Raw genomic sequence first — 57671 nt, forward strand, 5'->3', positions numbered from 1 at the left:
GCCGGCAGCCGATCGGGCAGCGGCACCTGTTCGAAATCGGCCCAGGCGTTGGCGTGCGCGGCGCGCAGACGTTCGATCCGGCGATAGCGACGGGCGAGGAAGTCCTGCCATAGCTTGCGTTCGCGCGAACCGGCGCCGCGCGCGCAGTAGTCGCGCCAATCGTCGATCGCGGCCTGCACGGTCGGCGGCGAGGCAGGCAGCAAGATCTCGTCGAAGCCGGTCCAGGCGCTGGCGTGGGCGTGGTTCAAGGCGTCGATCTGGACATAGCGCGCTTGCAGGAACGATTGCCAGCGCGCGCGTTCGGCCGCGCCGACGGCGGGCACGAAGCCCAGTTCGGCGCTGGCGAAGTCGCGCCAGTCCTGCGCCGCATCGATGTCGTTTGGCGGCGCCAGCGAGAACGGCGTGATCTGCTCCAGCGGCGTGGCCGTGCGCTGTTGCCAAGCCGCGTAGCGGTCGGCGAGCCCAGCGTTGCCTTCGGCCGGCGTCCACAAACGTCCGCGCTGCACGCTGCGTGGACCGCTGTCTTGATCGAGACCGACCTGCGCGGGCGGCAGCGCCTGCGCGACCAGGGTCTCGACCAGGCGCGTCTGATACGACTCGACGATGCGGATGCGCCCGGCGCCTTCGTCCTGCGCGCGCGGGCCGTCGAACACGATCGGATCGAAGTCGCTTTCGAACGCCAGCGACAAGGCGATGCGCAAGCCGTGCACGGTGCCGCGCCAGCGGAAGAAATCCATCGCGTGCTGGACCAGCAGGCGATGCCGGCGCTCGTCCCAGGACGGATCCAGCGCCAGATCGAACCAGCCGGCCAGCCACGGCAACGCGTCCTGCGGGACGCTGCGCGCGTCGAACAGCGATTCGACATTGACGATGCGGTCCTCGATCTGGGTCAGGCTGCTTTCGCAATTGGCCAGCCAGCGTTCGAGGAAATCGCCGTTGTCCACGTCTTCGCGGTACACCGCGGGCAGGAAGCGTTGCGGGTAGGAGAAGCGCGGCGCCCACAGCCGCAGCGCGCGCAGGCGCGGCGCGGTGGTGCCGTTGCGGCTGCGCAGGGTCAGCCGCAGTTGCAGATAGCGGCCGCGCGCGTGTTGCAGCAACAGTTCCCAGGTGCCGCTGCCGGCTTCGCGACGGGTGACGCGCGCGGCTTCGCGACGCAGCCACGGCAGCTCCGGGCCGTCGCCGCGCAGGCGCGGCTGCGGTTCGCGTAGCCAGCCGCCGATCACCTGCGCATCGTCGGCCGGTTGCGATTGACCGTCGAACCAGCCACTGAGCTCATCGCCGGCGCGGCTTTCGATCTCGACTTCGCAATCGGGCGGCACGCTGCCGTCGAACAGCAGCTTGTCCCAGACTGTGCCGAGTTCGTCGCTGTCGAACACCGGCGTGACCAGCACCGCCTGTGCGGCAAAGCGCTGGCGATGCTGCTGCACCACCGGGGTCCAGCGCGGTTGCGCGCTGCCGCAGTCGTAGTGCGCCTTGCCGGCCACCGCGACCAGGGCGCGGCCGCCGTAGCGGCGCAGCGGATACAGTTCGGCCGGCGCGCGCAGGCTGAAGCGGCCGTCGCGGTCGATCACGTCGAAGGCATGCACCTGGTTGCCGATTTCGCTGGCGATGAACAAGCGCGCCTCTTCGCTCGCGCCGCCTTGCCCCAGGCCCGCGGCATACACCATGTCGTGGGCCAGCGCGGGCAGGGCGTCGAGCCATTGCGAAGCGTCCACGCCCCAACCCTCGCCGTCGCGCTGCAGGCGCACGACCTGCGAGCGCTGCTGGACGAGATCGCGATTGAGCACCATCACCCGGCCTTCGCCGTGCGACTGGATCGCGATCGGATCGAGCAGGGCGACCGCGGTCTTGGCCAGGTCCAGGCCACCGGGGAAGCGCTGCGCCGCCTGTTCGCGCGGCGGTCCGGACAGCGGCTGGAAGTCGTCGATCTGCGCCGGCGCGACGTCGATCATGGCGTGGCCGGCGTTGACCACGGCCAGCGTGCAGTCGAGTTCCCACAGCTGCCGATGCGCGCGGTCGAGCACCCAGGCGCCGCCGCCGTGACGCGCGCACATCGCGAACGGTTCGAACGGCACTGCGTCGGGCCATTGGGTCTGCAGCGGCGGGCCGCCGGAGATCAGGTCGAAGCTCATCAAGCCGCGCAGCGTGCCGCGGGCGAAGGCGACCACCAGGTAGTCGTCCTGAGTCGTGGTCAGGGCGAGATAGCGTTCGGCGATGGGCTCGCGCGGCGCGTGCGCGATTTCGAACGCGAGCCGCAGTTCGCCGCGCCCGGCGCCGCAATCGGCCGGTTGCGCCGGCCAGAACGCGCTTTCGTTGCCGCTGCCCGAGGAGGTCACGAGCAACGAGCGCGCATCGTCGGCGATGCGATAGACATTGCCGTTGCGGTCGGCGCTGGCGCCGCGGCGCGCGTCCAGGGTCAGGCGCAGTTCGCCCGAGGTGGCGGGCAGTTCGATCAATTGCGGTTGCAGGGAAATCTCCGAACGGGTTTCGTCCCAGCCCGGGAGGTCGTCCGGCGGCAGCGGCATCGGGCTGACCAGCGCATCCCACCACAGCGCCAACGGCTGCGCGTCGCTGCCGCGGCAGCGCGACCAGTCGTCGCGGCCGAACAGCATCTGGAAGCGCGCGCCGTTGACGTTCATCAGCAGGTCTCCGGCACGATCGGCACCGGCAGCAACGGCTTCGCGCCGCCGCCCGACGAGCCGCCGCCGCTGCTGTTGCCGCCGCCGCGCAGCGCGTCGATCGGCAACGGATCGCCGACCACCACCGAGATACCGAGAATGCGCGGCAGCTGCAGGCCGCTCATTTCGATCACATCGCTGGCGCTGCGTTCGCCTTCGGCCAGCAGCACGTCGGCGACCGAGGTCACCCCCGACACGCGCGCGACTTCGGCCAGCAGCACCCGGCTCGCGACCGCGGTGCGCAGCGGCCAGCCGCGCGCCGGGTCGGCGGTGCGCGGCGCGAACAACGCGGCCTCGCGCGGCATCGCCCCGGCCGGGCCGATCGGCGCGAGCGCGTCGCGCAAGCGGCGCTTCACGTCGTCGACCACTTGCGCTATCGCGTAACCGGCGGCGGCTTCGATGCCGACCGAGATCCACACGCCCTTGTAATCGGCGCCGCGCACGACCAGTTCGGTGGTGACCAGGCGGCGCGGGTCCAGATGCCGGCACAGCGCGTTGAGGAAGGGACGATCGGCGCGCGGCGCGTCGGGCTGGCCCGGGTCGTGGCGCGGAATCGCCAGCACGGTGACCACGCCCGGCGCCGAGCCGGGTTCGTTCGGAGCGAGGTCGGGATGGAACGCCGGCAGCACTTCGATCCGGCCGATCTGCACGCCGGGCGCGCGGCAGGCGATCGATTCGAAATCGTCGACGCTGACCATGCGGTCGCGATGCTGCAGATAACGGCGCACCTGTTTCTCGCCGCTGTCGGTGCTTTCGGCGTCGGCGCCGCCCCAGGTGCGCACCGGGTTGGCGACAGCGAAGCCCGACGGCAGTTGCGGCGCGTTATTGATCGCCGCTTCGGCGACGTTGCCTTGCGCGCCCAGGCAGAATTCGTAGGAGGCGAACACCCGCGCGCCCAGCGGCAGGCGGCGACCGCGCAGGCCGTCGCCGAAACGCAGCTCGCCGGCTTCCGGATCGAGTTCGAACACGTCGGTCGGGCCGGGCCTGGTGCATGCGGCATCGCGCGCGCTGCTGCGCGGATCGGCGATCGGCACTTCCGGCGCGGCCGCGGCGAGATCGTCGATCTCGTTCCAGCGTTGCGCGCTGCCGTCGCCGAGCCGGGTCAGCACATTGACCGAGCCGCGCAGCACCGGACGTCGCGACAACCGCCGCAGCTGATCGGGGCGACCGTCGCCGTCGGCGAGCGGTTCGGCGGCGATGCGCTGGATCTGCCGGATCGGGGTCGCGTTGATGCCGGCCCAGCGCAGGCGCGCCTGCGCCGCGCCGTCGGCGGAAATGCGCAGCCAGGTGATCGCGCGCGCGGCCAGCGCCGGATCGTCCAGGCTCGGCGGCATCGCGCCGACGCCGCCTTCGAGCGGATCGATGTCGCGCCACACCCGCAGCTGATCGGCCGCGGGCAGACTCAGCTGGACCACGCCGGGCACCGACAGCAGATCGACGTCGGTGCGCGGTTCGAGTTGCCGATACGCCGGCGCGGGGCGATCGTCGCCATCGCGCGGCACGCGGCCGTCGGCCGGCACGTTCGGCAATTCGAAACGCAGCAGGTTGCGGCTTTGCGCGTTGCCGGCCGGCAGCAGTTGCGCGCTGGTCGCGTCCAGCGCCGGCACCAGGCCGAGGGTCAGGGTGCGGCCGCCGAGCTGATCGCGCAGGTGCTTCCACGGGTCGTCGGGATCGCCGGGGGTGTCGTTGGCGCGCGCGAGCAGCGCGATCCACAGCGAACGGTCGACGGTGTCGGCGTTGAGGTCGACGCTGTCGACGACCTTGCGGTCCAGCGCCAGGGTCTTGTACAGCTGCACGTTGCCTTCGCCGGGGAACGGCAGTTGATACGACGCGTACAGCAGGCGGTAGTAATCGAGCAGTTCCTGCGAGGGATCCTCGATCCGGCGCTTGAAGTACACCCGCGCCTCGACCGGCAGCACGTCCAGGCCGAGCTGGGTGCGGAACGGCACCGCGCCGGCGCGCACTTCCAGATCCGCCGGCAGGGTTTCCACCCGCGCTTCGCCGCGCGCGTTGTCGATCGCGATCAGCCCCTGCGCGGCCGAGGCGCTGGCCAGCGGGATGCGCAGCATCTGCAGGAACTTCAGACGATTGCGCTCGGGCGTCAGGTTGGCGCGGTACAGCAGGTTCTCGGTCAGGAACGAGAACAACTGCACCAGGGTGACGCCGGGGTCGCTCTGGTTGAAGTTGGTCCACTCCGGCGTATGCACGCTCGCGCGCGCCAGCGTGTCCTCGACCAGTTGGGCGTAGCGGCGATCGTCGATGGGCGGGGGTGCGAGCGGCATCGGGGCGGCCTCAGTTCACGGCCAGCGGAATGGCGAGGCTGATGCGCTCGCGCGACGCGGTGGCGACCAGCCGGTAGGTGATCGTCGCCAACGCGGTCTCGGCTTCGCTGGGATGCGCGATGACCTCGACGTCTTCGACCTGGATGCGCCGTTCCCAGCGCGCCAGCGCGCGCTGCATCGCCTCGCGCATGCGCGCATGGGTGCCGGCGTTGTTGGGTTCGAACAGGAAGCGCGCGAGTCCGGCGCCGTAGTCGGGCTGGCCGACGCGCTCGCCCGGCTCGGTCCTGAGGATGATCGCGATCGATTCGCGGATATTGGCCTCGCCCGACGACCACACGAAGCCGCCGTCGGCGCCGACCCGCGGCGGAAACGAGAATCCGCGTCCGAATACGCTGTCGTTCATGACGCCTCCTTCTTGCCTTTCAGGCCCGGCACCGGGAAGCAGATGACGAAGTACGGCAGCCAGCGGAAGATCAGATCGAACAAGGTGACGATGATGATCAGCAGGATCAGCGCGCAGATGGTGATGATCGGGATCGATATCGAGCAGATCATGCCGATGTTGATGCCGCCGCTCTGGCACGGCCCGCCGTCGCCGGCCGGCAGATCCTTGTGGAACGGCCACGGCAGCACCGACAGCACCAGGTCGACCAGGCCCATGCCCTTGGCGCGTTGCACCTGGCCGCACAACATGTCCGACAGCACGAACGCGGTATTGCGTTGATGCTTGCGCAAGCCGGCCGGGCTGGTGTCGGTCGGCAGCGAGATGCGGATCGGCCGCGCGGGCGCGTCGGAATCGAAGAATCCGGCGAGGCGGAAACGCTGGGTCGGCGCCGACAGCAGCGGCGGGTGCAGCGGTCCGCAGTCGCGGCGCGCATGCACGAAGCGCAGCACGAACCAGCCGCCGTCGCCGAGGTTCGCGCCGAGGTTGTTGCCGAGCGCGTTCTTGACCTGCAGCGCGAACGGCACCGGCGGCGCGTCGGTTTCGGCCGTGGCCACCAGCGCGCGCGCGAACAGCGCGGTGAAGCGATCGACCTTGCGCGCGATGTCCTGGCCCGGCACGGTGCCGGCGAGCGGATCGGCGTCGACCTCGGGGGTCGAGCCGCTGAGCTCGTCTAGCGCGAGATACGGCCCGGTCGCGGCGAGCGCGGTGTCGACGCCGGCCAGGCAGAAGTGGAAACGCGGCCAGTCGGGCAGGCCGCGGGTGTCCTGGCCGGGCTTGGAACCGGTGGCATAAGTCGCGGTGCTCGCTTCCAGACGCGCGCCGACGCCATCGGCGCTGATCGCCTTGAGCGCGGCGCGCATCGAGGCCAGCGGCGGATACTCGCCGCCGCTGCCGAGCGCGGCGATCAACGCCGGGCTCATCGCCGGCTTGCCGAGCCAGTCGTACAGCGCCTTGCGCGCATCCGACAAGGCCGCGTAGCCGCCGCCGTTGTCGACGATGACTTGCCACAGATCGGGCAGGTAGGTCTTCAGATGCGTGGCGCAATCGAGCAGCACCAGCCACGACGCGCTCTGCTGCTGCAGATTGAAGTTGAGCGCGCGCGCGACCCGGTCGGCCGGCGGCTCGCTCTCGTCGCCGATCTGCGGCGTGGACTCCGGCGCGGTCGACAGTTTGTAGGCCGAACGGATCAGGGTCTTCCACGGTTCGCTGACGTCGATCTGGAACTGCGACATGCGCGCGAGCTTGGACACGGCCGGCGCGGGCGCGCTCGTGGCCGCATCGAGTTGCTGCCGTTGCGCGCTGGCGAAGCTCTCGACCGGGGTCGGATCGACTCGCACGCCGAGATATTCCTCGCGCCGGCCGACCGGCACCGTGCCGGCCCACAGGCTGCGCCGATGCCGGTTCTGGTCGAGGAAGTTCAACGAAAACGCCGGCAGGCGTTCTTCGCCGGGCACGAAGCCGGCCTCGTCGCAACGCTGCCAGCGCGCGCCTTGCGCGTCCTTGATGTAAGCGAATTCGTGCAGCGCATCGGCCGCGCCGCCGGGCAGCGGCAACAGCCGCCGCAGCACCATGCCGACTTCTTCCGCGCCGCCGCGCACCAGCGCGTGTTCGGGCAGGCCGTGGATGCCGCAGACCAGGCTGGCGGTGGCCAGATAATGGCGTTGATGCGCGGGCTGATACAGCTTCAGCGGCAACGCGTCGGCGGGTTCGGGCGCGATCTTCGGCTGCGCCGCTTTCGCCATCGCGCTGCGCCGCGCGCTGCGCACCAGCTGCGGCAGCGGCGCGCGTTCGACCAGATCGGGCGGGTCGACCATCGGCTTGCGCCAGGTTTCGCCGCGCGCGAGCAGGCGATCGATGCGGGCCGGATCGTGGGCGAGGGTGCCGAGCAACTGCTCCATGAATTCGTCGCTGGCGAAACGCAGGATCGCCGGCCGCGCTTGTTCGTGCTGATACTGTGGCGACGGCGTCGCGCTGTCGTCGCCGAAACGCGACCACAGCGGCTGCGGACTTTGCCAGCGCAGCGGATGATGGTTCATCGCGGCCTCCTGCCATCGGTGCGGCGGCGGAAGGAGGAGTGGATGCGGGTATCGACGGTATTCACCAGATATTCCCCGCGCCCGGCGTGTACGACGCACTGACGATGCTGTTGCAGATGACCGTGTCGGCCTTGACCACGCCGGAGAAACTCGACATCGCCGCATCCACCGTGACCATGCCGGCGCTGACCGCGACCTGGCTGGCGTTGACGGTGACCTTGACCGCGGCGGTGATGGTGATGCCGGCGGTTTCGAGCTTGATCGAGTTGCCGTTGCTGTCGGCGATCTCGACCGCGCCGGGGCCGTCCTTGAGGGTGAAGGTCTGCCCGCCGGGGGTTTCCAGCAGCAACTGTTCGCGGCCGTCCTGATCGTCGAGGGTGATCTGCACGCCGTTGCGCGAGCGCAGCACCTTCTTGTAGTTCTTGCCGGCGCCGTCCATCGAGGCCGGCGGTTGGTCGCGGCCGTTCCACAGGCCGCCGAGCACGCACGGCCGGCACGGATCGCCGTGTTCGAAACCAACCAGCACTTCGTCGTCCACATCCGGCACGAACCAGCTGCCGCGGTTATTGCCGCCCAACATCGTCGCCAGTCGCGCCCACGCCTCGAAACGCTGCCCGCCGGCATCGGGCGACCACGGCAACGCGACCTTGACCCGGCCCTGGTTGTCGGGATCCTTGATGTCGACGACCAGCGCCACGAACACGCCGTACCAGCGTCCGCCCCAGCCCATCGGCAGGCGTTCGTCGAGCAGTTGTTCGTAGGCGGGCAGGTCGACGATGCGCATCGTTCAAGCCCGTCCGATCATCGGGCGGTCGCACCAGAACTCGGTGCGCATGCCCAGTTTGGGATCGAAGCGGATCTGCACCTGGGTCACGGTGTAGTCGCCCTCGAACAACGGGCCGATGCCCTTGATCGTCAATCGGGTGCCGACCCGCAAGGTATCGCGGGTCTCGGCCACGCCATGGCCGACGACGAAACGCCGCGCCATATGCCGGAAACTCGATTCGGCCAGCACCCGCGCTTCGCCGTCGGACAGAGGACAGGCGTGGACCAGGGTGTCGGCGCGTTTGCCGAACGCGCGTTGCAGGGTCTGCGCGCCGCTGTCCTTGCCGCCGAGTTCGGCGCGGATCGCCGCGTCGTCGGCTTCGTGCTTGGCCGCGCGCTTGTCGGTGACGCTCCAGCCGGCGCCGGTCAACTGGGTGCGTTGATGGGCGAGGTCGGCGCGCACTTCGAATTCGCGCAGCGGACCGGCCCAGGACAATTCCAGCGACGGCCCGTTGCGGCGCGCGCGCTGCACCGCCTTGAGCTGGGTGCCTTCGACCCAGATCTGCGCGTCTTCGTGGCGGGCGAGGTCGCGCAGAAACGCGAGGTCGCTCTGGTTGACCTGCGCCAGCAGCTTGTGACTTTCGCCGCTGAGATCGACCTGCGCCTGCAGGCCATGATCGCCGGCGATGCTGCGCGCCACGTCGGCCAGACTGGCGTCGGCGAAGCCGCGCGTGCGCCGGGTCATGCGCAGGTCCTGCAATCGGTCTTCGGCGCACACGCCGATCTGCGGCGTGCCGCCGTCGGGATAGCTGGCCGAGATCGCCGAGATTCGGCCTTCGAACAGTTTCGCGTCGCCGAGCTTGATCGTCAGCGGCTTGCCGAATTCCAGAAGATCGCGGCCGAAATGCTGGAAGCCGGGCGTGTCCGCTCCGCCCCAGTTGCCGAACACCAGCTCGCAGCACGTCAGTCCCGCTTCAGATTCGCTGATGTCCAACGACATCAGCGAACTGGTCAGCGTGTCCTGGCGCCGGCCATCGATTTCCACCGAGGGTCGCGAGGCTTTGATCGGCGATGTTCCGCTATCGGCCATGAGTCGTGACTGTCCTTGTGACTAGTGCGCCCAGACCCGCAGCGCGCGTTGTTGCAACTGCCGCAGCGCGGCCTCGAGGTCGTGCGGGTCGAGCTTGGCCGGGGCGTCGTCCTGGCCCTTGCCGGCGCCGCCCGCATCGTTCTTGTCGCCGCCGCGCGGATCGCTCAGCACTTCGAATTCGTTGATCACCACACCCATCGCCGTGTCCTCATCGAAAGTCGTGTCGCGTCCAAAGCGGTCATCCGAACGAGATCGAGCCGCCGGCGCCGCCGCCGAGCGAAGCGTTCAGTCCAACCGAAGCATCGATCGACGCGCCGGTGCCGAAGCCCGCAGCACCGCCAACCGAACCCCCACCCGAAATCCCCACGTCCAGCCCGGCGCCGATCCCGCCACTCAAGCCACCGCCGATCGAAGCCCCGGCCGAAAGATTCAGATCGACCAACTGCCCCGCGGGCATCCGCAGCGGATCTTCGATCCCATTGGCTGACGCGATTCCCTGCCAATCGCCCTTGCCGTTCTTGCCGGCCATCGACTGCAGCGAATCGCCTTGCTTAGCGCTCTTCAACGGCGCCTGCCCGGGCTGATTGGGCACCTTGCCTTCGCCCTTGAATTCGGCGGCGAGGATCTTCTGTTGCGACAAGGTCATGGTGATGCTCGAACGCAACGGCTTGCCGTCCTGAGAGAAGAACTCCAGCGTTTCCTCCATTCCCTCGACCATGCCGTCGAACAGGAAACTGCCCCAGTGAAAACGTACGCCGGGCGGCGCGAGTTTCTTCGGGTCCTGCTCGGACGGTTGCGGGGTCATGAAGTAGACGACGTGCTGGGTCAGCCGGCGCACGTCGTCGACTGCGTCCTTTTCCATCGCGGTCACGTCGAACCACAGTTGCAGCGCGAGCTTGGTGGTGCCGGCGCCGACGAACTGGCGGCCGGCGTTGCCCGCGGCCTGGTCGCCGCCCTGCGGCTGCACGATCTGGTTGGCGAAGGTGACCTTCAGCGTTTCGGGATTGAACTGCACCTCGACCTTGCGCCCGCCGTCCTTCTCCTTGGCGAAGCTCTGATCGAGTTCGTACAGATGGGCTTTTTCCAGGGCCATGCGCGTTCTCCTCGGCTCAGCGATCGCCCGGACGCTTGAGCGCCAGGGTTTCGTAGGCCATCTGGAATTCCTCGATGGCGATCTGGCCGTCGCGCGCGTTCATCGACGGCGCCTTGAGCTTGACCGGCACGCAGCGCGACAGCACGAAGCGCGCGCGCACGGTGGCGCCGTCGGGCGCGAGCAGCACGACCTCGGCGTTGGCGCGCAGGCGCGGATCGGCGACCGAGTCGCGGAACCAGTCCCACAGGTCGAAGTTCTCGCTCATGCCGCGCTTGAGGGTGAGCTGGCCGTAGCTGACCGCGCCGTTGAGGCGGATCTGGCGGCCGTTGTCGCCGCCCTGGCGGATGGTCTTGACCTCCATGCTCATCTCCAGGCCGTCGCATTCGGCGAACGCGGCATTGGCCAGCGGCTTGGCGTCGCCGCCGCGGTTGATCTCGACCGAGAAATTGAAATTGGTGAAGGGGTAGGGCTGCGCGCTCATGTCACAGTTCCTCCTTGACCGTGAGGCGCTCGCCGCTTTGCGCCAGGCGCACTGCGATGAAACGCATCGGCAGCGACGGTGCCACCCGCAGTTCGACCACGAACCGCCCGGACTCGACCGATTGCGGCGGATTCACGCCTTCGTCGGTCACCACCCGGAACGATTGCTCGGCGGTGGCGCCGGCGAACGCGCCGCGCTCGAACAGATCGCCCAGCAGCAGGTCGAAACCGCGCTGCACCGAGCGCCACAGCACCGGGCCGTTGGGCTCGAACACGTAGCTGCTGCCGCGCCGCAGGGCCATGCGCCGCAGCAGGATCAGCAGGCGGCGCACGTTGATCGGGCGCAGTTCTTCGTCCAGCGCCAGGGTGTCGGCGGACAGCGCGAAGAAGCCGCGCGGATCGTCGCGCAGCAGATTGATCTGCGCATCCTGCAAGGCGGCGTGGTCGCCGTCGGCGATGCGCGGGGTCAGCGCGACCACGTCGCGCATCGGCTCGTTGGCCGCGGCGATCCAGGCGCCGCGCTGCGAAGCGCGCGCGGCGAACACGCCGGTGGCGACACCGTCGGGCGGCACCACGCGCAGCCGGCGCTGCGGATCGCGATCGGCGCCGGCTCGCGCGCCCGCGCCCGGCGACAGCGCGCCGAGCGAGCCGGCCGCGAGCGCGCCGCCGCGAGCGTCGGATTGCAGCCAGGGGAAATACAGCGCGCCGTAACTGAGCGCGCGCGCTTCGTCGAAGGCCAAGGCCAGCGGATCGATCGCCGCGCCGGCGCCGCGCACCGCGCGCAGGCGCTGGCTGTAGCGCAGCGCCTGCGCCGTGCGGAAATGCCGCGGCATCGACAGCACCACGAACAGATCGCCGCAGGCCGCGCCCAGACGCAGCGCGGCGCGATGCACGGCCAGCCATTCGGCTTCCATGCCGGCTTCGACGGTGGCCGCGGTCGGCAACACCCATTCGTCGGCCCGCACCCGCACCGTGACCGGATTGGAGGGCAGGCTGTACTCGCCGCCGACTTGGGCGACAACGCGGTAGTGATAGCGGCCTTCGCGTTCGCTGATGGCGACGTATTCGCTCAACTCGCCGTTGTAGATTTCGCGCTGGTCGCTGAAGTCGGCCAGTCCGGCTTCGAACAAGGCATAGCGCGCGCCGGCTTCGCTCTGGGTCCAACTGAGTCGATAGCGGCCCGGCGACACCGGCGCATCCGGGCCATCGAGCACCGGCGCGGCGATCAGGCGCGTGCTGCAATCGAGAAAGCGGCTGAAATCCGGCGCCGACAAGACGTCTTGCGAAGCCGCATCGATCAGGCAGGCGCCGCGATGGTCGCGCCAATGCGGCGGCGTTGTCGGCGTCGATGCGGGCGCCGGTTCATCCGGCGGATCGACCCGCCGCTGCCATCCCAGATGGATCGCATCGGGCAGCGCCAACAGGCTGGCTTCGTTGAACAAGCCGCCGGCGCCGATACCGAACACCGCATGCAATCCGTACAAAGGTCTGGGCGAAGGACGGATCAAGCGGATGTCGTCGGCATGCGCGATCAGGGTCTGCACGCTGTCGGCTTCGAGTGCGGGATCGAGGAACAGATCGCGATCGAACCGGGCCAGGCCGTCGCGTTCGAGCGCGGTGGCGGTTTGCGTCAGCGGCCCGACCGAGGCGCCGAAGTTCGCTTGCAGGCCCAGCGGCAGCCACGCCAACGGTCGTGGCGCGTCGTCCGGCGCAAGCGGATAGCGTTGCAGTTCGGCCGGCGGCACCGAGGCCAGATCGTCGCGCTGACGGTAATAGTCCTGGTCGCGTTGCTGTTGCCAGAAATGGCCGCTGCCCAGCGGCGTGAGCGCGAGCGAACGCAGGCGCGACTGCGCGCCGTCGGCGCCGAGCGCGCGCAATTCCAGTTGCAGCCATTGAGCGGATTCGACCGGACCGGTCCAGGCCGTGGCCGGATCGAGCTCGCGCCAGGCCGGGCCCTGCGCCTTGATCAATACCGCGATGGCGTCGTCGACGACCGGGCTGATCGACAGGTCGGCGACGCGATCGATCTCGTCCACGCGCAGCCAGACGATCTGCGCGCCGGCGGCGAAGCGCAGCCAGGCGCCGACGCTCAGTTGCTCGGAGGCGAGCGGCGCCTGCAGTTGCACGGCGGCCAGTGCCCAGCCCGCGGCGAGCGGCCTGGGCGAATGCAAGGTCGCCGGCAGTTCGTCGTCGAGCCCGACAATGCGTGCATCGCCGCTGATTTCATCCGGCGAGCCGTCGCCGATCAGCGCTTCGAACGCCGCCACTACCCGGACTTCCACGCGGTAGGGCGCGGCCGGCGTGCTGCCCGCCGCGATCTGCTCGACCCGTGCATACACCTGGATCGCCGGGTCCTGATCGAACCGCAGCAGGTCGCCGACGCGCAACGGCTGGCGGGTCAGAAAGGCGAAACGATGGGCCGCGGGCGAATCGATCACCGACCACGAGTCGAGCGCGAAACCGCGCTGCTGGGTCGCGGCGTCGACTCGCAACCCATCCGACCACGAGCCCTCGCAGCGCGCCGCGACGATCGCCGGCGCGATCGCGCCGGTGCCGTCGATCGCGAGCAGGCCGGGCAGGGCATAGCGGTTGGCGGTCGCGACAGCGCTCGGCAGCGGCGCGTCCTCGCCCAACCGCACCCGTTCCATGGCTGCGCTGCGCGCGACCCGCAACACCCAGCAGCGACGTCCGCCGTTGGCGAAGAACGCGCGCACGCTCGGGCCCAGATGAGCGAACACGCGTTCGCCGCGCTCGCTGTCCCAGGCCAGCGGCGCATCTGCGCCGAACACGGCCGCGTACTGCGCCACGCTTTCCACCGCCACCGGCAGATGCAGCGGGCCGGTCGCGGCGAAGCCGACGAACACCGCCACGTCCAGGCGCGGCAACGCGTCCGCCGCGGGCGGCGGCGCCACGTCGACCTGGATGCCCGGCAGCCGGCGCGCGTTGGCCACGGTCTTACTCCATCTCCAGCCGTTCGTAGGCCAGCACCAGTTCTTCCATCGCCACGTCGGTGCCCTTGGCGTTGAACGGGCCGCTGGTGTGCTTGATGATCCGCGCGCGCAGCAGCTTCCAGGTCTGTACGATCTGGGTGTGGTCCTCGTTCTGCAGATGGATGGTGACCGTGCGCATGGCTTTCTGATCGCCGTTGCGGATCTGGTCGAGCCATTGGTAGAGGTTGAGCGAACCGATCACGCCGCGTTTCATCGTCACGTCGGTGGATTTGTTCATGCCGGTGATTTTCATGACGCTGTTTTCTTTGGCGTTGCCGGTGCGGTATTCGGACACGGTGACTTCCATGCCGATGCCGCTGAGTTCCTGGAACCCGGCCTGCGGCCCGTCGGTGACCCCGTCGCCCAGGTCGACGAGGAAGTTGAATTGCACGTACGGGCGATCGCGAAGGGTGGCCATGTGCTTGCTCTCCGATCAGACTTTGCGGTCGGCCGTCCACTGGCCGATGCGGAAGATGACGAACTCGGCCGGACGCAGCGGCGCGACCCCGATCAGGCAGATCAGGCGGCCGTTGTCGAGGTCGTTCTGCGACATCGTCGAGCGGTCGCACTTGACGAAGAACGACTTCTCCGGCTTGTCGCCGAGCAAGGCGCCGTTCTGCCATTCGTTGAGCAGGAAGTCCTCGATGGTGCGGCGCACGTTGGCCCACAGCTGCTCGCCGTTGGGCTCGAACACCGCCCATTGAGTGCCCTTGTCGATCGAGCGCTCCAAATACGCGAAGTAGCGGCGCAGGTTGACGTACTTCCATTCCGGGTCGGAGCTGATCGTGCGCGCGCCCCACAGGCGCATGCCGCGGCCTTCGAAATAGCGGAAGCAGTTGATGCCTTCGGGGTTGAGCACTTCCTGTTGGGCCTTGTTGAGGAAGCGTTCGAAGCCCAGGGCCAGGTTGACGACTTCATTGGCCGGCGCCTTGTAGACCGCGCGATTGACGTCGTTGCGCGCATAGATGCCGGCGACGAACCCCGATGGCGGCATGTGCACCTCGCGCTGGGTCAGCGGATCGAGCACCCGCACCCACGGGTAGTACAGCGCGGCGTACTTGGAATCGAGCTGCGCGCGCATCGCCCGCACTTCGCTGATCGCCATGTTGTCGCCGCTGTCGAGCACCGCGATGCAGTACTTCATGCGTTCGGCGTGACGGATCAGCGCGCGCACGATCGACGGTGCCTGCAGGGCGTAGCTGTCGGCGTAGCCGTAGGTCGAGCCGGGCGCGGCGACGATCGAGATGTCCTCGAGGTCTTCGAACTGGCGCAGACCGGTCTTGCGATCGGCGTTGTCGACCTCGCCTTCGTAGGCGTCGGCGGTCGGGCGCGAGCCGTCGTTGCCGTCGCTGAGCAGGATCGCCAGGCTGCGCTCGGCCGCGGTGCTTTCGGCGGCCTGCAATGCGGCGCGCAGACCCAGCGGCGGCGAGGTCGAGGCGTTCGGGTCGGCATCGAAGAAGGCGTTGAGCAGTTCGGTGCCGGTGCCGATCGCGGCGACGTCGTCGGCGCGGATCACGATCGGCAGGGTGCGTGCGCGACTCTGGCTGGCCGGGTTCTCGGCGAAATAGGCGAACAGCGAATCGGGGCTGCCGGCGCGCTGATGCTTGGGGTCCAGCGACAGATCCGGGGCGACGAAGGTGTCGCCGCCGTTGAGCGGCTGCACGACCACGGTGACGGTGATCACCCGCAGTTCGTAGTCGGCCGCGCTCAGATCGGTCAGGCGCGCCTCGGCGGAGGTGATGTCCTCGCCGCTGGAGACGAACGCCCAGCTTTCGCTGGCCGCATCCCACAACGCCAAGTAATAGCCGTCCTCGATCGCCGGCGACGGCGCGCTGGCGCGCGGACGGATCCACACCACGTCGCGCGCCTGCAGCGAATTGGCCAGGGTCACGCCGCCGACATCCGACAGCAGGCTCTGGCTGACGTTGAACACGAAGCTGACCCGCGCATCGCCGGCGCGGCCGGGGAAGCGCGCGAACACCATCATCGACGAGGGACTGCCGGACAGCCCGCCGCGGGCGCAGCCCGGACGGGTGTCGGTGGCGTCGATCGGCGTGAACACGCGGCTGATGTAGATGCGCTTGCCGCCTTCTTCGAAGAACGCGCGCACGCCGTGCCACATGTAGTTGTCGATTTCGACGTTGGAATCGAACACCAGCTTGTCGCGGCCGCCGTAGGTGCGTTCGAACTCGACCAGGCTGGTGACGATTTCCGGATCGATGTTGAGCGGCCCGTAACGGGTCGGACCGACGAAGCCGGTGGTGGTGGTGCTCACGCCCTCGATCGATTTCGCGCGGAACGACACTTCCTCGACGAAGACACCGGGAGCCAGGTACTCAGACATAGCAATTCTCCTTGCCAAGAGCGGCATGCGAAGCGGCACGCGGGCGCGGCGCGGTCGGGCGTGCAGTCATCAGGTGGACAGCAACAGCCAGGACGCGTCCGCCGCGTTCTGGCCCTCGGTCTTGGCCAGGTATGGCCGGCGGTAATCCAGTCGCCGCGGCGGCGCGGGCGAGGACAGCGAATCGATCACGTCGCAGGGCGCGGCCAGCTGGCCGAGCACCTGGGCGAGATCGGGTATCGACGCAATCGGTTCGAGCGGCGGCGAGGTCGTCGACCAGTACGCGCTAAGCTCGAGGGTCCAGCGGAAATCGCTGCGCGCCTGCGGCGGCGAGGCCAGCACGGCGCGCGGCGGCTCGGGGTAGGGGAACATCACCGCGACGCGGCCTTCGCGATCGGCCATGCCCAGGCCGCAGCGCACGCCGTCGATATCGACCGCGAGCAGGCTCCAGGCCGGAACGCGGCCGCTGCCGGCTTCGCGCAACTGCGCGTAGACCACCGCCAGCGGTTGCGGCGGCGGACGCGAGGGCGATGAGAACAGCGGAATGCGTTCGATCAGCAGCAACGGCGGCGAGGCGGTATCGCCCGGCCAGAGGATCGGCTGCGGCGGCGACATCCACGGCGCGAGCCAGGAGAACACGCCGCGCGCGGGCAGGTCGGCATCGAATGCGATCGGCAGATAGCGGCCTTGCGGATCGCTGACTTCGACGCGGTAGCGGCCGCTCAATGGCGGCGAGGCCGCGGCGGCGTCGCTCCACGCTTGCATCGGGTCCGCGGACGCATCGAATTCGAACGACGCCAGACCATCCACGCGATGGGCGACATACACGCCGCTGGGATTGGGCAGCGCCGGCTTGCGCGCGGTCGGGCGGGTGAGCGGATACACCTCCACCTTCAGGCCGTCGATCAACGACGTCGCCGCGGCCACGTCCCAGAAGCGCAGACCGAGCGCGGCGTTGCGCTGTACGACTTCGCCTTCGCGCAGGACCGCGCTCATGTCGCGGTCTCCATCTGGAAGCGCCGGGTCTGCACCGCGGGGCCGTCTTCGATGGTCACGTCCGAATCGATCAGCACCATGCGCAGCGCATAGGTCGCCGACGGCGGCAGCCGGCGCAGGCGGTCCCACAAGGTCAGATAGTCGGCCAGCGACAGCGGGTCGCAGATCAGTTCGACCGCTTCGTGCGGGGCGAAGGTGTCGGTCTCGGGCATGTAGTGGTTGAGATGGCCGGCGCTGAGCACGCCGGTGTCTTCCATCAACCGCATCGCCCAGCCGAGCATGCGCAGCTGGCGCTCGGTGTCCTGCGCCCACGGCGTGATCATGTAGTACAGGTCGATCGGCAGCGACGGGCGGAAGCGTTTTCCATCGGGCGAGCGACGCAGGGTGAGGTTGCGCACCGCGCCGTTGATCGCGGTGCGGAACAGATACACCGAGAAACCGTCCTGCATCGGGTTTTCGAAGTCGCGGGTCTGGTACAGGCTCACGTCCAACCCGGCGCCGAACTCTTCGCGCGGATAACGATCGCGCAGCAGGCCGGCGAGGGCCGTGCTGGTGGCGGCGATGGCGCGATAATTGGCCACTCAGTCCTCGCGCGCCTGGTGCGAACGGTGCGCCTGCGACAGCGCGGCCAGCTGAGCGTCGTCGCCCAGGCGTCGATAACGACGGCGACCGTCGGCGGCGACGATCTCTTCGATCGCGCCGCAACGCTTCATCCACTCCAGTGCGTCCTGCAACTCGTTCATGGCGACCTCGTGTTCGGTTCCAAACCACCAGCGGCGGATGCCCTCGGCGGTATCGCATGCGAGCGGATTGGCGCGCAGATAACCGGCCAAGCTGCTGACACATGCTGATGCCGCGTTGTTGTCATCCATCGCGAACTTGCCTCTGTGCCAGTAGTTCATTGCAAGAGCGATGCCAACTTTTCGGCGGCGGGTAACTGCTTGAAGTCGTTCGCGTGGGTGTTTTGCGCGACCACCCGGGTGGGATGTTTTCGTCCTGGCTGGAATCGGCAATCGGTCACGCGTTGTGGGCGTTTCGATTGGTGTGCAAGCGTTTGGAGGCAGGATGTCTTTGTCCTGGCATCGGGATGGTTTTGTCCTGGGGACGGGCACTCGATGGTTTTTTGCGGGATGTCCCGATGAAGAAACGATGCTGGGCAGTAGCGGAACTTCGAGCGAGATGCAGCGGTGTTCCTTCTCCGGCGTGCGGGAGAGGGTGCCCGCAGGGCGGATGAGGGTGCTTACGCAACAGGTTGCGTTGTGGTTGCGGCAGGCGCGCCCTCACCCCAACCCCTCTCCCGCAAGCGGGAGAGGGGCTTTTTTAGTCGTCAAGCAGATGAGGCAACGTCATTCCCTTCTCCCGCTTGCGGGAGAAGGTGCCCGCAGGGCGGATGAGGGAAAACGAAACTCGCCCGAGCGACCAACCCTCAACCTGAGCCTCTACCCCGGCTCATGCTCGAACGAACGAAACCGGCTCGGTTCGATCCGATGCTTGCGCATCAACTCGAAGAACGCGCGACGGTCCTTCTTCGCCGCCATCGCGGCGTGGGTGACGTTGCCGCCGTGCACGGCCAGCAAACGCTCGACATAGCCGCGTTCGAAGTCGTCGACCACGCGTTGCTTCGCGCTGCGGAACGAGGCGCGTTCGGCATCGGCGATCGACGCCAATGCGGGTTGGTCGGGCTCGCCGCCATGTGCGCCGTCGATCTGAATGTCTTCGCGCGCCAGCATTGAACCGCGCGCCAGCAATACCGCGCGTTCGATCACATGGCGCAGTTCGCGCACGTTGCCCGGCCAGTCGTGGGCCAGCAGCAATTCCATCGCGCCGGGCGTGAACGCTGGCCCGCAGCGGCCGTAGGGGCGGCCGAACTCGCGCGAGAAATGCGCGGAGAAATGCCGCGCCAGCAGGGCGATGTCCTCGCGTCGCTGACGCAGCGGCGGCAAGGTCAGGTTGAGCACGTTGAGCCGGTAATACAGGTCCTGACGGAAACCGCCGTTCTGCGCGAGCACGCACAGGTTGCAGTTGCTGGCCGCGATCACCCGCAGATCGGCGCGATGCACGGTGTTGGAGCCGACCGGCCGGTATTCGCGCTCCTGCAGGAAGCGCAGCAGCTTGGCCTGCGCCGACAGCGGCAGGCAGTCGACATCGTCGAGGAACAAGGTGCCGCCCTCGGCTTCGCGGACCAGGCCGGTGCAGGCGCTGTGGGCGTTGGTGTAGGCGCCTTTGACATGGCCGAACAATTCGTTCTCGACCAGATCGACCGGGATCGCGCCGCAGTTCACCGCCACCCACGGCCGGTCGGCGCGCTTGGACAGATAGTGGATTGCCTGCGCGCAGACTTCCTTGCCGGTGCCGGTTTCGCCGACGATCAGCACGCTGGCGTCGCAGCCGGCCAGCACCGGCAGGCGCGCGGCGATGCTCGCGCAGGCCGGGCTGGCGTGGACGAAGCCGCGGATCGCGGGCGGCGGCTCGGGCGCGGACGGCTCGGCGGACTCCGCCTGCGCCGACGAAGAAACAACGGTGTCGTGCGCCGACATCGCATCGACGCTGGCGCGCTGCAGTCGCGCGCCCCATTCGGCGCAGGTCGCCGGCAGCGAGACGAAATCGCTGACGCCGGCGCGGATCACCGCGTCGAGTTCGAATTCATCGGCATCGCGCATGCTCACCACGATCGCCATGCGCGGGCGTTCGCGACGGATCGCGGCGATGCATTCGAGCACCGCGTCCAGCGCGCCGGCCCCGGACACCAGCACGATGCCGTCGGCGCCGCGCATCGCCGTCTGCAGATAGCCATCGGGCAGCAGCCGCAGATGCGCGCAATCGGCGAGCGCGGCCTGCACCGTGCGTCGTTCGGCCGAGGCGTTCGCCAGCGGTACCACCGCCCAACACGGCACTTCCATCGCCAGCCTCCCTGTCCGTGCCAGTCCGCCCCGCGCAGCCTCGCCGAGCCCTCGCCGCGCAGCCGTGACGGCTGGCCGGTGACGGGCCGGTTCGATGCGTTTCGGGGTGTTGCAGCACGATCAACGCGATGACCGCGGCCGGGCGGTCACCGCCCGGTGTTCGGATTTGCAACATCGGCCGATCGGGTCGGCGTCTTCGCTATCGAAGCGGCCGGACGGTGAGCCGGCGTGAGACGCTCACGCTCGCTCAAGCTAGCGCTGACGCTCGCCGAACGGGGCGCGGTACCAGCCGATCAGGCCGGCGAGCAGCAACAGCGCGCCGAACCAACGCAGGTTGCGCGGCCAGGCGGGCGCGGCCTGCAACAACTGCACCTCGCGCACGAACAAGGTCTCGCAGGCGCCGTTGCCTTGATCGTCGCGGCGGGTCGAGGTGCCGCGCTGAAAATCGAAGCCCGAATGATGGCTGTAACTGGCGAGCTGCCCGCGCAGGCGCACCTGATCGCCGACCTTCAACCCACGGATCTGCCGGGCGACGTCCTCGTTGTCGGTCAGGATGTGGTTGTTGGAAATCGCGCGCACATGCGCCGGCCCGACCCTGTCCACATCGGTGTAGCTGATGTAGCACACCCACTGGCCGTTGGAAAAATCCATGACCTCGTAGGCGCCGTCGGCGGCATTGGCGCCCCAGACCATGCACAGGTCGGCGACATTGAGATAGTCGCGGCTTTGCTCGTGCTCGCGATCCCACCAGGTTTCCGAATCGTGCCAGCTCACGATCAGCCCGGAAATGTCGTATTCGGCGACCGGCGTGATCTGGTAGTCGACACCGCCCGCCTGGGCCGGAAAGGCGGGCAGGGCGGTCGGGGTCTGCACGGGATCGTGCAACACCGACGGCGACAAAGCGCCGGGCGCCGGCCGTTCGCCGTCGTAATAGAAGCCGGCCGCCAACAGCGCGACGCCGCCGAGCAGCAACAGGCGGGCGATCAGGCTCAGCATGCGGTCGGTACCACGGCCGACAGTACGAGGCCACGCCGGGCGTGGTGATGGATGGCGTTGACGATGGATTCCCCGAGAATGCGGCCGTTGCTACGTACGCGCGATGGCAGCGAGCCGCCATCCAGTGCGCGCGGGTCGATCCGGCTGGCGACCCGCGCCTTTGGGCAAGTGTAGCGTTTGCGGCGGTTTCAGCGTGTACCCGGAGACCTGGTCCTCGACGTCGGCGATGGGCGTGTACTTACCCGCCGATCCGTTTGTTCTCGCAACGCGCGCTGTCATCACGCAACGCAGCCCTACACGGTCATCGACTTGACCTGATCCTGGTTAGCCTGCGACGGCGCGTTGTTCTGCCTGGGAGCGTCCTGACTCAACTGCTCGGTAGTCTTGTCGACGGGTTGTTGCGCCGCCTGGGTCTTGTCGGTGTAAACGCGCTGATGAGCCGGATCGTTCACAGCGCCTTGTACCGCGAACAGCCCCGTGCCGCTGGCGCTCGGGACGACGTGATCGATCTTGCTCATGCCGCTGACCTTGGCCTCGTAGGTCAAGGTGGCTGCGGCACGCTCGCGTTCGGCCTGATCCTTGAATCCGGCCTCGGGGCCTAGTTTTTCGACGCCCTTGAGCGCCTGTTTGTAAAGATCATGATCGGGATGAGATGGGTCGGACAGCAGCGGGCTGATAGTTGACGCGGGTGGTGACGTGCCTTCCTGGCGTGGCTTGGCCGGATCGGCGGCTTTCAACGCATCAAGGGTGCGTGAGCCGGCGACGCCATCGACTTTCAGGTCGTGATCGCGCTGGAAAGCTTCGAGGGCTTCTTCTGTTTTCTGGCCGAACTTGCCGTCCGCGCGTAGCGGGCGACCATGCGCGTCCGTGTAACCGAGTTCGTTCAGTCGTTCTTGTAGTTCGCGGACTTCTTGGCCGCGTTCGCCTTGTCGAAGTTCTCCATCCGTCATTGCGCCTGCTGGTCGGTTCGGCTTGCTGTCAGAATTGGTGTGTTTTCCCGCATCATTGTCTTTGGCTGGGGAATTTCCGATCGTCTCGTCTGCTTGAGTCGGTTGTTCTCCAAGCGCCGCTTGTATGGTTGCGGCATCGATATCGCCCGTTTCGGGTAGTCCACGTGCTTTCTGGAATGCGAGTACCGCAGGTTGCATGTTGACGCTATATACCCCATCGGGTTCCAGGGGGCGCCCGTTCGCGCCTTTGAGTCCTTCTGCGATCAATACGCGTTGGACCGCTTCGACGCGCTCACTTGATTCGCCAATACGTAAGACGCCATCATCCACGACAGGAAGAGCATCGATGCCGCCTGTTCGGCGTCCGTTGTCGATCGACAAACGACCAGTCGTGATGTCGCTGATGTAGTTCTCGTACTGTTGAAGGTAGCGAGAATCCATTTCGAGATGTACATGCTTGCCCGCGGTTGCGGGAAGCCCTGTGTTATTTTGCGTGCCTAACGCTTGTCCGAATTCTATGGTGTCGCCTTCCTCTACCAGGATTGGGTTCATGTGGCGGATTCGGGCGATCACTTCTCCGCCTTTTCTATCGTAGATGTCAACGAGCCCTTGAGCGTCGTTTGTGCGTCCTACATATCCACCGATCGGGGCGGGCACGTCAACCGCGCGCACGCCGGGCTGTCCGGCCGCGATTCGAGAGTCTTCAAGTATGAAATCTTTCTTGATGAGAACTTGATTCGGCGATAAATCGTGGTCATTACCGGATGTCGCATACTCAATTTCTTCGATTTCGCCGCCAACTACGGCGTGATTTCTGCCGTCTTCGCCATCAACCACGACGCCATTAACCAGATGCGCATTGCGATTGGAACCAGGATGATGCGTCACCAGGCTCTCGAAATCGTCTACCCCAATATTTACCGTTTTCCCCTTTTGAGTGATTCGATAGGGTGCAGGCGCTTGAGTTCCGTTCGTTTCCATTGCTATTCCTTTGTCTTGCCTGGCATTTATTTGCAGCGTTCGTAAATTTCCGGGCTGCTGTTGTCGATCACCGTCAGCGTGTCGACGCCGCTTATGGCGAATATTTGAGTCTGGTCTGACTCTTCACCGTCAGAGTGCATTTTGGACTGGATACGCCATGTCTTGGGGCTGTTCGACAGCTGTTCCACGCTTCTCGGGCTGTACCAATGTTCGTAGCCGTTTATGGACGTGGGTGATATATCAATTCTTGTGTCGCTATCTGGATTTCCAGGTGGTTTGCATGGCTGGCCTTGCACGTCCCATATGCCTCGAAGTTCTTTTGGGATATTTGCATTGACCTGCTTTTCCGCTGTGTTGGAAGCTTGTTTTTCAGATTTTGATGCATCATTTTTTGCGGTCGATGATCCGCAAGCGGTGGAAACTGCAAGAAGCAGAAATACGAGGATCGGCGTGAACTTTCTCATGTATTTTTTGCCGGTTACTTGAATTGATGGGGCGGAATTTTGTATTGGCCGAAGGCTAAATACGTGTTGGGAGACTGCAGCCGGAGTAATAGATCCAGCACTTCAGGTTCCCACTGTCTTTCTGGCAGCTTGTCATCGCAAGCTTTGTTGCTCGCTCCTCTGTTTCGGCATTGACGACGGATGACATGGATGTGCTTGCCGCTACAGCTGCGCATTGATCCCTGTAAGTGCGATCGATTTTGCAATTCGACCCGCCGCGAGTCCTACATTCTATAAGAGCTTCACTTTCGGCTTTTCGTTTGCTTTGCATGTTGCTGACGATCCCAAACTGACCGCCGCCACTGGCTATGGCGCCCCATTTGCTCTCCCATTTCTGCGCCGGTTTTGTCGTCGGCATGGGGGCGCAGCCTATAGGGCCTTGAGGTCCAGGAGGCGTGGTCTGATAGTAGCCTTGAGGGCATGCGCCCTCAGATTTCGCTGGCGCCGCCATCGTCATGAGTGTGACTAGCAGTACGCATGTGGCTATTCGCATAACGGACCTCAATCTTTATCTCGTGGAGTGTTTTTGACTTTGTCCTGTTGAGGCAAATTTTCACCATTCTTGCCGCCCATATATCCAGTTTCTGGTCGAGAAACGCCGCCTGTTTTTGTCTCGTTTTCGATTTTTTGTGTGGGTGGCGCCGCCACCTCAGCATTCCTGTCCTTCCCGGGATCCTTCCCAGCAAACGCCGAATACGACATGAAGTTCCCCAGCGTCCCCTGGAAATAGGCCGCAGCCAGCGGCGGGGCGGTCACGATCAGCACCGTCATCAGCAGGCCGATGCCGCCCTGGAACATCGCCTGCGTGGTCATTCCCTCGGCGGCGCTGCCCAGGATGCCGTTCAAGGCCTTGTTGACCCACAGCAACACCGCGATCTTCGCCATCAGTTCCATCACCCAGCCGGTCACCACGCTCAGCAGCGACATCGAGAACAGCGTGCCGATGGTGTAGAGCAGCCATCGTCGGAACAGGTCCTTGGTTTGTTCGAAGACCAAGCACAGGATGAACAGCGGCGCCAGGCCGATCGACAGGGCGATGGAGAACTTGAACAGCAGCTGCATCGCGCCGGCGGCCATCGGCGGGCTGGCGGTGCCGATGCCGGCGAACAGCAGGGCCTGCTCTTTCTTGCGCTGCAGGGCGGGGTCCTTGTCGGGCACCTGCACCGCGTCGATCGCGCTCAGCGCGACCTGCATGAAGGCGAGGTTCTTGTCGATCGCGTCGCTGCTGCTCTGCGCGCTGCCGACGAACAGCGAGTGGATTTCGCGGTCCAGGTCTACGGTGACGAAGCGGTGCAGGTTGGTGCCGCCCCAGGCCATGCTGGTGGCGACCGACAGGATGACCGCGATCCGGGTCATGCTGACCACCAGGCCCATCATCGAATCGCGCGACTGGCCGGTGGCCATGCGGTAGCCGGCGATCATCACCCACAGCGTCACCAGGGTCAGCGAGATCGCGCCGACCCACTGCATCATCCGCGCCATCAGGCGCAGGCCGAACTGGTCGATCTTGTGATCGAAGTACTCGCTGATCAGTTTGAAGAAGGCGAAGTCGCCCACGCCCTGCGCATGCGGGTTGAGCCAGTCGTGCAGGCAAAGCAGTGCATCCATGAGCCGTTCCTTCGAGCTTGGAAGTTGGCGATCGCCGGGATCAGAACGAGAAGGCGCTCTTGATCGAGTCGGTGCCGATCACCCGGCCGATGCCGCTGCCGTCCTTGCGGCCTTCCAGTGCGCGACGGGCAAGGCGGGACTGATCGTTCTGCAGCGCCAGGATGTAGTCGTCGTAGGCGCGCATGCGGGCCTGCCAGTAATCCAGGTCCATCTGGGTGCGGATCATGAAGCGCTGGGCTTCGTTGTCGTTGGCGGCCAGCGCGCCCTGGCTTTCGCCGACGCTGTCGCGTTGGGTATTGATGTCGCCGAACTCGTTGTTGCGCCGGATCAGCAGCTTGAGCATGCGCACCGAGTCGTTGTACTTGGCGTTCTCGGCAAGCACGGCGCGCTGGCACAGGGCCAGTTGCTGCTTGACGATGTCGCCGTCCATCTGCGGGCTGAACTGGCCGCGCAAGCCGTCCAACCCGCCGCCGGAACCCGGGCAACGGTCTTCCATGCCGTAGTTGCCGGGGCGCTCGGGGAAGTCGTCGACCATCTGCGAGTTGCTGATCTGCAGCTTCTGCAGCTTGACCAGTTGCTGCTTGTAGTGGTTCGCCGTCGCGGTCCAGCGTTCGGCCTGCTTGCCGAACTCGATCACGTTCTTGGCGATGTTCTGGATGTGCGCGACCAGGGCCGGTGGGTCGTTGACGACCATTTGCGCGCGCGTTGGCGTGGCGGCGAACAGGCCGGCCAGGGCGAGGGCGATGGGCGCGGTGGCGCGGGCGCGAGGCCGGGCCGGCGAGGCGGCGGCGTGCGACGAACGGGCGTGCGAAGCGGCGCGCGGCGGCTGAGCGTTCATGCGGTGGTCCCCCTGGTAATAAATCCACGCTCCGGTGGATTCGTGCTTGCTTGACGCGGCGTCCTGCGTTTCACAATAGAAACCAGATGGGGGGCGCGAAATCAATCCTGGGGCCGGTTTTTTCGTCTATTTTCAGCTTGTTGTAGACATCTGCCTGAAGCTGGATTGATTTTGTGTGGAATTGATATGCTCGCCGCGTGCAACTACCGGATCAGGGCCGGCTGACTGCGCGATGAAGTCGTCCGTGGAGCGCCGTGTATCGCAACTTCAGGTAGCGGTTCCCGGCGGCGCGGCTTCACCGTGTCTTGCCGGCCCTTGTCCGATGGTGAAAATGGATGAGGCGGTTGCAGGCTGGGCGGATGGGCGGACGCGAGGTTCCGTTCGGCCGCCGCGGCGCGGATCGGATTGATGCTCGACTTCACAGGGAAGGCTGGCCGGCATGATTCATGTGTTCATGGTCGATGATCATTCGCTCGCGCGCATGGCGCTGCGCCTGATGATCGAGGGCGATGGCGACGTCAAGGTGATCGGCGAGGCGAGCGACGTCGACATGGCGTTGCGGATGATTCCGTTCTCGGCGCCGGACGTGGTGGTCAGCGATTTCGATCTGGGCACGAGCGATGGATTGACGGTCACGCGCAAGTTGCTGGATTTCGATCCGACCTTCCGCGTCCTGGTGGTGTCGATGCGCGAGCGCGGGCCGGTGTCGCGGATGCTGCTGGCGGCCGGCGCGCTGGGCTTCGTGTCGAAGTCGTCGCCGCCGGGCCGGGTACTGGAGGCGGTGCGCGAGGTGGCGCGGGGACGGCGTTACCTGGACGAAGCGCTGCCGGGGTCTACGAGCCTGGTGGCGCGCTCGCCGTTCGATCGCCTGAGCGCGCGCGAGCTGATGGTGATCCATATGCGCCTGCAGGGCAGCGATGTCCGCGGCATCGCCAAGGTCCTGAAAATGCCCCAGTCGACGGTGCGCGCGATGCGGGCGACGGCGATGGAGAAGCTCGGCGCGCGCAGCCACATCGGGCTGACGCGGCTGGCGCGGGAGCATGGGTTCGTCTGAGGTCCGGGCCGGCGCGCTCGGTCCTTGAGATGCGATGCGTCGGTCGGCCGTTTGAAAGAAGCCTCGCCGCGGCCAGGCGCGGTGCGATCCCGACCGATGAGTGCGCAGCGAATCCGTCGCGCGCCTACTTGACCCGATGCTTGCCGAGCTTGCGCGCCAGGGTGCGCCGATGCATGCCGAGCCGGCGCGCGGTCTCGGAGATGTTGAAGTCGGTCGCGGCCAGCATCTCGTGGATGCGTTCCCATTCCAGGGTCTTGATCGAGGTCTGGCGCTCGGTCAGTTCGACCGTGGCGTCGCCGGCGGCGCGGCCGAACGCGGCTTCGATGTCGTCGGTGTTGGACGGCTTGGCCAGGTAGTGGCAAGCGCCGAGCTTGATCGCTTCGACCGCGGTGGCGATGCTGGCGTAACCGGTCAGCACCACGATCAGCATGTCCGGGTCGTGCTCGTGCAGCGCCTGCACGCAGGCCAGGCCGGAATCGCCGCCGGCCAGTTTCAGGTCGACCACCGCATAGCCGGGGCTGTGGGTTTCCAGCAATTTTTCCACGTCGGCCAGATGGCTCGCGTTGTGCACGATGTAGCCGCGGCGCTCGAACGAACGGGTCAGGGTGCGCGCGAACGCGGCATCGTCCTCGACGATCAGCAGGCGGCGCGCGTCGTCGCCGTCGAGCGCATCGTCGTCGAGGGGGACTTCGGTGTCGTCGTGCTCACTCATGCTCGGCCTCGCTCACGCTCAACGACGACAACGGCAGGCTCATGGTCACTACCGCGCCGCTGGGTTCGCGATTGCGCGCGGCGATGCTGCCGCCGAGCTGGCGGACCACGTTGAGCGACAGGAACAGGCCCAGGCCGCCGCCGGGGCGTCCCTTGCTGGATTGGTACGGTTTGCCGAAGTGCGACAGCATCGCCGGGGCGAAACCCGGGCCGGCGTCGCTGACCCGCAGCACCAGCTTGTCCTCGTCGCGCCAGGCTTCCAGCCCGACCCAGCCGGGCGAGGCTTCCAGCGCGTTGTCGAGCACGTTGCAGATCATCTGCTTGAGGCCGGAGTCGGAAATGATGACCGCATCCTCGCCGAAGCTGTTCTCGTAGTCGAATCCGCGCACCGGACGGGTGCTGCGCCATTCGCCGACCAAGTCGTCCAGAAATGCCGCCACGGTGGTCTCCTCGGGCGCCTCGCCGCGGGTTTCGCCGGCCGACAGCAGGATGCCGGTGACGATGCTCTTGCAGCGGTGCAGCTGGGTCTGCATTTCGTCGAGTTCCTGCAGCAGCTCGGGCTGCTGGGTGAACGGCGGCATGTGGCGCCAGTCGCCGAGGATCACCGACAAGGTCGCCAGCGGCGTGCCGAGTTCATGCGCGGCGCCCGACGCCAGCAGGCCCATGCGCACGATGTGTTCTTCCTCGGCGGCGCGCTGGCGCAGGTCGGCCAGGCGCGCGTCGCGCGCGCGCAGGATCCGGCCGATGCGGGTGATGAACACCACCAGCAAGGTCGCGTTGAGCACGAAGCACAACAGCATGCCCTGCACATAGGGATCGGCGAGGCCGCGGGTCGGGTCGGCCGGGATCACCACCGGGCCGGCGAACGTGGTCAGGGCGATGAAGCAGGCGCTGGTCACGAACACCACCGCCCAGCTTGCCCACGAGCGCAGCAGCACCGCCGCCAGCACCACCTGCAGCAGGTACAGGAACACGAACGGATTGGCCGCGCCGCCGCTGAGGTACAACTGCGCGGTTAGGGTCAGCACATCGACCAGCAGGGCGAGGAACAGCGCGCCGTTGGTGACTTCCTCGCGATGCCGCCAGCGCAGCATGCTGACCAGGTTGAACGCGGCCAGGCAGGCCAGCACGATCGCCATCGGCATCAGCGGCAGGCGGATGCCGAAACCGAAATGCACGAACACGATGGTCGCGACCTGGCCGATCACCGCGATCCAGCGCAGCTGGATCAACTGGTGCATGTTCTTGACCCCGGTGCCGTCCTGCGAGGCGGTCAGCGGGGCCATGCCAGGAGCGGGGCCGGTGATGGGGCTGTCCTGCATGGTGTGTGGGCCGGTAGCGGAAGCGGGGTGGCGCGGGGCGAGGTAATTCGGAGCGCTGCGGGCGACGACGATAACGGCGATCGGATCGATTGGTTACGGCATCGGTTCCAGTTCGACTCTAGGCGCCGTGGCTGCGTCGCCGGCGGCGCTCTTCCAGGTACACGCGCCAGGCGGCGAACACGACCATCAGCGCCAGCGCGAACCAGGTCAATGCGTAGGACAGGTGGCTGTTGGGAAACTTTATCACCGTCAGCCCGCCGACCGGCCAAGTCGGCTCGACCTTGGGATCGCTCGGCAGCGGCGCGGCGCGATCGGCGTCGATGAAGTAGGGCGCGACCTGTTTGAGGCCGAGCCTGGCCGCGATCGCCTGCACGTCGCGCGAGTACCAGCGGTTCTGCGCCGGCGCGTTCTTGCGCAGGAAACCGCCGCCGGGCTCGCTCAGGCGCAGCAGGCCGGTGACGTGGGTGTCGCTGGGCGCTGCGTCGGCTTCGGCGGCCTTGCGCTTGTTCGGCACGAAGCCGCGGTTGATCAGGACGATGTCGCCGCCGGTGGTCTGGAACGGCTGCAGCAGCCAGAAACCCGGGCCGAGTTCGGCGACCGCCTGCACGCGCGTGGCCGCGACCGGCAGGTACTGGCCTTCGAGCTGGACATGCTTGTACTCGTCGCGATCGGCGCTGACGGTGGGCCAGTCGGCCGGGCCGGGCGCGGCGCCGGGCGGGGCGTGTACGCGCGCGTCGACGCGCTGGATCAGGTCGAGTTTCCAGGCGCGGCGCTGGATTTGCCACACGCCCAGTGCGATCAGGCCCGCGAAGGCGGCGAGGAACAGCAACGACACGGCCGCCAGGGCGAAGCGGCTGCGCGGGCGCTTGGTGGTCGCGGTCATGCTCGGGACCTCTTCATGAATCGCCGGTGGGGCGTTCGGTGCTGCTCGACTTCAGAGTGGGGCCGATTTACTCGTCATCGCGTGAAGGCAGGTGCGCGGACTTCGCAGTCATGCCGCTTTTGCCCGTCATTCCCGCGAACGCGGGAATCCAGTGACTTTGACGGCACTCGCACGAAAGTCGCTGGATTCCCGCCTTCGCGGGAATGACGAGCAAAATTTCGAATCCCGAATCCCGAATCCCGAATCCCGAATCAGGGCATGTTCCGCATATCGTGCGGCATCGGCATCATGTTGGTGTTGAGGTGATGCATGACCCACAGCGAGCCGGCCAGCATGATCACCACCAGCACCAGGGTGAAGATCAGCGCGAGCATGTTCCAACCGCCCTCCGACTTCGTGTTCATGTGCAGGAAGTAGACCATGTGCACGACGATCTGCACGACCGCGAAGGCCAGGACCACGAACGCGGTCATGCCCGAGCTCGGCAGCACCTTGGCCATCACCAGCCAGAACGGGATCGCGGTGAGGATCAGCGACAGCACGAAACCGATCGCATAACCGCCGATGGTGCCGTGGTAATCGTCGCCGTCGTCGTGCGCGCTGTCGTGGCCGTGCGCGTGGGCATGATCGTTGTCGTGGTGTTGCGGGGCGACCGGATGGCTCACGGCAGCACTCCCATCAGGTAAACGAAGGTGAAGACGCCGATCCACACGACGTCGAGGAAATGCCAGAACATCGACAGGCACATCAGGCGGCGGCGGTTTTCCACGGTCAGACCGTGTTTGCCGAGCTGCGCCATCAAGGTGACCAGCCAGACGATGCCGAAGGTCACGTGCAGGCCGTGGGTGCCGACCAGGGCGAAGAACGAGGACAGGAACGCGCTGCGCTGCGGGCCGGCGCCTTCATGGATCAGATGCGCGAACTCGTACAGTTCCAGGCCGATGAAGGCCAGGCCGAACACGCCGGTGATCGCCAGCCAGCCCTGTACCGCGGCGAGTTTGCGCCGCTTCATCGAGATCATCGCGAAGCCGTAGGTGATCGACGACAGCAGCAGCATCGAGGTGTTGATCGCGACCAGTTGCAGATCGAACAGATCCGCGCCCGACGGGCCGGCCGCGTAGCTGCGGCCGAGCACGCCGTAGACCGCGAACAGGCAGGCGAACACCAGGCAGTCGCTCATCAGGTACAGCCAGAACCCGAGCAGGGTGCCGTTTTGCGGATGATGCTTGCCCTGGGCGTCGAAGAAGACCGGACGTCCGTCGGCGGTGTGGGTGGCGATGGCGTGTGCGTCAGACATGGGCGGCGGCCAGTTGCTGCGTGTACTTGTCCTCGGTGGCCGTCACTTCGGCCGCCGGGATGTGGTAGTCGCGCTTGTAGTTGAAGGTGTGCACGATCGCGGCGATCAGCATCGCGGCGAAGGCCACGCCGGCGAACAGCCACATCTGCCAGATCAGGCCGAACGCGCAGATCGTGCTGAGCACGGCGATGACCAGGCCGGCGGCGGTGTTCTTGGGCATGTGCACGTCGAGGAAGCCCGACCGCGGACGCTGATAGCCGCGCTGCTTCATGTCGTGCCAGGCGTCGTTGTCGTGCACCACCGGGGTGAAGGCGAAGTTGTAGTCCGGCGGCGGCGAGGAGGTCGACCATTCCAGCGTGCGGCCCTGCCACGGATCGCCGGTTTCGTCGCGCAGTTCGTGGCGGCGGCGGATGCTGACAACGAACTGGATCAGCATGCTGGCGATGCCCAGCGCGATCAGCACCGCGCCGAACGCGGCGATGATGAACCAGATCTGCAGGGACGGGTCTTCGAAGTGATTGACGCGGCGGGTCACGCCCATCAGGCCCAGCACGTACAGCGGCATGAAGGCGAAGAAGAAGCCAGTGATCCAGAACCAGAACGAGCATTTGCCCCAGAACGCATCGAGCTTGAAGCCGAATGCCTTGGGCCACCAGAAGTTGATGCCGGCGAACAGGCCGAACAGCACGCCGCCGATGATCACGTTATGGAAGTGGGCGATCAGGAACAGGCTGTTGTGCAGGACGAAGTCGGCCGGCGGCACCGCCAGCAGCACGCCGGTCATGCCGCCGATGGTGAAGGTGACCATGAAGCCGATCGTCCACAGCATCGGCACTTCGAAGCGGATGCGGCCGCGGTACATGGTGAACAGCCAGTTGAAGATCTTCGCCCCCGTGGGGATCGAGATGATCATCGTGGTGATGCCGAAGAACGAGTTGACGCTGGCGCCCGAGCCCATGGTGAAGAAGTGGTGCAGCCACACCAGGTACGACAGGATCGTGATCACCACGGTCGCGTAGACCATCGAGGCGTAGCCGAACAGGCGCTTGCCGCTGAAGGTCGAGACGATCTCGGAGAAGATGCCGAAGCACGGCAGGATCAGGATGTAGACCTCCGGGTGGCCCCAGATCCAGATCAGGTTCACGTACATCATCGGGTTGCCGCCGAGATCGTTCGTGAAGAAGTTGGTGCCGGCGTAGCGGTCCAGCGACAACAGCAGCAGCACCGCGGTCAGCACCGGGAACGCGGCGACGATCAGCACGTTGGTGCACAGCGAGGTCCAGGTGAACACCGGCATGCGCATCATGGTCATGCCGGGCGCGCGCATCTTGACGATGGTCGCGATCAGGTTGATGCCCGATAGCAAGGTGCCCACGCCGGCTATCTGCAGCGCCCATATGTAGTAGTCGACCCCGACCCCGGGACTGTAGGCGATGCCCGACAGCGGCGGATACGCCAGCCAGCCGGTCTTGGCGAACTCGCCGACGAACAGCGACAGCATCACCAGCCCGGCGCCGCAGGCGGTCATCCAGAAGCTGAAGTTGTTGAGGAAGGGGAAGGCGACGTCGCGCGCACCGATCTGCAGCGGCACCAGGTAGTTCATGAAGCCGGTGACCAGCGGCATGGCCACGAAAAAGATCATGATCACGCCGTGCGCGGTGAAGATCTGATCGTAGTGTTCCGGCGGCAGATAGCCGGCGTTATCGCCGAAGGCCATCGCCTGCTGCAGGCGCATCATCAGCGCGTCGGCGAAGCCGCGCAGCAGCATCACCAAGCCCAGCACCATGTACATGATGCCGATCTTCTTGTGATCGATGCTGGTGAACCATTCCTTCCACAGATACCCCCACAGCTTGTAGCGGGTGATCAGCGCGAGCACGGCCAGGCCGCCGAGCACGACCATGGCGAAGGTGGCGATCAGGATCGGCTCGTGCAGCGGGATCGCGTCCCAGCTGAGCCGGCCGAAGATCGACTGGGTGAGGTTGGATTGGTCAGACATCTTCAACTCCGGAAGTCCGCTCGCGGACTCGGCGCGCGGTCTGCGCGCCTTGCTTGAATTCGATTCGTTGCGATCAATTCGGCTATGCGATGCGCCGCGATCACGGCGCCAGCGAGGCGACGCCCCAGTTCGGCGTCGCGGTCGGTTCGGTCACGCACATCGCCGAGGTCACCACCGGGCCGCCGCGCAGGTCGCCCTTGCGTCGCGGCGCCAGCGCGTTGGTGTTCAGGCCCAGGCCGCCGCTGGCGTCGATCATCATCATCTCGTCCATGCACATCTTCGATGAGTCGACGCAGCGGTTGAGGATCGCCTTGTACAGGCCCGGCGCGACCGCGCCGTAGCGGCGCACCGATTCCTTTTCGCTGGGCATCTCGAGCTTGAGATAATCGGCGCGCTGCAGGGTGTTGCCGCTGGCGCGGTTCTGCGCGACCCACTGGTCGAAGCCGGCCTGATCCATGCCGTGGAAGCGGAAACGCATGCCGGAGAAACCGGCGCCGCTGTAGTTCGCCGAGAAGCCTTCGTAGTTGCCCGGCGCATTCATCACCGCGTGCAACTGGGTTTCCATGCCCGGCATGGCGTAGATCTGGCCGGCCAGGGCGGGGATGTAGAACGAGTTCATCACGGTCGAGGCGGTGATCTTGAAGTGGATCGGCCGATCGACCGGCGCGGCCAGTTCGTTGACCGTGGCGATGTTCTGTTCCGGGTACAGGAACAGCCACTTCCAATCCAGCGCGACCACTTCGACCACCAGCGGCTTGACGTCGGCCGGAACCGGGCGGCCGGCGGCGACGCGGTGCAGCGGGCGATAGGGATCGAGGGTGTGGGTGCTGACCCAGGTGATCGCGCCGAGCACGATGATGATCAGCAGCGGCGCGGCCCAGATCAGCAGCTCGAGCTGGGTCGAATGGTCCCAGTCGGGCTTGTAGGTCGCGCTCTTGTTGGATGCGCGATAGCGCCAGGCGAAGAACAGCGTCAGCCCGATCACCGGCACGATGATCAGCAGCATCAGCACGGTCGACACCACGATGAGGTCGCCTTGCTGGGCCGCCACGTCGCCGGGCGGATTCAGCACGAGGGTGTTGCAGCCGGCCAGCAGCGTCAGGGCGGCCACGGCGAGCAGCGGACGCAACGTCCTGCTTAGCAACGTCCTGAATGTTCCGTCGGCGGGCGTGCGGCTTGAGCGCAGGCCGCGCGAGGGCGCGCCGTCACCGAGCGCGCCGGCAGCGGGCGGGCGGCGTGAAAGCAGGCGGCTTAACAGAGATTTGACCATGGTCATCGGGCAGCGCATCGCACGAGCGAAGCCGCGGCGGGGCGGCGATGGGCGCACTGTAGAGCCGCGAGACTGTGACGACGATTGGACGTTTTGTCCTATGGCAGCGCCGGGCGGGTGGTGGGAAGCTAGCGGCGTTCCCGGGAATGGGTGTGATGGTGTCGGGTGATGTGGAGGTCGGGTGATGATTGGCCCGACGCCGCGCTGCCATCCAGAACGTCATTCCCGCGAACGCGGGAATCCAGTGACTTCAGGCGTTCTCGCACGAAAGGCCCTGGATGTTCGGCTCCGCCGAAGTAAAGCGGAGCCCGCTTTCGCGGGAATGACGTTGGGTAAAGATTGCTAGGTCTGACAATTGCGTTGCCTCGGGTTATTTACGCGTTTTGCAGACATGGCGCGCTACGCTCTTCCCGATTCCCGATTCCCGATTCCCGATTCCCGATTCCCGATTCCCGATTCCCGATTCCCGATTCTCGCCATAACTGAACGTATCCGCCTGCATCGGCAAATCGATCAGGCCCGATCGCTCCACGCACCACAAGCCGACTCGACGATGCATACGCCAAATCTCGCAAACCCGGATTCCTCCCAGACCGTGTCGGTCCACGACACCGGTTCGCATGCCGAAGTGGCGCCGGGCGACATCGCGGTCGGCGTGGTGATCGGCCGCGCCTCGGAGTACTTCGACTTCTTCGTCTACGGCATCGCCTCGGTGCTGGTGTTCCCGTCGCTCTTTTTCCCGTTCCTGGGCAAGCTCGAAGGCACGCTGTGGTCGTTCGCGATCTTCTCGCTGGCGTTCATCGCGCGGCCGATCGGCACGGTCACGTTCATGTGGATCCAGCGCCGGTGGGACCGCAGCACCAAGCTCACCATCGCCTTGTTCCTGCTCGGCACTTGCACCGCGGGCATCGCGTTCCTGCCGAGTTTCGGTACGGCCGGTTCGTTGTCGATCGTGCTGCTGTCCTTGTTCCGGATCGGCCAGGGCATCGCACTCGGCGGATCGTGGGACGGCCTGCCGTCGTTGCTCGCGCTCAATGCGCCGAAGGAACGCCGCGGCTGGTACGCGATGCTCGGTCAGCTCGGTGCGCCGGTCGGCTTCATCATCGCCGCCGCGCTGTTCGCCTATCTCAACACCAGCCTGCCGCGCGCCGACTTCCTCGACTGGGGCTGGCGTTATCCGTTCTTCGCCGCGTTCGCGATCAACGTGGTCGCGCTGTTCGCGCGTCTGCGTCTGGTCGTCACCCACGAATACGCCCGCGAACTGGGCGAGCACGAACTCGAGCCCACGCCGGTGCTGGAACTGTTCCAGGCCAAGGGCCGGCATGTGGTGATCGGCGCGTTCGCCGCGCTGGCGAGCTATGCGCTGTTCCACATCGTGACGATTTTCCCGCTGTCGTGGATCCTGCTGTACTCGGACCAGTCGGTGAGCCAGTTCCTGGTGGTGCAGATCGTCGGCGCCTGTCTGGCCGCGGGCGCGGTGGTGGCGTCGGGCTTGATCGCCGACCGCTTCGGCCGTCCGCGCACCTTGGCCGCATTGGCCGCGGCGATCGCGATGTTCAGCGGTTTCGCGCCGACTCTGCTGGGCTCGGGCGAACTGGGCCAGGACGTGTTCATCCTGATCGGCTTCGTGCTGCTGGGCCTGTCCTACGGCCAGGCCGCCGGTTCGGTGACCGCGAACTTCGGTTCGAAGTATCGCTACACCGGCGCGGCGTTGACCTCGGACCTGGCCTGGTTGATCGGCGCGGCGTTCGCACCGCTGGTGGCGCTGGGGTTGTGCGCGCACTTCGGGCTGGGGTTTGTCGGCGTGTATCTGTTGTCGGGCGCGGTTTGCACGATGGCGGCGCTGGGGGTCAACCGGGCTTTGAATATTCGTAGTTGATGGGGCGTGGGTGAGGGCTTGTCCCTACCGTCATCTTTGACAGGCCTCATCGATTTCGTCCTTGGACGTCATTGCATCTCCTAAGACGCCAGCGTTGGTGCCAGATCGCTTCGTGAATTGACATCGTCATTCCCGCGTTCGCGGGAATGACGAGTAGGTAGGAGCGCTGATAGCGGGTTACCGTCTGACTTGATATTGCTGAACTTCCCAAGCCGTCATCCCCGCGAAGGCGGGGATCCAGGGGCTTCACCGCGACATGACTCTGAAGTCTCTGGATCCCCGCCTTCGCGGGGATGACGAGCCAGAGCGGTCGCGAAGAAGTGGGGTTCGCGGTGGTGAGAGTCACGAGCCAGGGCGACGCAACGTACGATTCTCTTGCCGTCTCGCCAGCTACCTGCGCGGCTGATTACTCAGCCACGCCGCGACTTCAACCTCCATGCTGCTCCATCGCCTTGATCAGACTCAAAGGACGCATATCCGTCCAATTCTTCTCGACGTAGTCCAGGCACGTCTGGCGCTCGGCCGGGCCGTGGACGCTGCGCCAGCCGGCCGGGATTTCGGCGAATTCGGGCCATAGCGAATGCTGGTTCTCGTCGTTGACCAGAACCAGGAAGGTGCCGTTGGGGTCTTCGAAGGGATTGCTCATGTGCGGCTCCTGCGGGTATCGAAAGAAGAGGGGGATCGCATACCGGATCGAGGACGCATGATCCGGCATGGTCGGCGTCTCAGTACGCGACCACCGTCCGCGATTGCGAACGCAGCGCGCCGCGTTCGCGTTGGTGGACGGCGCGCTCCAGGTCGCTGAGGTAAGCGTCCATGCTCTGGTCGTGGCCCGGAGTCAGGGTCAGGTGCAAGGCGGCCGGATTGGACAGGCGGCTGACGGGCCAGCCGCGCGCCTGCATCGCGTCGCCGATCAGGTGGATGTCGTATTCGTCGGAGCCGAACGCGATCACGCTCAGATGCGGCGCGCCGAGCAGGTGCAATCCGGGAATGCGCTCGATACCTTCGATGTAGCGGTCGCGGATGTGCATCACCCGCTGGGCCAGGGCGCGATAGCCCGATTCGCCCAGGTAATGCAGCACCGCCCAGGCCGCGGCGACCGCGCCGCCCGGACGCGTGCCGCTCAGGGTGTCAGTGCGGTAGACACCCTTGGGCCAGTCGAAGTATTCAAAGTGCTGGTACTCCTGATCCTCGGCGTCGGCATACAACAGCACCGACGCGCCCTTGGCGGCGTAACCGAACTTGTGCAGGTCGGCCGACAGCGAACGCACGCCGGGAATGCTCAGGTCGAAACGCGGCAGTCCGGGCAGGAAGCACGCCACGTGCGGGGCGAGGAAGCCGCCGACGCAGGCGTCCACGTGCAGCCACACCTCGTATTCGCGCGCGAGTCGGGCGATGTCCTCGACCGGGTCGATGGCGCCGAACGGCAGCGACGGAGCCGAGGCGACGATCATCATGGTTTCCGAGGAAATGCACTGCGCCAGCACGTCGACGCTGGCGCGGTAGTCGCCGCCGATCGACACCCGCACCACGTCCACGCCCATCAGATCGGCGGCCTTGTCGTAGGCCGGATGCGCGCTGGACGGCATCAGCAGATGCGGGCGACGCACGCCGGGATGGCGCGCGCGGAACGCGCGATGCGCGCTGCGTACCGCGAGCACGATGCTTTCGCTGCCGCCGCTGGTCATGGTGCCGACCGCGTCGTCGCCGCCGCCGAGCAGCGACAGCGAAATGGCGACGATGTCGTCCTGCATCCGGCGCAGGCTGGGAAACGCCGCCGGCGCCAGCGCATCCTCACAGATGAACATGGCGTAGGCGCGGCGGGCGACGTCGAGCACGTCCTCGCCGGCGTAGTACACGTTCAAGGGCGGGCCGTAGCGCCAGTCGGGGTCGTCGCCGCGCATGTCCGACATGGCGACCTGCAGTTCGTTCCAGGGCTGGCCCCGGGCGGGCAGGGTCTTGCGACCGTGAAAATTGAGCTCAGTCATGTGCGCTGTCTCGGTTCGGGTCGAATACGGGGAGTGCAAGCGCAGCAACAGGCGTCAGGAGCGCGATCGGCGCGCGGCATGGTCCGGCTTATCGGCGCCGCGGGCGCGATATCGCTTCGCGCCATGCCAAGCCGAATCGTCGCGACGCCGTCGTTCGTCTCGCGATCGCAGGCGGTGCTCGCGCATGCTCCGGCGATCGCGGCGATAAGCGTGGATGCATGAAGCGTTCGCCCGCGACGATGCGAACACGCCCGTGGCGTGCGCAAGCGCAAACCATCCGTTGGCCGGTTGGATCCATGGCGTCGGGCGAAGCTTGGGATCTAGATGCGGATCCGCTCAGCGCCGCGCGATCGCCCGAGGGTCATCCTGGACAGCGTTCCGGCGCGGTGCGGATACCGTTTGCGTCGATGCGTGCCGGCGACCGCGCGCCGGACGGCGCGAACGAAAAGTCGGGCGGAGTCTGGCCAGGTGGAACCGGACGTAAGCGGGATCCCACGCGTCGTAGGTTGGAATTCTTCAATCGACTTGCTCCGTGTCACGAGAAGGGTGGTCGCGCACTGGATTCGGACGGTGCGGACGGGTGTGGCGAAGCGGTTCGCTATTTTTTTAGTTAGTGAGCGAGCCGCTGTGGTGCGTGTTGGTGCGTTGCTGCACGTTGCCAACACAGTGTTACGTCCTGTTGTCAGGTCGGTCAACGATTCGGGTCGTTTGTTGCTCGAAGTAGCGATGCGTATCGCATTGGCCGATGTGCTAGATCACAGAATCGACCTTGTGATCGCGGCGTGAATCGGGTCGTCGGTGTTGGCGCAATGTCCCTTGTTTTAAGGGAAATTCGCGATGTGTGATCGCAAGTGTGAAACGTGCTTGCCGTTTCCGAAAATGCGTGCAAACCGACGCTTGCATTTTCATCCGCGGACCGCTTCGACGTTACGGATGCGATGGCCACGGGTGCCGAGATGAAAATGTCCCCGGTCTCGTTTGCGTACCGCGACGCCGGCCGTGGCGTGAATGCTCGCGATCGGCCTGTTTCATCATGTACATTCGGTGGCGCATGGCGATATCCATGCGATGCGGCGGGCAGGCGTGGGCAAGCCATCGGCGGTTGCGCCTCGGCGCGGGGTTTTTGGCGGTCGAGGCATGGCTTGCGTATGCTCGGCGTTCCCCGGGCGACTCGCGCGACCGCGCCGCACCATGACTGTGTTGTTGATCGTGTTGACAGTGTTGATCGTCGTCGTGCCGCTGATCGCGGTTCCGGTCGGCGCGTTCGCGATCATGAAGCTGCAAAGGCAGGTCATCGACAAGGTCACCAATGTTGCGCTCGAGCAACGTCTGCAACGCGAGGGCGTGGCGACGACCGCGCAGGTGCTCGACGCGGCCGATACCGGCGGACGCGTCGATGCCATTTATCTGTTGGTGCGGCTGCGGTTGCAGGTCGCCGCCGCCGACGGCGTGGAAGGGTTCGTGACCGAGATCGTGGCGGCCTTGAGTCCGGTCCGGGTGGCGCAGATCGTGCCCGGCGCGACGGTGAAGGTGCGGGTCGACCCGCTCAGTCGCGAGGTCGTGCTGGATCAGCCGCGGACCTGATCGCGGGCATCGCTCGCGATACGGTCGACCCATCCTCGATCATTCACGGCCGCGCTCGGCCGGAACAGGTGGCTCGCTGCCCGAGCCACCACACCACGTTCACACGGTCTTCCGAACATTGGCCGTGCATTACGGTTCTGTAATACGGACAACGCAATCGGGCTTCGCGCGTTAGCTTTATCCGAATCTCACGAATCAAGCGGATGCAGGCAGGCCTATGGGCACGACGCCGCAAGCTCATTCCCCCGATGCGCCGCCCCGGCGTGGCGGATGGCGACTGACGATCCTCGGCGTGCTGGTGCTGATCGCGCTGGTCTGGTGGCTGGTGCATGGGCGCGCGAGCGAGGAGCGCGGCAATCGGCGGCCGACCGCGACGGTCGGCATCGCCGTCGCCCGGGCCGGCTCGATCCCGATCACGCTCGAAGCGCTAGGCACGGTCACGCCGTTGGCGATGGTGACGGTGCGGCCGCAGGTCTCGGGCAACATCGTCGATATCGCGTTCAAGGAAGGCCAGACGGTGGCGAAGGGGCAGGTGCTGCTGAGCATCGACCCGCGGCCGTTCCAACTGGCCCTGCAGCAAGCGCAGGGCAGCCTGGTCCGCGATCAGGCGCAATTGCGCGTGGCGCAGTTGACCTTGCAGCGTTATCAGACGCTGCTCAAGCAGGACTCGATCGCGCGTCAGGACGTCGACACGCAGGCCGCGACCGTGAATCAGCTGACCGGCGTGGTCGCCACCGATGAGGCCGCGGTCGGCACCGCCAAGCTCAATCTCGATTACAGTCAGGTCAAGGCGCCGATCGCCGGACGCGTGGGTCTGCGCGTGGTCGATCTGGGCAATTACGTGACCTCCGGCGACGCGGCCGGGGTCGCGGTGATCGCCGCGGTCACGCCGATCGATGTCGAATTCACCGCGCCGCAGGACGATCTGCCGCGGATCCAGGCGCGGCTGGCGCGGGGCGATGCGCCGGCGGTGACGGTGCTCGACCGCACCCGCACCCAGGTGCTCGGTCAGGGCCAGTTTCTGACTTTGGACAATGTCATCGACCCGACCACCGGCACGGTCAAGGCCAAGGCGCGTTTCGGCAATGCCGACGCGCGTTTGTTTCCGAGTCAGTTCGTCAACGTGCGCGTGCTGCTGGATACCTTGAACAACGCGATCGTGGTGCCGTCGGCGGCGCTGCGCACCGGGCCGAAGGGCGACTTCGTGTATGTGGTCGGCGCCGACCGCAAGGCTTCGCTGCGCACGGTCAAGCGCGGGCCGGCCTCGGGCGATTCGGTGTCGGTCGCGCAGGGTCTGCGCGCGGGCGAGAAGGTGGTGATCTCCGGCGGCGATCAACTCACCGACGGCGCCACGGTGCGTTTGCCCGAGGATGCCGCGGCCGGCTCGGGTAAGGGCAGCGGCGCGGGCGATGCCGCATCCGCCAAGCCGCGAGGCGAACGCAGAGCCGGCGGCCGCAGCGGCGCGCAATGAATCCCTCGCGGCCCTTCATCCTGCGACCGGTCGCGACCTCGCTGCTGATGGCGGCGATCGTGCTGGCCGGTCTGGCCGGTTTCCGGCTGCTGCCGCTGTCGGCCTTGCCGGAAGTCGATTACCCGACCATCCAGGTGCAGACCCTGTACCCGGGCGCCAGCCCCGAGGTAATGGCGCACACCGTGACCGCGCCGCTGGAGCGTCAGTTCGGGCAGATGTCCGGCCTGCGGCGGATGAGTTCGACCAGCGCGGCGGGCGCGTCGGTCATCACCTTGCAGTTCGACCTGGACGAAACCCTCGACGTGGCCGAACAGGAAGTGCAGGCCGCGATCAACGCCGGCGGCAACCTGCTCCCCGCCGATCTGCCGGCGCCGCCGGTATACGCCAAGGTCAATCCGGCCGATGCGCCGGTGCTGACATTGGCGGTGACCTCCGACACGATCGCGCTGACTCAGGTGCAGGATCTGGTCAACACGCGCCTGGCGCAGAGTATTTCCCAGGTCGGCGGCGTGGGGTTGGTGTCGCTCAGCGGCGGCAACCGGCCGGCGGTGCGCATCCAGGCCGATCCGCAGTTGCTGGCGTCGTACGGGCTGGGCATCGACAGCCTGCGCACGGTGATCGCCAACGGCAACGCCAGCGGCGCCAAGGGCAGTTTCGACGGGCCGAGCCGGTCCTACACCATCGACGCCAACGACCAGCTCACCGACGCCGAGCAATACAAACAACTGATCGTCGCCTACCGCGACGGCGCGCCGATCCGTTTGCGCGATGTCGCCAACGTGATCGAAAGCGCCGAGAACGTCCGCCTGGGCGCCTGGTCCGGGCTGACTCCGGCGATCATCGTCAACGTGCAGCGCCAGCCCGGCGCGAACGTGATCGCCACCGTCGATGCGATCAAGGCGCGCCTGCCGGAGTTGCAGGCGGGCTTGCCGGCCGGGCTCAAGGTCGAGGTGCTCAGCGACCGCACCACCGGCATCCGCGCGTCGGTGCGCGATGTCGAATTCGAACTGCTGCTGGCGATCGCGCTGGTGGTGGCGGTGATCCTGGTGTTTTTGCGCAGCGTCGCGGCGACGGTGATCGCCAGTCTGGCGGTGCCGATCTCGCTGATCGGCACGTTCGGCGCGATGTATCTGCTGGGTTTCAGTCTCGACAACCTCAGCCTGATGGCGCTGACCATCGCCACCGGGTTCGTGGTCGACGATGCGATCGTCATGATCGAGAACATCTCGCGCTACATCGAGGAAGGCGAGCCGCCGTTCGAGGCCGCGCTCAAGGGCGCGCGCCAGATCGGCTTCACCATCATCTCGCTGACGGTGTCGTTGATCGCGGTGCTGATCCCGCTGTTGTTCATGGGCGACGTGGTCGGGCGTTTGTTCCGCGAATTCGCCATCACCCTTGCGATCACCATCGTGATTTCGGCGGTGGTGTCGTTGACCTTGACGCCGATGCTGGCGGCGCGCTGGCTCAAGCCCAAGGCCCATGCCGAGGCGGGCGAACCCGAACGTCCGGACCGCTTCCAGCGCCTGATCGACCGTTACGGCGTGGCCCTGGACTGGGTGCTCGACCGTCAGGGCGCGACCTTGATCGTGGCGTTGGCGACGCTGGCGCTGACCGTGCTGCTGTACATCGTGATTCCCAAGGGCCTGTTCCCAATGCAGGACACCGGCCAGTTGCAGGTCGAGGTGCGCTACAGCCACCAAGTGTCTTACGCCGGCATGGCGCGGGTGCAGCAGGACGTGGCGCGCGCGTTGCTGCGTGATCCCGATGTCGCCTCGCTGAGCGCCTACATTGGCGTGGACGGCGCCAACACCACGCTGCTGTCGGCCGGACGCATGCTGATCAATCTCAAGCAAGATCGCAGCGGCTCGCAGCAGCAGATCATGCAGCAGCTGCGCGAGCGCGCTTCGGCGGTGGCCGGGGTGACCTTGTACGTGCAGCCGGTGCAGGACTTGACCATCGACGCGGAAACCGGGCCGACCCAGAACCGCTTCTCGATCCAGGGTTCGGATCAGGCCGCGGTCGATCGCACCGCCAACGCGCTGGTCGACAAACTGCGCGGGTTGCCGCAGCTGCGCAACGTGATCACCGATGCCGGCGCGACCGGTTCGGCCGCGTACGTGTCGATCGACCGCGACAGCGCCGCGCGCCTGAACATCAGCGCGTCGACCGTCGACGAAGCGCTGTACAGCGCGTTCGGTCAGCGCATCGTTTCGACCATCTTCAACGAGACCACCCAGTACCGGGTGATCCTGGAAGCGCAGCCCGGCCTGGCCACGCAACCGGCCGACCTGGGCCGCTTGCATCTGCCGACCGCGAACGCGCCCACGCCGCTGGCGGCGATCGCGCAGATCCAGGAACGCGCCGCGCCGCTGCAGGTCAACCACGTCGCCCAGTTCCCGGCGGCGACGGTCGGCTTCGATACCGCGCCGGGCGTATCGCTGGGCACCGCGGTGGATGCGATCCGCAAGACCGCCGCCGATGCCGGCTTGCCGGCCGGGATCAGCCTGTCCTTCCTAGGCGCGGCCAACGCCTACGAAGCCTCGTTGCAGAACGAACTGTGGCTGATCCTGGCCGCGGTGATCTGCGTCTACATCGTGCTGGGCGTGTTGTACGAGAGCTATATCCATCCGTTGACGATTCTGTCGACGCTGCCGTCGGCCGGCGTGGGCGCGTTGCTTGCGCTGATGCTGACCGGATCGGATCTGGGCGTGATCGGGATCATCGGCATCATCCTGCTGATCGGCATCGTCAAGAAGAACGCGATCATGATGATCGACTTCGCCATCGACGCCGAACGCGAGCAGGGCCGCGCGCCGCGCGAGGCGATCCATCAGGCCGCGCTGCTGCGCTTCCGGCCGATCCTGATGACCACGCTGGCGGCGTTGTTCGCCGCATTGCCGCTGATGCTGGGCTGGGGCGAGGGTTCGGAACTGCGCCGTCCGCTGGGCGTGGCGATCTTCGGCGGCCTGATCCTCAGTCAGATCCTGACCTTGTTCACCACGCCGGTGGTGTATCTGGCGTTCGACCGGTTGGCGCGGCGTCGGCGCGACCGGTCTTCGCGCGCGAACGATCCGGCCGCGTCGGCTGATCCGTCCAGCTCCGCGCAATCGCCGCCATGAACCTGTCCGCGCCGTTCGTGCGCCGTCCGATCGGCACCGTGCTGCTGACCATCGGTCTGGCGTTGAGCGGTGTCGCGGCCTTCTTCAATCTGCCGGTGTCGCCGCTGCCGCAGGTCGATTTCCCGACCGTTTCGGTCAGCGCCAATCTGCCCGGCGCCAGCCCTCAGACCATGGCCTCGAACGTGGCCACGCCGCTGGAGCGCCGGCTGGGCACGATCGCCGACGTCACCGAGATGACGTCGCAAAGCTCCACCGGTCAGGCCCGGGTGACCTTGCAGTTCGATCTCGACCGCAGCATCGACGGCGCCGCGCGCGACGTGATGGCGGCGATCAACGCCGCGCGTGGCGATCTGCCGGCCACGCTCAAGAGCAATCCGGCCTATCGCAAGGTCAACCCGGCCGATGCGCCGATCATGATCGTGGCGATGACCTCCAAGAGCCGCACGCCCGGGCAGATCTACGAGGCCGCCACCAACATCGTGCAACAAACGCTGGCGCAGGTCGAAGGCGTCGGCGATGTCGAGATCGGTGGCGGTTCGCTGCCGGCGGTGCGGGTCGAGATCGTGCCGTATGCCTTGTCGCGTTACGGCATCGGCCTGGAGGACATCCGCGCGGCGATCTCCGCGGCCAACGCCAACCGGCCCAAGGGCGTGGTCGAGAACGCCGATCATGCGTTCCAGATCTACACCAACGACAGCGGCCAGAGCGCCGCGGATTTCCGCGATCTGGTGGTGGCCTGGCGCGATGCCGCGCCGGTGCGCCTGCGCGATGTGGCGCGGGTGATCGACGGCGTCGAGGACGTCCACACCCTGGGCCTGTTCAACGGCGAGTCGGCGGTGGTGGCGGTGATCAGCCGTCAGCCCGGGGCCAACATCATCCGCACGGTCGATGGCGTGCGCGCGGCGCTGCCGGTGCTGAAGAAGCAGTTGCCGGCGGATATCGAATTGTCGATCGCGTCCGATCGCACCAACACGATCCGCGCTTCGCTGGAGGAAGTCGCCGCGACCCTGGTGATCGCCTTGATCCTGGTGATCCTGGTGGTCAGCGTATTCCTGCGCAGCTGGCGCGCGACGGTGGTGCCGGCGGTCGCGGTGACCGTGTCGATCCTCGGCGCGGTCGCGGTGATGTACCTGCTGGGTTTCAGCCTCAACAACCTGAGCTTGATGGCGTTGACCATCGCCACCGGCTTCGTCGTCGACGACGCAATCGTGGTGCTGGAAAACACCAGCCGCCATCTCGAACAGGGCATGGACCGCTTCGAAGCCGCGCTGCTGGGCGCGCGCGAGGTCGGCTTCACCGTGGTCTCGATCAGTCTGTCGCTGGTCGCGGTGTTCATCCCGCTGTTGTTCATGGGCGGGATCGTCGGGCGCCTGTTCCGCGAGTTCGCGGTGACGTTGTCGGCGGCGGTGCTGATCTCGCTACTGGTGTCGCTGACCACCACGCCGATGATGTGCGCGTATCTGCTGCGCCCGCATTCGCAGGAAAAACCGCCGGGCCGGATCGGCGCGTTCTTCGACCGCCAGTTCGACCGCGCCCATCGCGCCTACGGCGCGAGCCTGCGCTGGGCGCTGGACCACGCGGCGCTGATGCTCGCCACCTTGGTGCTGGTGGTTGGCTTGAACGCGTATCTGTTCGTGGCGATCCCCAAGGGTTTTTTCCCCGAACAGGACACCGGCCAGTTGAACGGCGGCTTGCGCGCGGACCAGAGCATTTCCTTCCAGGCCATGCAGGGCAAGCTCAAGCAAATCGTCGATGTGGTGCGCAAGGACCCGGCGGTCGCGACCGTGGTCGGTTTCACCGGCGGCTCGCGCGCCGGCGGCGGCTTCATCTTCGTCACCCTCAAGCCCAAGCCCGGGCGCAAGGACAGCAGCGAGCAGGTGATCGCGCGCCTGCGCCCGCGGCTGATGCGCATCGCGGGGGCGACCTTGTTCCTCAATCCGGTCCAGGACGTACGCCTGGGCGGGCGCCAGAGCAATGCGAGCTATCAGTACACGCTCAAGGCCGACAGCAGCGATGCGCTGCGCACCTGGGCCGACAAGCTGGCCGCGGCGATGAAGCAGCAGGCCGAATTGACCGATATCGATTCCGACACCCAGGCCCACGGCGTGGAGTCGTATGTGCAGATCGATCGCGCCACCGCTTCGCGATTGGGGATCACGCCGGCCGATATCGACAACGTGCTGTACGACGCCTTCGGCCAGCGCCAGGTGTCGACCATCTACAAGAACCTCAACCAGTACCACGTGATCCAGGAAGTCGATCCGGCCTATGCGCGCGATCCGTCCGCGCTCAACGACGTGTACGTGCCGGCCAACAACGCGACACCGGCCAGCACCGGCGTGCAGGCGCAGTCCGGCCCGACCGCCTCGCCGGTGCGCAACGCCTCGCAGGGCAGCGCGCTGACCCAGAGTGCGCGGCAGATGGTGCCGTTGTCGGCGATCGCGAAATTTTCCGATGCCGCCGCGGCGACCTCGATCAACCATCAGGACGCGCAGCTGGCGACGACTATTTCGTTCAACCTCGCGCCGGGCCGTTCGCTCAGCGACGCGCAGGACGCGATCGCCCGCGCACAGGCGCAGATCGGCATGCCGGCCAATGTCCACGGCAGTTTCCAGGGCACCGCCAAGGCCTTCCAGGACACCACCAAGAGCCAGCCGATCCTGATCCTGGCGGCGATCGTGGCGATCTATATCGTGCTCGGCATCCTTTACGAAAGCATGATCCATCCGATCACCGTGCTATCGACCCTGCCGTCGGCCGGGATCGGCGCGGTGCTGGCGTTGATGCTGCTGCGCATGGAGTTCTCGGTGATCGCCTTGATCGGGCTGGTGCTGCTGATCGGCATCGTCAAGAAGAACGCGATCCTGATCATCGACTTCGCGTTGGAGAGCGAGCGGGCGCGCGGATTGTCGGCGCGCGATGCGATCTATGAGGCGTCGATGTTGCGGTTCAGGCCCATCCTGATGACCACGCTCGCCGCCGCCTTGGGCGCGCTGCCGCTTGCGATTGGCTTCGGCGAAGGCGCCGAGCTGCGTCAGCCCCTGGGCGTGGCGATCATCGGCGGCTTGATGGCCAGCCAGGTGCTGACCTTGCTGACCACGCCGGTGGTCTATTACTACCTCGACCGGTTGCGCCGGCCCGGTCGCAACGAAGCTTCGCTGTCGCGCCTGGGCGACGACGGCCTGCACGCGCAAGGCGCTTAGGAGATCGGATGCGCGCTCATGGGGTGCTTATCGCGTTGGTGGTTACGGTGGTGAGCGGTTGCGCCGCCGGACCGGACTATGTGCGACCAAGTCTGGCCGTGCCGGCCGAGTACAAGGAAGCGCGAGGCGAACCGGCCAAGGACTGGAACCCCGCGGCGCCGGCCGACGCGAGCGATCGCGGTGCGTGGTGGTCGGTGTTCCACGATCCGGCGCTGGACGGATTGATGGCGCAGGTCGAGGTGTCGAACCAGAATCTCGCCGCGGCCGAAGCCGCGTATCGGCAGGCGAGGGCATTGGTGCGCGAGCAGCGCGCGGCCTTGTTTCCGAGCGTGAGCCTGGACGGTTCGGGGACTCGCGCGCGCAGCCCCGGCAGCAGCGGTTCCAGCGTCGGCCAGACCTATCGCTACGACATCGGGGCGAGTTGGGAGCCCGATGTATGGGGCCGCATCCGGCGCGGTGTCGAAGGTGCGCGCGCGCAGGCCGATGCCAGCGCGGCGGATCTGGCCTCGGCGCGATTGGCCGCGCAAGGCGAACTGGCGGCGAACTATTTCCAGTTGCGCGAAACCGATATCGAAACCGGGCTGTTGCAGTCGACGGTCGCGGCTTATCAGCGCGCCTTGACCATCACCGGCAATCGCTATGCCGCCGCGATCGCGGCCAAGAGCGACGTGTTGCAGGCGCAGACCCAGTTGGCCAATGCCCAGGCCAGCCTGACGAACCTGACCCAGCAACGCGCGCAGCTCGAACATGCGATCGCGGTGCTGGTCGGAAAAACGCCGGCCGATTTCGCCCTCGCGCCCGATCCGACCTGGCGCGCGCAGGTGCCCGAGTTGCCGGCGGGCGTGGCGTCCGAATTGTTGCAGCGTCGTCCCGATATCGCCGCGGCCGAACGCCGAGTGGCCGCGGCCAATGCCGAAGTCGGCGCCGCCCAGGCCGCGTTCTTCCCGAGCTTCACCCTGAGCGCTTCGCGCGGCGGCGGCGCCTCGCAGCTCGGACGTTTGTTCGATGCGCCATCGAGCCTGTGGTCGCTCGGCGTGGCCCTGGCCCAGACCTTGTTCGACGCGGGCGCGCGCCGCGCCACCCGCGACGCGGCGCGCGCCGCATACGACCAGACCGTGGCCCAGTACCGGCAGACCGCATTGACCGCGTTCCAGGACGTCGAGGACCAATTGGTCGCCACCCGCGTGCTGGTCGAACGCACCGGCTTCTACACACAGGCCTCGCAATCGGCCGACGAAGCCGAGCGCATCGCCTTGAACCGCTACAAGAGCGGCCTGGTCGCCTACACCGACGTGGTGGTCGCGCAGACCGCCGCGTTGTCGGCGCGGCAATCGCTGGCCCAGGCGACCCGCGATCGCCAGACCACCGCGGTCGCGTTGATCCAGGCGCTGGGTGGCGGTTGGCAGGCGGGGCAGGGCGAAGCCAATCCCTGAGCATAGGCGAGCCATCCCGCAGTCGGTAACCGGCCCGCTCCGGCTTGCGAGACGGGTGGACGCTGCATGCGAGCGGTCTTCATCGCCAACGCGTACCCGCAGGGCGTATCGCGATCCGCGCGCCGTGGATTAGCGTGATGCTGATCCATCTCGATGGAGTCGGTATGCGGCGTCAGGCGTTCGGAGCCACATTGCCGCGCTGAACCCGCGGTCGAGATCGATTACCTGGGCATCTCGGCTTTGTCTCGAGGCGCAACCGCCGCCTCGTCGACAGGACATATCGTCCTCAACGGCAGGCCGTCCTTGAGACTGAAATATTCCTTGCAGCGCAAATCGCCGTATTCGGTCCGGCGCATGCCGATGTCGCTTGCGGCGATCAGTTCGGAAGCCGAAGTGACGCCGTCGAGATTCCAGTCCATCTCCGACCAGGCATAGCCATGTCGAAGGCCGGTGGAGATACGAATCAGGCCGTACCCGACCAACACCATCGACACGATCAGCGCTAAAAGCCGCAATCCCTTGAGGCTCATGGATTTTGTACGTCCTGTACGGATGGGATGACGGCGTCGATCTTAACAGTCAGCCGATGGCGCCTTTGCCTGGCGGGAACCGGCTGAACACATACTCCGTGGCGGCCAAGGGCGGGCGATCGAGATGACAAATGGCATGGGACGGCGTCGCGCGCCTCACTGAAGCTGCCTCGCACGGTCTAGTCCCTCTCTCTGGTTTCACAATCAGGATCATCCGCATGCTGCGTGCGCTAACGCTGGCCGTCTGGCTGTACTTGTCGGCGACCGGCATGCCGGCGCACGCGACCGCGCCGGTCGACAGCTTCGACATGAGCGTGCCGCGGGCACCGGTGCCGGTGCGGGTCGAAGGCCGGCAGCGATTGGTCTACGAAGTGCATCTGAGCAACTTCGGCCAGACCGAATGGAGCCTGTCGGAGTTGCAGGCGATCGACGCGGACACCCAGGCGAGCGTAGCGGCCTGGAGCGGCGCCGAGCTGGCCGCGCGCACCCAGGTGATCGGCCGCGCCGCCGCGCCGGCCGCTTCGGTCAAACCCGGCGAACGCGCGGTGGTGTACCTGGAATTCGAAACCACGCAACCATTGCCGAAGCGGTTGCGGCATCGGCTCAGCTTCGCCGCCGCCGACGGCGCGGAAAGCAAGGATGCGGCGACCGCATCGGCGCCGCGGACGGTGATCGGCGCCGAACTCGAAGTCGGCACCGCCGCGTCGTTGCAACTGGCGCCGCCGCTGCGCGGCGGGCCGTGGGTTGCGATCTACGCGCCGCAATGGCCGCGCGGTCATCGCCGGGTGTTCTACACCTTGAACGGTCGCGCGCGCTTGCCGGGCCGGCATGCGATCGACTGGGTGCGGGTCGATGCGGACGGACGGATCGCCAAGGGCGATGCCGATATCGCCGCCAACAGCCTGGGCTACGGCGCCGAGGTGCTGGCCGTGGCCGATGCGCGGGTCGCGGCGGTGCGCGACGGTCAGCCCGAGAGCGTCAAGATCTCGGATAATCCGCGCCACGATTTCGATCGGGCCGCCGGCAACTACGTCGTGCTGGCCTTGGCCGACGGTCGCTATGCTACTTACGAGCATCTGCGTCCGGGCAGCATCAAGCTGCGCGAGGGCGATGCGGTGCGGGTCGGACAGGTCATCGGCGCACTGGGTTTCACCGGCGATTCGACCGGGCCGCATCTGCATTTCCATCTTGCCGACGGGCGCGTGCCGTTGGCGTCGGAGGGCGTGCCGTATGGCTTCGCCGGGTTTCGATTGCTTGGGCATTACCCGCGGGTCGATCAGCTGGGGTCGAAGCCGTGGCAGGCGTTGAGCGGGGAGGTTGCGGCCGAGCGGGTCGATGAACTGCCTGGGTCCAACAGCGTGGTGGAGTTTCCGCGCTGATCGCGAAGGGGGTGTCGCAACTCAGGCCCTCACCCCAATCCCTCTCAGCTCTGCTGAGAAGGTGGCCCGCAGGACCGGATGAGGGCACGCGCGCCCGACCCGACCCTCAATCCCGCCGCCGCCCAAACGCTGCATACGCCAGCACCGCGGTCAGCACGAACAGCCCGACCACCACGCTCCAGAACCCATGCGGGTTGTCCGACAGCGGCACGCCGCCGACGTTCATGCCGAACAGGCCGGCGATCAGGTTGATCGGCAGCGCCAGCACGGTGACCACGGTCAGCACGAACAAGGTGCGGCCGGTCTGTTCGTTGACCAATGCGGCCAGTTCTTCCTGGATCAGCTTGACCCGCTCGACCAGCGCGGCCGAATCGCCGATCGCGGTGGAGAATTCCTCGGCCGCCTGTTGCAGGTCCTGGATGTCGTCGCGATCGATCCAGTCCGGCGGCCGATTGAGCAGGCGGAACAGCGCGGTCGGTTCCGGCGCCAGCAGCCGTTGCAGGCGCACCAGCGAACGGCGCAGCGCGCCCAGTTGCTTGCGATCGTCGGCGATGCGGTTGGCCAGCAGCCGGTCCTCGATGCGATCGACCTGGACGGTGGACTTGCGCAGGATATCGCCGAGCACGCTGGCCTGATCGCGCAGCAGGTGGGCCAGCAATTCGACCGGCGAACGGAAGATCTGGCCGCTGCGGACCGCCGCGCGCAATTGATCGACCGAGCGCAACGGCCGCAGGCGCGCGCTCACCAGCAGGCGCGGGCCGATGCACAGGCTGGTGGTGCCGACTTCCGATGCGTCGAAGCTGGAATCGAACAGCACGTCGTGGATGACCGCGATCAAAGCGCCGTCGTCGAGCTCCAGCCGGGTCGAACCGACCTCGCTGCGCAGGCTGTCGAAGAACGCGTCGGGCAGGTCGAGCGCGCGGTGCAGGTAGCGTTCGGCGCCGACGTTCGACAACGAGAAGTGCAGCCACAGGAAACCCGGGTTCGCGCCGTCCCGCGGCTGGGCCAGGAACGCCGCCACCGCGTCGGTGCTGATCGGTTGCGCCGGCTCGCCGGGCACGAAGCGATAGCCCCAGATCAGGCCGTCTTCGTTGGAGCCGTAACTGGCGTCGGTGATGCGCATGCGGGGGTTGCACCGTCAAGGCGGGATTGCAGCGCATACGCTAGCTCAAAGGGCTTGCAAGTCCCATCGCGGCGTAGATCCGCGGCGCGGCGTGGCTCAGGCCGGATGCCGACGGCGGGTGATCGCCAGCGCCAGCAGCCCGGCGACCATGCCCCAGAACACCGAGCCGATCTGGAACGCGCTCACGCCCGAGGCGGTGACCAGGAAGGTGATCAGCGCCGGCTCGCGTTCCTGCGGGTCGTGCACGGCGGCGGCCAGGCCGTTGCCGATGGTGGTGAGCAGGGCGATGCCGGCGATCGCCAGCACCAGTTCCTTCGGAAACGCGGCGAACAGCGCGGCGACGGTGGCGCCGAACAGGCCGGTCAACAGGTAGAACACGCCCGCCGCGACCGCGGCCACGTAACGCCGCCGGCTGTCCTCGTGGGCGTCGCTGCCCATGCAGATCGCCGCGGTGATCGCCGCCAGGTTCAACGCGAACGCGCCGAACGGCGCCAGCACCAGGGTGACCAGCCCGGTCCAGCCGATCAGCGGCGACACCGGAGTTTCCTGGTAGCCGTGCGCGCGCAGGATCGCGATGCCGGGAATGTTCTGCGAGGCCATGGTGACCACGAACAGCGGGATCGCCACCCCGATCACCGCCGCCAACGAGAATTTCGGGGTGATCCAGATCGGTTGTGCCAGGGTCAGCCGCACATCGTCCAGATGCAGTTGGCCCTGGACCGCGGCGATGGCCACGCCGATCGCCAGGGTGATGACCACCGCGTAGCGCGGACTCCAGCGCCGCGCCAGCAGCCAGCCGAGGAACATCGCGAACACCAGCGCGAACTGCGCCTGCATCGAGGTGAACACGTTCAAGCCGAAGCGCAGCAGCACCCCGGCGAGCATGCCCGAGGCCAGGCTGGTCGGCAGCCGGCTCAGCGCGCGTTCGAGCCAGCCGCTGAAGCCCAGCGCGGTGGTCAGCACCGCGCTGACCACGAACGCGCCGACGATCTCCGCCAGCGGCAGCCCGGCCGCGCCGGTGATCAGCATCGCCGCGCCCGGCGTCGACCAGGCGGTGACCACCGGCACCCGGTAGCGCAGCGACAAGCCGATGCAGGTCGCGCCCATGCCGAGCCCCAGCGCCCACATCCACGAGGCGATTTCCGCATCGCTGGCGCCCGAGGCCTGCGCGGCGCTGAACACGATCGCCGCCGAACTGGTGAACCCTACCAGCACCGCGACGAAGCCGGCGATGACGGCGGACAGGGACAGATCGCGCAGCAGACGCATGGTCGAAAGGCGGTGAGGGCGGAGCGCCATCATGCAGCAAACCCGCGCGGACCGGCTTGTACGTGGTTGCGCTTTGGTGGCTACGACGCGGATTCGGAACCCTCGCGATCGCGCAGCCGATCGCCCGATCCCGATGCCGTCTGGCATCCCGCTGTGAGGGACGCGGTTGAATCAGATCGCCGACAGCACGAACAACGCGTATTCCTTCAAGGTTTCGCCGCTGTGCCGTGCCGCCTGCAGCGAAGGCCGCCACGCGGGACCCGTGGCGATGCGCGGCTCCGGCGGTGCCATCGGCAGCACCTGCAGGCCCTCGCGTTCGAACCGCCGCGCCGCCCTCGGCAGATGCAGCGACGAGGTGATCAACACCACCCGTCGCCAACCGCGCTGGCGCGCGATCGCCGCGCTGTCGCGGGCGTTGTCGCGGGTGCTGGTGCTGCGGTCCTCCAGCACCATCGCCCGCTCGGGGACGCCGAGCTTGTGCAGCGCCGCGGCCATGATCCGCGCCTCGGCGACGCCGCGCGTGCGCGCCGCCGGTCCGCCGCTGAGCAGGATCGAAGTCGCGCGTTGTTCGCGCCACACCCGCGCCGCCAGCGCGACCCGGTTGCCGGCCAGGGCCGGCGCGTCCGCATCGCCCTGATCGTAATGACGGACCGGGCCGATCGCGCCGCCGAGCACGACGATCGCGTCGGCCCGCGGCGACCGCGGCAACGACGGACGCTGCCGGATCAGCGATTCGCGCAGCGCCTCGGACGCCAACGGCAGCGACCACAGCAGGCCCCAACCCAATCCGGTCGCGATCAGGCCCATGCCGATGCGTCGCCGCCATCGCCAGACCACCGCGCCGAGCGCCAGCACGCAAACCGCCGTATGCAGCGGATCGATCAGCCAGCTCAGCATGGCGGCAGGCGCGGCATCTCGCGCCTACTTGCCGACCCGCAACAGGTCCTGGGTGTCGTCGCCGATCAAACGCGCCAGCGCGTCGGTCATCAACCGCGCCTGACGATCGCGCGAATACGTCGGCGCGGCGGCGACGCTGGCCGCGCGCAGTCGCTGCATGCGCGCCGGGTCTTCGGCCAGGGCGACGATCGCCGCGGCCATCGCTTCGGCATTCTCGGCCGGCACGCATACCCCGCAGCCGGTGCTCTCGACGATCCGGGTCGCTTCGCCGCGCGGCAGCGACATCAGCGCGGGCACCCCCATGCCCATGCCTTCGAACAGCTTGGACGGGATCACCCCGGCGAACACCGGGTTGTCGCGCAGCGGAATCAACGAGACATCGCACAGCCCCCATAGCTTGGGCATCATTTCCTTGGGCTGGCGCGGAATCATACGCACGTTGGCCAGCCCGCGCTGCGCCACCAGTTGCTCGACCCGCGCGCGTTCGGCGCCGCTGCCGGCGAAGAAGAACGCGATGCGCGGGTCCTGCTGCAGCCGCTGCGCGGCATCGATCACGGTTTCCAGGCCATGCGCCATGCCGTGGGTGCCCAGGTAACCGACCACGAACCTTCCGTGCAGGTCGTAGCGCTCGCCCAGCTCCGGATCGCGCGCGCACGGCGCGTAGCGTTGCAGATCCACGCCGTTGAGCACGACGTGGATCTTGTCGGCGTCGACGCCGCGTTCGATCAGTTCCTCGCGGAACGACTGGGTCACCGGCACGATCGCATCGGCGCTGCGGTACAGGAACATCTCCACGCGTTCGAGCACGCGGATCGCCAGGCTGCGTTTCATCGCCCCGACCGCGGTGATCGAGGCCGGCCACAGGTCGCGCAGTTCGAACACGAACGGCCGCCGCCGCAAGCGCGCCAGCGCCCAGCCGCCGAGCGCGCAGAAGAACTGCGGCGAGGTCGCCACGATCACGTCGTGGCGCGGTTCAAACAGGCCGGCCAGGACCGAGGCGGCCATGAAACTGATGTAGTCCAGGCTGCGCTTGACGAAGCCCTCGTTGGCGGTGATGTAGGTCTTGACCCGCACCACGCGGATGCCGTCGACGGTTTCCACGCTGCGCCAGGCGTTGCGATAGCCGTCGAACAGGCGGCCTTCGGGAAAATTCGGCGCGCAGGTGATCACCGTGACCTCGTGCCCGGCGCGCACCCAGCGCACCGCGTGCTCGTAGGTGCGGGTGGCCGGCGCGTTGCCTTCGGGCGGGAAGTTGTCGGAAAGAAACAGGATGCGCATGCGGGTTCAGCCGTCCCAGCGGAAGGTGGCGACCGATCGGCCGGTGGGTTCGAGCGCGACTTCGATCACTTCGCAGGCCTGGCTCAGTCCGAATTCGGGGTGATAGGTGCTCACATCGATGCGGGTCAGCGCCGATGGCGGCTCGACCTGCCAGCGCACCACGTCCTCGTTCTTGGCGCGCACGCGATCGCCGTCGACGCGCAGGTCCGGGGCGATGCGGAAACGCGCGACCGCGCTCTCGAAGCCGCCGTCGATCGCGTCCTCGATACGCAGACAACCGGCCTGCAGGCGCCAGCAGCGACGGTGCAGCGGCCGGCCCTTGAGCCGCCGATAACCGTCGTGGCTCGCGTCCAGCCACAGGCCGCCGTCGTCGACGCCATGCACCACCGCGAGCGGATGCGCGCGCCGCGCCACCCGGAAACTGCTCCATACCTCGGACGAATCGCGGCCGTCGATCTGCACCGTGTTATGCGCCGCGGTGCCGCGCTGCCACAACCGCTGCGCGCCGATGTCGTAGCGCGAGGTGCCGGCGTTGACCAGCACGCGCCGGCCGTCGATCGACAGCTCGAAGCTGAGCGTGTCGGCGTGGGCGTGGCCGGGCAGGTAGTCCGGGCCGATTTCGCCGACGTCGGCGATCAGCACCGCATTGCCGGCCTGCATCCGCACATAGCCCGAATCGGCCAGCACCTGCAGGGGTTGTCCGGACGTCGCGGGCACCTGGATGCCGAGCGCGTGCGCGTAGGCCCGCAGTTGCGCCAGGGTCGGCGCGATGCCGAACGCGGCGTCGTTGAAGAAGGCGATGCGGCCGTCGGGATGGCTCATCACCGCGAGCCAGGCGAACATGCCCAGGGCGCGCTCGCGCCACAGCGCGACCTCGTGCATCGGAAACGCGTTCGGGAACCGCTCGGCCAGCTGGATCAGATCGAGCAGGTCTTCGAGCAGGATCGCGTGGTACATCGGGCTGCGTTCGAAGTGGCCGCCATCATCGAGAATCTGCTCGCCGATCTCGCGTCGCAGCCCGTGCAGGCCCAGCTCGCGCCATTGCTGCGCCTGCTCGCCTTCGAAGCACGCACCGGCGAACAGCAAGGCCTTGTAGTTGGCCCACAGATGATTGCCGAGCAGATGCCGTTCCAGGCGGCCACGCAGGTAGCGGGTCTGGGTCGCCAGACTGTCGAGCATGGCGTGTTCGGCCGTGTCGTCGTCCAGGCCGTGACCGGCGCAGCGCCACTTGATCCAGTTGACGATGCGCAGCGACAGGCAATACGGCTCCCAGCCGTTGCCCGCGGCCGGCGGATTGGCCGCGATCCATTGCCCGATCAGATCGCGATGCCAGCGCAGGCGCGAGTCGGCGCCGTCGGCGTTGAGATCGTCGAAGTAGTGCAGGTTGTACAGCCATAGCTTGGGCAGCGCGGTGCTGTTCCAGCCGTCGGCGGGCAGCTCGTGCTCATCGTTCAAGAAACGGAAGCGACGCGCGGCCAGCATCGTGGGCGTGCGCGCGCAACCGATCCAGCGTCCGCGCAGGGCCGCGGTCGGCGGCGCCTGCGATGCGTCCACGCGCGGACGATGCAGCCGGTGCCAGGCGCGGCCGTAGATCTGCACCGGGCGCAGGTGGCGCACGGTATGCCACATGCGCGGCAATCGCGATAACGAGGTCATGGCGCGCTCAGACGCTGGCGTCCAGTTCGATGGTCACGCGCGCGACTTCCAGAATCTGCTCGATCGGAATCGGCGCCGGCGCCTGGCCCTGTACCGCCTGCATGAAGGCCTGCGCGCAGGCCGCCTGGCCCTTGTCCTGGCGCCACAGGTTCATGCGGGTGAAACCGGGCCAGCCGTAGCCGCGCAGGCGGCGGAAGTTGTCCAGTTGCAGCACGCGTCCGGCGGCGAATACTTCCAGGCGTTCCTTCGGAAAGGATTTGTCGCCGTTGGCGAGGTAATGCACGGTGCCGAACGAACCGTCGGCGAAACTCAGGGTGAAACTGACCCGGTCGCTGCGGATGCCGACGCCGGCCA

At 66.9% G+C, this 57671-nt stretch carries 46 protein-coding genes (2 of these 46 only partly in view); 8 read left to right on the forward strand and 38 right to left on the reverse strand.

Annotation, left to right across the window (positions count from 1 at the left end; all coding sequences use genetic code 11):
* The 22 genes from IEQ11_RS11810 to IEQ11_RS11910 all read right to left on the reverse strand — a co-directional run.
* A protein-coding gene (locus tag IEQ11_RS11810; protein WP_191822557.1) for a phage tail protein crosses the window boundary here: on the reverse strand, window positions 1–2639 show its 5' portion. It extends 379 nt beyond the left edge of the window; only the first 2639 of its 3018 coding nucleotides appear in the window; the start codon lies at window positions 2637–2639; its stop codon lies off the left edge, out of view.
* Window positions 2639–4960, reverse strand: coding sequence for a baseplate J/gp47 family protein (locus IEQ11_RS11815; RefSeq protein ID WP_191822556.1), 2322 nt, complete (start codon window positions 4958–4960; stop codon window positions 2639–2641). The genes IEQ11_RS11810 and IEQ11_RS11815 overlap by 1 nt, the downstream gene beginning before the upstream one ends.
* Before the next feature lie 10 nt (window positions 4961–4970).
* A complete protein-coding gene (locus IEQ11_RS11820) occupies window positions 4971–5363 on the reverse strand; it encodes a GPW/gp25 family protein (RefSeq protein WP_191822555.1) in 393 nt (130 codons plus the stop codon).
* Window positions 5360–7441, reverse strand: coding sequence for a hypothetical protein (locus tag IEQ11_RS11825; protein ID WP_191822554.1), 2082 nt, complete (start codon window positions 7439–7441; stop codon window positions 5360–5362). The genes IEQ11_RS11820 and IEQ11_RS11825 overlap by 4 nt, the downstream gene beginning before the upstream one ends.
* 61 nt (window positions 7442–7502) lie before the next feature.
* A complete protein-coding gene (locus IEQ11_RS11830) occupies window positions 7503–8225 on the reverse strand; it encodes a phage baseplate assembly protein V (protein ID WP_191822553.1) in 723 nt (240 codons plus the stop codon).
* A 3-nt stretch (window positions 8226–8228) separates the two neighbouring features.
* Window positions 8229–9296, reverse strand: coding sequence for a phage late control D family protein (locus IEQ11_RS11835; protein WP_191822552.1), 1068 nt, complete (start codon window positions 9294–9296; stop codon window positions 8229–8231).
* Window positions 9297–9317: 21 nt separating this feature from the next.
* Complete coding sequence (locus IEQ11_RS11840; protein WP_187313385.1) at window positions 9318–9494, reverse strand: hypothetical protein; 177 nt, start codon at window positions 9492–9494, stop codon at window positions 9318–9320.
* Window positions 9495–9534: 40 nt separating this feature from the next.
* Window positions 9535–10389: a CIS tube protein gene (locus tag IEQ11_RS11845; RefSeq protein WP_228464787.1), complete on the reverse strand. Its 855-nt coding sequence runs from the start codon at window positions 10387–10389 to the stop codon at window positions 9535–9537.
* 16 nt (window positions 10390–10405) lie between these two features.
* On the reverse strand, window positions 10406–10870 hold the full coding sequence (locus tag IEQ11_RS11850) for a phage tail protein (RefSeq protein WP_191822551.1): 465 nt from the start codon (window positions 10868–10870) through the stop codon (window positions 10406–10408).
* A gap of 1 nt (window position 10871) precedes the next feature.
* A complete protein-coding gene (locus IEQ11_RS11855) occupies window positions 10872–13820 on the reverse strand; it encodes a hypothetical protein (RefSeq protein WP_191822550.1) in 2949 nt (982 codons plus the stop codon).
* 4 nt (window positions 13821–13824) lie between these two features.
* On the reverse strand, window positions 13825–14277 hold the full coding sequence (locus IEQ11_RS11860) for a phage tail protein (protein ID WP_036107371.1): 453 nt from the start codon (window positions 14275–14277) through the stop codon (window positions 13825–13827).
* Between the two features lie 15 nt (window positions 14278–14292).
* Window positions 14293–16203 carry a phage tail sheath subtilisin-like domain-containing protein gene (locus tag IEQ11_RS11865; RefSeq protein ID WP_191822549.1) on the reverse strand — a complete coding sequence of 637 codons (1911 nt, stop codon included), beginning with the start codon at window positions 16201–16203 and terminating at the stop codon, window positions 14293–14295.
* Window positions 16204–16272: 69 nt separating this feature from the next.
* Window positions 16273–17196 carry a hypothetical protein gene (locus IEQ11_RS11870; RefSeq protein WP_191822548.1) on the reverse strand — a complete coding sequence of 308 codons (924 nt, stop codon included), beginning with the start codon at window positions 17194–17196 and terminating at the stop codon, window positions 16273–16275.
* A complete protein-coding gene (locus tag IEQ11_RS11875) occupies window positions 17193–17777 on the reverse strand; it encodes a Pvc16 family protein (protein ID WP_036107360.1) in 585 nt (194 codons plus the stop codon). Before IEQ11_RS11875 ends, IEQ11_RS11870 begins: the two co-directional genes overlap by 4 nt.
* Window positions 17778–18068 carry a hypothetical protein gene (locus IEQ11_RS11880; RefSeq protein ID WP_153018881.1) on the reverse strand — a complete coding sequence of 97 codons (291 nt, stop codon included), beginning with the start codon at window positions 18066–18068 and terminating at the stop codon, window positions 17778–17780.
* A 567-nt stretch (window positions 18069–18635) separates the two neighbouring features.
* The gene (locus tag IEQ11_RS11885; protein WP_191822547.1) at window positions 18636–20096 is read right to left on the reverse strand and encodes a sigma-54 interaction domain-containing protein; all 1461 of its coding nucleotides are present in this window, start codon (window positions 20094–20096) and stop codon (window positions 18636–18638) included.
* Window positions 20097–20348: 252 nt separating this feature from the next.
* A complete protein-coding gene (locus tag IEQ11_RS11890; protein WP_191822546.1) occupies window positions 20349–21092 on the reverse strand; it encodes a hypothetical protein in 744 nt (247 codons plus the stop codon).
* 293 nt (window positions 21093–21385) lie between these two features.
* Window positions 21386–23023 (reverse strand): peptidoglycan-binding protein, encoded by a 1638-nt coding sequence (locus tag IEQ11_RS11895; RefSeq protein WP_191822545.1) that lies wholly within the window; start codon window positions 23021–23023, stop codon window positions 21386–21388.
* Window positions 23024–23049: 26 nt separating this feature from the next.
* A complete protein-coding gene (locus IEQ11_RS11900) occupies window positions 23050–23487 on the reverse strand; it encodes a hypothetical protein (protein ID WP_191822544.1) in 438 nt (145 codons plus the stop codon).
* Window positions 23488–23542: 55 nt separating this feature from the next.
* Complete coding sequence (locus IEQ11_RS26010) at window positions 23543–24019, reverse strand: DUF4189 domain-containing protein (RefSeq protein ID WP_425494672.1); 477 nt, start codon at window positions 24017–24019, stop codon at window positions 23543–23545.
* Window positions 24020–24027: 8 nt separating this feature from the next.
* Window positions 24028–25083 (reverse strand): TrbL/VirB6 family protein, encoded by a 1056-nt coding sequence (locus IEQ11_RS11905; protein WP_191822542.1) that lies wholly within the window; start codon window positions 25081–25083, stop codon window positions 24028–24030.
* 91 nt (window positions 25084–25174) lie between these two features.
* Window positions 25175–25972, reverse strand: coding sequence for a hypothetical protein (locus IEQ11_RS11910; RefSeq protein ID WP_228464785.1), 798 nt, complete (start codon window positions 25970–25972; stop codon window positions 25175–25177).
* 439 nt (window positions 25973–26411) lie between these two features.
* On the opposite strand from IEQ11_RS11910, the gene IEQ11_RS11915 reads away from it, so the two are divergent.
* Window positions 26412–27026: a response regulator gene (locus IEQ11_RS11915; RefSeq protein WP_096414491.1), complete on the forward strand. Its 615-nt coding sequence runs from the start codon at window positions 26412–26414 to the stop codon at window positions 27024–27026.
* 124 nt (window positions 27027–27150) lie between these two features.
* Here the strand turns inward: IEQ11_RS11915 and IEQ11_RS11920 are convergent, their stop codons facing one another.
* The 7 genes from IEQ11_RS11920 to cyoA all read right to left on the reverse strand — a co-directional run bounded on the left by IEQ11_RS11920 (window position 27151) and on the right by cyoA (window position 34349).
* Window positions 27151–27738 carry a response regulator transcription factor gene (locus IEQ11_RS11920; protein WP_082124310.1) on the reverse strand — a complete coding sequence of 196 codons (588 nt, stop codon included), beginning with the start codon at window positions 27736–27738 and terminating at the stop codon, window positions 27151–27153.
* On the reverse strand, window positions 27731–29023 hold the full coding sequence (locus IEQ11_RS11925) for an ATP-binding protein (protein ID WP_232526313.1): 1293 nt from the start codon (window positions 29021–29023) through the stop codon (window positions 27731–27733). The genes IEQ11_RS11920 and IEQ11_RS11925 overlap by 8 nt, the downstream gene beginning before the upstream one ends.
* Before the next feature lie 154 nt (window positions 29024–29177).
* Window positions 29178–29942, reverse strand: coding sequence for an SURF1 family protein (locus tag IEQ11_RS11930; RefSeq protein WP_191822541.1), 765 nt, complete (start codon window positions 29940–29942; stop codon window positions 29178–29180).
* 251 nt (window positions 29943–30193) lie between these two features.
* Window positions 30194–30607 (reverse strand): cytochrome o ubiquinol oxidase subunit IV, encoded by a 414-nt coding sequence (gene cyoD, locus IEQ11_RS11935; protein WP_191822540.1) that lies wholly within the window; start codon window positions 30605–30607, stop codon window positions 30194–30196.
* Window positions 30604–31239, reverse strand: coding sequence for a cytochrome o ubiquinol oxidase subunit III (gene cyoC, locus IEQ11_RS11940; RefSeq protein WP_036107338.1), 636 nt, complete (start codon window positions 31237–31239; stop codon window positions 30604–30606). Before cyoC ends, cyoD begins: the two co-directional genes overlap by 4 nt.
* Window positions 31232–33238, reverse strand: a complete 2007-nt coding sequence (gene cyoB, locus IEQ11_RS11945; RefSeq protein ID WP_096418349.1) for a cytochrome o ubiquinol oxidase subunit I — start codon at window positions 33236–33238, stop codon at window positions 31232–31234. The genes cyoC and cyoB overlap by 8 nt, the downstream gene beginning before the upstream one ends.
* A 100-nt stretch (window positions 33239–33338) precedes the next feature.
* Window positions 33339–34349 carry a ubiquinol oxidase subunit II gene (gene cyoA, locus IEQ11_RS11950; RefSeq protein ID WP_247024813.1) on the reverse strand — a complete coding sequence of 337 codons (1011 nt, stop codon included), beginning with the start codon at window positions 34347–34349 and terminating at the stop codon, window positions 33339–33341.
* Between the two features lie 712 nt (window positions 34350–35061).
* Between cyoA and IEQ11_RS11955 the strand changes: the two genes are divergently transcribed.
* A complete protein-coding gene (locus IEQ11_RS11955) occupies window positions 35062–36387 on the forward strand; it encodes an MFS transporter (protein ID WP_191820556.1) in 1326 nt (441 codons plus the stop codon).
* A 427-nt stretch (window positions 36388–36814) separates the two neighbouring features.
* Here IEQ11_RS11955 and IEQ11_RS11960 read toward each other — a convergent pair whose 3' ends face one another.
* Together IEQ11_RS11960 and IEQ11_RS11965 are read right to left on the reverse strand one after the other, a co-directional pair.
* Window positions 36815–37033: an MbtH family protein gene (locus IEQ11_RS11960; RefSeq protein WP_096414496.1), complete on the reverse strand. Its 219-nt coding sequence runs from the start codon at window positions 37031–37033 to the stop codon at window positions 36815–36817.
* Between the two features lie 79 nt (window positions 37034–37112).
* Window positions 37113–38375 (reverse strand): pyridoxal phosphate-dependent decarboxylase family protein, encoded by a 1263-nt coding sequence (locus IEQ11_RS11965; protein ID WP_191820557.1) that lies wholly within the window; start codon window positions 38373–38375, stop codon window positions 37113–37115.
* Between the two features lie 1008 nt (window positions 38376–39383).
* Here IEQ11_RS11965 and IEQ11_RS11970 point away from each other — a divergent pair.
* The 5 genes from IEQ11_RS11970 to IEQ11_RS11990 all read left to right on the forward strand — a co-directional run bounded on the left by IEQ11_RS11970 (window position 39384) and on the right by IEQ11_RS11990 (window position 49185).
* Entirely contained in the window at window positions 39384–39959 is a 576-nt protein-coding gene (locus IEQ11_RS11970; RefSeq protein ID WP_191820721.1) for a hypothetical protein, read from the forward strand.
* Between the two features lie 292 nt (window positions 39960–40251).
* Window positions 40252–41430, forward strand: a complete 1179-nt coding sequence (locus IEQ11_RS11975) for an efflux RND transporter periplasmic adaptor subunit (RefSeq protein ID WP_247024815.1) — start codon at window positions 40252–40254, stop codon at window positions 41428–41430.
* Window positions 41427–44549: an efflux RND transporter permease subunit gene (locus IEQ11_RS11980; RefSeq protein ID WP_191820559.1), complete on the forward strand. Its 3123-nt coding sequence runs from the start codon at window positions 41427–41429 to the stop codon at window positions 44547–44549. Before IEQ11_RS11975 ends, IEQ11_RS11980 begins: the two co-directional genes overlap by 4 nt.
* Window positions 44546–47752, forward strand: a complete 3207-nt coding sequence (locus IEQ11_RS11985) for an efflux RND transporter permease subunit (protein ID WP_191820560.1) — start codon at window positions 44546–44548, stop codon at window positions 47750–47752. Before IEQ11_RS11980 ends, IEQ11_RS11985 begins: the two co-directional genes overlap by 4 nt.
* Before the next feature lie 8 nt (window positions 47753–47760).
* The gene (locus IEQ11_RS11990; RefSeq protein WP_191820561.1) at window positions 47761–49185 is read left to right on the forward strand and encodes an efflux transporter outer membrane subunit; all 1425 of its coding nucleotides are present in this window, start codon (window positions 47761–47763) and stop codon (window positions 49183–49185) included.
* A gap of 221 nt (window positions 49186–49406) precedes the next feature.
* Here IEQ11_RS11990 and IEQ11_RS11995 read toward each other — a convergent pair whose 3' ends face one another.
* Window positions 49407–49715 (reverse strand): hypothetical protein, encoded by a 309-nt coding sequence (locus tag IEQ11_RS11995; protein WP_191820562.1) that lies wholly within the window; start codon window positions 49713–49715, stop codon window positions 49407–49409.
* A 218-nt stretch (window positions 49716–49933) separates the two neighbouring features.
* Here IEQ11_RS11995 and IEQ11_RS12000 point away from each other — a divergent pair, with 218 nt between their 5' ends.
* Window positions 49934–51094, forward strand: coding sequence for a M23 family metallopeptidase (locus tag IEQ11_RS12000; protein ID WP_191820563.1), 1161 nt, complete (start codon window positions 49934–49936; stop codon window positions 51092–51094).
* Window positions 51095–51200: 106 nt separating this feature from the next.
* Here the strand turns inward: IEQ11_RS12000 and IEQ11_RS12005 are convergent, their stop codons facing one another.
* The 6 genes from IEQ11_RS12005 to IEQ11_RS12030 all read right to left on the reverse strand — a co-directional run.
* Window positions 51201–52217 carry a transporter gene (locus IEQ11_RS12005; protein ID WP_057921614.1) on the reverse strand — a complete coding sequence of 339 codons (1017 nt, stop codon included), beginning with the start codon at window positions 52215–52217 and terminating at the stop codon, window positions 51201–51203.
* A gap of 96 nt (window positions 52218–52313) precedes the next feature.
* Window positions 52314–53486, reverse strand: a complete 1173-nt coding sequence (locus IEQ11_RS12010) for a benzoate/H(+) symporter BenE family transporter (RefSeq protein WP_191820564.1) — start codon at window positions 53484–53486, stop codon at window positions 52314–52316.
* A gap of 171 nt (window positions 53487–53657) precedes the next feature.
* Window positions 53658–54383 carry a YdcF family protein gene (locus IEQ11_RS12015; protein WP_191820565.1) on the reverse strand — a complete coding sequence of 242 codons (726 nt, stop codon included), beginning with the start codon at window positions 54381–54383 and terminating at the stop codon, window positions 53658–53660.
* Between the two features lie 24 nt (window positions 54384–54407).
* Window positions 54408–55661: a glycosyltransferase family 4 protein gene (locus IEQ11_RS12020; RefSeq protein WP_191820566.1), complete on the reverse strand. Its 1254-nt coding sequence runs from the start codon at window positions 55659–55661 to the stop codon at window positions 54408–54410.
* A 6-nt stretch (window positions 55662–55667) separates the two neighbouring features.
* On the reverse strand, window positions 55668–57317 hold the full coding sequence (locus IEQ11_RS12025) for a heparinase II/III family protein (protein WP_191820567.1): 1650 nt from the start codon (window positions 57315–57317) through the stop codon (window positions 55668–55670).
* A 7-nt stretch (window positions 57318–57324) separates the two neighbouring features.
* A protein-coding gene (locus tag IEQ11_RS12030; protein WP_191820568.1) for a bi-domain-containing oxidoreductase crosses the window boundary here: on the reverse strand, window positions 57325–57671 show its 3' portion. It continues 1807 nt past the right edge of the window; 347 of the gene's 2154 nt are visible here — the last part of the coding sequence; its start codon lies beyond the right edge, outside the window — the gene reads right to left on this strand; its stop codon occupies window positions 57325–57327.

It is taken from the genome of Lysobacter capsici, from assembly GCF_014779555.2.
GTDB classification, from domain to species: domain Bacteria; phylum Pseudomonadota; class Gammaproteobacteria; order Xanthomonadales; family Xanthomonadaceae; genus Lysobacter; species Lysobacter capsici.

What these genes read in the sequence shown, in the direction of transcription:
- cyoC (WP_036107338.1), bottom strand. Translation starts at nt 31,239, where the DNA reads ATGTCTGACGCACACGCCATCGCCACCCACACCGCCGACGGACGTCCG.
- IEQ11_RS26010 (WP_425494672.1), bottom strand. Translation starts at nt 24,019, where the DNA reads ATGCGAATAGCCACATGCGTACTGCTAGTCACACTCATGACGATGGCG.
- IEQ11_RS11900 (WP_191822544.1), bottom strand. Translation starts at nt 23,487, where the DNA reads ATGAGAAAGTTCACGCCGATCCTCGTATTTCTGCTTCTTGCAGTTTCC.
- IEQ11_RS11895 (WP_191822545.1), bottom strand. Translation starts at nt 23,023, where the DNA reads ATGGAAACGAACGGAACTCAAGCGCCTGCACCCTATCGAATCACTCAA.
- IEQ11_RS11980 (WP_191820559.1), top strand. Translation starts at nt 41,427, where the DNA reads ATGAATCCCTCGCGGCCCTTCATCCTGCGACCGGTCGCGACCTCGCTG.
- IEQ11_RS12000 (WP_191820563.1), top strand. Translation starts at nt 49,934, where the DNA reads ATGCTGCGTGCGCTAACGCTGGCCGTCTGGCTGTACTTGTCGGCGACC.
- IEQ11_RS11885 (WP_191822547.1), bottom strand. Translation starts at nt 20,096, where the DNA reads ATGGAAGTGCCGTGTTGGGCGGTGGTACCGCTGGCGAACGCCTCGGCC.
- IEQ11_RS12005 (WP_057921614.1), bottom strand. Translation starts at nt 52,217, where the DNA reads ATGCGCATCACCGACGCCAGTTACGGCTCCAACGAAGACGGCCTGATC.
- IEQ11_RS12010 (WP_191820564.1), bottom strand. Translation starts at nt 53,486, where the DNA reads ATGCGTCTGCTGCGCGATCTGTCCCTGTCCGCCGTCATCGCCGGCTTC.
- IEQ11_RS11910 (WP_228464785.1), bottom strand. Translation starts at nt 25,972, where the DNA reads ATGAACGCTCAGCCGCCGCGCGCCGCTTCGCACGCCCGTTCGTCGCAC.
- IEQ11_RS11930 (WP_191822541.1), bottom strand. Translation starts at nt 29,942, where the DNA reads ATGACCGCGACCACCAAGCGCCCGCGCAGCCGCTTCGCCCTGGCGGCC.
- IEQ11_RS12015 (WP_191820565.1), bottom strand. Translation starts at nt 54,383, where the DNA reads ATGCTGAGCTGGCTGATCGATCCGCTGCATACGGCGGTTTGCGTGCTG.
- IEQ11_RS11840 (WP_187313385.1), bottom strand. Translation starts at nt 9,494, where the DNA reads ATGGGTGTGGTGATCAACGAATTCGAAGTGCTGAGCGATCCGCGCGGC.
- IEQ11_RS12020 (WP_191820566.1), bottom strand. Translation starts at nt 55,661, where the DNA reads ATGCGCATCCTGTTTCTTTCCGACAACTTCCCGCCCGAAGGCAACGCG.
- IEQ11_RS11890 (WP_191822546.1), bottom strand. Translation starts at nt 21,092, where the DNA reads ATGCTGAGCCTGATCGCCCGCCTGTTGCTGCTCGGCGGCGTCGCGCTG.
- IEQ11_RS11830 (WP_191822553.1), bottom strand. Translation starts at nt 8,225, where the DNA reads ATGCGCATCGTCGACCTGCCCGCCTACGAACAACTGCTCGACGAACGC.
- IEQ11_RS11970 (WP_191820721.1), top strand. Translation starts at nt 39,384, where the DNA reads ATGCTCGCGATCGGCCTGTTTCATCATGTACATTCGGTGGCGCATGGC.
- IEQ11_RS11990 (WP_191820561.1), top strand. Translation starts at nt 47,761, where the DNA reads ATGCGCGCTCATGGGGTGCTTATCGCGTTGGTGGTTACGGTGGTGAGC.
- IEQ11_RS11995 (WP_191820562.1), bottom strand. Translation starts at nt 49,715, where the DNA reads ATGAGCCTCAAGGGATTGCGGCTTTTAGCGCTGATCGTGTCGATGGTG.
- IEQ11_RS11965 (WP_191820557.1), bottom strand. Translation starts at nt 38,375, where the DNA reads ATGACTGAGCTCAATTTTCACGGTCGCAAGACCCTGCCCGCCCGGGGC.
- IEQ11_RS11860 (WP_036107371.1), bottom strand. Translation starts at nt 14,277, where the DNA reads ATGGCCACCCTTCGCGATCGCCCGTACGTGCAATTCAACTTCCTCGTC.
- IEQ11_RS11920 (WP_082124310.1), bottom strand. Translation starts at nt 27,738, where the DNA reads ATGAGTGAGCACGACGACACCGAAGTCCCCCTCGACGACGATGCGCTC.
- IEQ11_RS11925 (WP_232526313.1), bottom strand. Translation starts at nt 29,023, where the DNA reads ATGGCCCCGCTGACCGCCTCGCAGGACGGCACCGGGGTCAAGAACATG.
- IEQ11_RS11825 (WP_191822554.1), bottom strand. Translation starts at nt 7,441, where the DNA reads ATGAACCATCATCCGCTGCGCTGGCAAAGTCCGCAGCCGCTGTGGTCG.
- IEQ11_RS11820 (WP_191822555.1), bottom strand. Translation starts at nt 5,363, where the DNA reads ATGAACGACAGCGTATTCGGACGCGGATTCTCGTTTCCGCCGCGGGTC.
- IEQ11_RS11845 (WP_228464787.1), bottom strand. Translation starts at nt 10,389, where the DNA reads ATGGCCCTGGAAAAAGCCCATCTGTACGAACTCGATCAGAGCTTCGCC.
- IEQ11_RS11865 (WP_191822549.1), bottom strand. Translation starts at nt 16,203, where the DNA reads ATGTCTGAGTACCTGGCTCCCGGTGTCTTCGTCGAGGAAGTGTCGTTC.
- IEQ11_RS12025 (WP_191820567.1), bottom strand. Translation starts at nt 57,317, where the DNA reads ATGACCTCGTTATCGCGATTGCCGCGCATGTGGCATACCGTGCGCCAC.
- IEQ11_RS11815 (WP_191822556.1), bottom strand. Translation starts at nt 4,960, where the DNA reads ATGCCGCTCGCACCCCCGCCCATCGACGATCGCCGCTACGCCCAACTG.
- IEQ11_RS11955 (WP_191820556.1), top strand. Translation starts at nt 35,062, where the DNA reads ATGCATACGCCAAATCTCGCAAACCCGGATTCCTCCCAGACCGTGTCG.
- cyoB (WP_096418349.1), bottom strand. Translation starts at nt 33,238, where the DNA reads ATGTCTGACCAATCCAACCTCACCCAGTCGATCTTCGGCCGGCTCAGC.
- IEQ11_RS11870 (WP_191822548.1), bottom strand. Translation starts at nt 17,196, where the DNA reads ATGAGCGCGGTCCTGCGCGAAGGCGAAGTCGTACAGCGCAACGCCGCG.
- IEQ11_RS11835 (WP_191822552.1), bottom strand. Translation starts at nt 9,296, where the DNA reads ATGGCCGATAGCGGAACATCGCCGATCAAAGCCTCGCGACCCTCGGTG.
- IEQ11_RS11880 (WP_153018881.1), bottom strand. Translation starts at nt 18,068, where the DNA reads ATGGATGACAACAACGCGGCATCAGCATGTGTCAGCAGCTTGGCCGGT.
- IEQ11_RS11960 (WP_096414496.1), bottom strand. Translation starts at nt 37,033, where the DNA reads ATGAGCAATCCCTTCGAAGACCCCAACGGCACCTTCCTGGTTCTGGTC.
- IEQ11_RS11985 (WP_191820560.1), top strand. Translation starts at nt 44,546, where the DNA reads ATGAACCTGTCCGCGCCGTTCGTGCGCCGTCCGATCGGCACCGTGCTG.
- IEQ11_RS11850 (WP_191822551.1), bottom strand. Translation starts at nt 10,870, where the DNA reads ATGAGCGCGCAGCCCTACCCCTTCACCAATTTCAATTTCTCGGTCGAG.
- IEQ11_RS11915 (WP_096414491.1), top strand. Translation starts at nt 26,412, where the DNA reads ATGATTCATGTGTTCATGGTCGATGATCATTCGCTCGCGCGCATGGCG.